This is a genomic window from Thalassobaculum sp. (genome assembly GCF_040219215.1).
Taxonomy (GTDB): Bacteria; Pseudomonadota; Alphaproteobacteria; order Thalassobaculales; family Thalassobaculaceae; genus Thalassobaculum_A.
Window position 1 is genome coordinate 1 of the sequence record NZ_JAVJSX010000039.1, and the last position, 55,122, is coordinate 55,122.

59 protein-coding genes and 1 tRNA gene (1 of these 60 only partly in view) are annotated in these 55,122 nt (G+C 64.1%); 51 read left to right on the top strand and 9 right to left on the bottom strand.

The window, feature by feature from the left end; all coding sequences use genetic code 11:
• From nuoG to RIC54_RS24300, 14 genes are all read left to right on the top strand, one after another.
• Nucleotides 1–1,878, top strand: a 1,878-nt coding sequence (gene nuoG, locus RIC54_RS24235) for an NADH-quinone oxidoreductase subunit NuoG (protein ID WP_350151525.1), incomplete at its 5' end; no start/stop codon positions are given.
• A 28-nt stretch (nucleotides 1,879–1,906) separates the two neighbouring features.
• Nucleotides 1,907–2,911 (top strand): NADH-quinone oxidoreductase subunit NuoH, encoded by a 1,005-nt coding sequence (gene nuoH / locus RIC54_RS24240; RefSeq protein ID WP_350094688.1) that lies wholly within the window; start codon nucleotides 1,907–1,909, stop codon nucleotides 2,909–2,911.
• Nucleotides 2,912–2,936: 25 nt separating this feature from the next.
• Complete coding sequence (gene nuoI, locus RIC54_RS24245) at nucleotides 2,937–3,425, top strand: NADH-quinone oxidoreductase subunit NuoI (RefSeq protein WP_040743359.1); 489 nt, start codon at nucleotides 2,937–2,939, stop codon at nucleotides 3,423–3,425.
• Between the two features lie 99 nt (nucleotides 3,426–3,524).
• Nucleotides 3,525–4,139 (top strand): NADH-quinone oxidoreductase subunit J, encoded by a 615-nt coding sequence (locus RIC54_RS24250; protein WP_350094692.1) that lies wholly within the window; start codon nucleotides 3,525–3,527, stop codon nucleotides 4,137–4,139.
• Between the two features lies 1 nt (nucleotide 4,140).
• Nucleotides 4,141–4,449 (top strand): NADH-quinone oxidoreductase subunit NuoK, encoded by a 309-nt coding sequence (gene nuoK / locus RIC54_RS24255; RefSeq protein WP_007670167.1) that lies wholly within the window; start codon nucleotides 4,141–4,143, stop codon nucleotides 4,447–4,449.
• A 3-nt stretch (nucleotides 4,450–4,452) separates the two neighbouring features.
• A complete protein-coding gene (gene nuoL / locus RIC54_RS24260; protein WP_350094696.1) occupies nucleotides 4,453–6,381 on the top strand; it encodes an NADH-quinone oxidoreductase subunit L in 1,929 nt (642 codons plus the stop codon).
• 4 nt (nucleotides 6,382–6,385) lie between these two features.
• Nucleotides 6,386–7,900, top strand: coding sequence for an NADH-quinone oxidoreductase subunit M (locus RIC54_RS24265; RefSeq protein WP_350094699.1), 1,515 nt, complete (start codon nucleotides 6,386–6,388; stop codon nucleotides 7,898–7,900).
• A 20-nt stretch (nucleotides 7,901–7,920) separates the two neighbouring features.
• Nucleotides 7,921–9,372 carry an NADH-quinone oxidoreductase subunit NuoN gene (nuoN, locus tag RIC54_RS24270; protein ID WP_350094702.1) on the top strand — a complete coding sequence of 484 codons (1,452 nt, stop codon included), beginning with the start codon at nucleotides 7,921–7,923 and terminating at the stop codon, nucleotides 9,370–9,372.
• A gap of 10 nt (nucleotides 9,373–9,382) precedes the next feature.
• A complete protein-coding gene (locus tag RIC54_RS24275) occupies nucleotides 9,383–10,129 on the top strand; it encodes a biotin--[acetyl-CoA-carboxylase] ligase (protein ID WP_350094705.1) in 747 nt (248 codons plus the stop codon).
• Between the two features lie 10 nt (nucleotides 10,130–10,139).
• The gene (locus RIC54_RS24280; protein ID WP_350094708.1) at nucleotides 10,140–10,943 is read left to right on the top strand and encodes a type III pantothenate kinase; all 804 of its coding nucleotides are present in this window, start codon (nucleotides 10,140–10,142) and stop codon (nucleotides 10,941–10,943) included.
• Nucleotide 10,944: 1 nt separating this feature from the next.
• Nucleotides 10,945–12,612 carry a ribonuclease J gene (locus RIC54_RS24285; protein WP_350094711.1) on the top strand — a complete coding sequence of 556 codons (1,668 nt, stop codon included), beginning with the start codon at nucleotides 10,945–10,947 and terminating at the stop codon, nucleotides 12,610–12,612.
• Nucleotides 12,613–12,634: 22 nt separating this feature from the next.
• Nucleotides 12,635–13,039 (top strand): methylmalonyl-CoA epimerase, encoded by a 405-nt coding sequence (gene mce, locus RIC54_RS24290; RefSeq protein WP_350094714.1) that lies wholly within the window; start codon nucleotides 12,635–12,637, stop codon nucleotides 13,037–13,039.
• A 10-nt stretch (nucleotides 13,040–13,049) separates the two neighbouring features.
• Nucleotides 13,050–13,304 (top strand): DUF1467 family protein, encoded by a 255-nt coding sequence (locus RIC54_RS24295; protein ID WP_350094717.1) that lies wholly within the window; start codon nucleotides 13,050–13,052, stop codon nucleotides 13,302–13,304.
• 406 nt (nucleotides 13,305–13,710) lie between these two features.
• Nucleotides 13,711–14,115, top strand: a complete 405-nt coding sequence (locus tag RIC54_RS24300) for a hypothetical protein (protein ID WP_350094720.1) — start codon at nucleotides 13,711–13,713, stop codon at nucleotides 14,113–14,115.
• A 48-nt stretch (nucleotides 14,116–14,163) separates the two neighbouring features.
• Here the strand turns inward: RIC54_RS24300 and RIC54_RS24305 are convergent, their stop codons facing one another.
• Nucleotides 14,164–15,351: an acyl-CoA dehydrogenase gene (locus tag RIC54_RS24305; RefSeq protein ID WP_350095055.1), complete on the bottom strand. Its 1,188-nt coding sequence runs from the start codon at nucleotides 15,349–15,351 to the stop codon at nucleotides 14,164–14,166.
• Between the two features lie 126 nt (nucleotides 15,352–15,477).
• On the opposite strand from RIC54_RS24305, the gene RIC54_RS24310 reads away from it, so the two are divergent.
• Complete coding sequence (locus RIC54_RS24310) at nucleotides 15,478–15,678, top strand: DUF6898 family protein (protein WP_350094723.1); 201 nt, start codon at nucleotides 15,478–15,480, stop codon at nucleotides 15,676–15,678.
• Between the two features lie 66 nt (nucleotides 15,679–15,744).
• Here the strand turns inward: RIC54_RS24310 and RIC54_RS24315 are convergent, their stop codons facing one another.
• Entirely contained in the window at nucleotides 15,745–16,194 is a 450-nt protein-coding gene (locus RIC54_RS24315) for a Ros/MucR family transcriptional regulator (protein WP_350094726.1), read from the bottom strand.
• A gap of 282 nt (nucleotides 16,195–16,476) precedes the next feature.
• Here RIC54_RS24315 and rpiB point away from each other — a divergent pair, with 282 nt between their 5' ends.
• The 12 genes from rpiB to RIC54_RS24375 all read left to right on the top strand — a co-directional run bounded on the left by rpiB (nucleotide 16,477) and on the right by RIC54_RS24375 (nucleotide 27,689).
• A complete protein-coding gene (gene rpiB, locus RIC54_RS24320; RefSeq protein ID WP_350094729.1) occupies nucleotides 16,477–16,938 on the top strand; it encodes a ribose 5-phosphate isomerase B in 462 nt (153 codons plus the stop codon).
• A gap of 52 nt (nucleotides 16,939–16,990) precedes the next feature.
• Nucleotides 16,991–18,283, top strand: a complete 1,293-nt coding sequence (glyA, locus tag RIC54_RS24325; protein WP_350094732.1) for a serine hydroxymethyltransferase — start codon at nucleotides 16,991–16,993, stop codon at nucleotides 18,281–18,283.
• 30 nt (nucleotides 18,284–18,313) lie between these two features.
• Complete coding sequence (nrdR, locus tag RIC54_RS24330) at nucleotides 18,314–18,784, top strand: transcriptional regulator NrdR (RefSeq protein WP_007670199.1); 471 nt, start codon at nucleotides 18,314–18,316, stop codon at nucleotides 18,782–18,784.
• 17 nt (nucleotides 18,785–18,801) lie between these two features.
• Nucleotides 18,802–19,911 carry a bifunctional diaminohydroxyphosphoribosylaminopyrimidine deaminase/5-amino-6-(5-phosphoribosylamino)uracil reductase RibD gene (gene ribD / locus RIC54_RS24335; protein WP_350094736.1) on the top strand — a complete coding sequence of 370 codons (1,110 nt, stop codon included), beginning with the start codon at nucleotides 18,802–18,804 and terminating at the stop codon, nucleotides 19,909–19,911.
• 10 nt (nucleotides 19,912–19,921) lie between these two features.
• Nucleotides 19,922–20,527 carry a riboflavin synthase gene (locus RIC54_RS24340; RefSeq protein ID WP_350094739.1) on the top strand — a complete coding sequence of 202 codons (606 nt, stop codon included), beginning with the start codon at nucleotides 19,922–19,924 and terminating at the stop codon, nucleotides 20,525–20,527.
• Nucleotides 20,528–20,535: 8 nt separating this feature from the next.
• A complete protein-coding gene (gene ribB, locus RIC54_RS24345; protein ID WP_007670204.1) occupies nucleotides 20,536–21,681 on the top strand; it encodes a 3,4-dihydroxy-2-butanone-4-phosphate synthase in 1,146 nt (381 codons plus the stop codon).
• Nucleotides 21,682–21,693: 12 nt separating this feature from the next.
• On the top strand, nucleotides 21,694–22,137 hold the full coding sequence (ribH, locus tag RIC54_RS24350) for a 6,7-dimethyl-8-ribityllumazine synthase (protein WP_350094743.1): 444 nt from the start codon (nucleotides 21,694–21,696) through the stop codon (nucleotides 22,135–22,137).
• Nucleotides 22,134–22,664, top strand: a complete 531-nt coding sequence (nusB, locus tag RIC54_RS24355) for a transcription antitermination factor NusB (protein ID WP_350094746.1) — start codon at nucleotides 22,134–22,136, stop codon at nucleotides 22,662–22,664. Before ribH ends, nusB begins: the two co-directional genes overlap by 4 nt.
• Nucleotides 22,665–22,679: 15 nt before the next feature.
• On the top strand, nucleotides 22,680–23,666 hold the full coding sequence (gene thiL, locus RIC54_RS24360) for a thiamine-phosphate kinase (protein ID WP_350094749.1): 987 nt from the start codon (nucleotides 22,680–22,682) through the stop codon (nucleotides 23,664–23,666).
• Between the two features lie 24 nt (nucleotides 23,667–23,690).
• The gene (locus RIC54_RS24365; RefSeq protein WP_350094752.1) at nucleotides 23,691–24,167 is read left to right on the top strand and encodes a flagellar basal body-associated FliL family protein; all 477 of its coding nucleotides are present in this window, start codon (nucleotides 23,691–23,693) and stop codon (nucleotides 24,165–24,167) included.
• Between the two features lie 54 nt (nucleotides 24,168–24,221).
• The gene (locus tag RIC54_RS24370; RefSeq protein ID WP_350094755.1) at nucleotides 24,222–25,409 is read left to right on the top strand and encodes an MFS transporter; all 1,188 of its coding nucleotides are present in this window, start codon (nucleotides 24,222–24,224) and stop codon (nucleotides 25,407–25,409) included.
• Nucleotides 25,410–25,595: 186 nt separating this feature from the next.
• On the top strand, nucleotides 25,596–27,689 hold the full coding sequence (locus RIC54_RS24375) for a sodium-translocating pyrophosphatase (RefSeq protein ID WP_350094758.1): 2,094 nt from the start codon (nucleotides 25,596–25,598) through the stop codon (nucleotides 27,687–27,689).
• Between the two features lie 87 nt (nucleotides 27,690–27,776).
• On the opposite strand, the gene RIC54_RS24380 is transcribed toward RIC54_RS24375, so the two are convergent.
• Nucleotides 27,777–28,220, bottom strand: coding sequence for an outer membrane protein assembly factor BamE (locus RIC54_RS24380; RefSeq protein WP_350094761.1), 444 nt, complete (start codon nucleotides 28,218–28,220; stop codon nucleotides 27,777–27,779).
• A gap of 67 nt (nucleotides 28,221–28,287) precedes the next feature.
• On the opposite strand from RIC54_RS24380, the gene RIC54_RS24385 reads away from it, so the two are divergent.
• The 8 genes from RIC54_RS24385 to RIC54_RS24420 all read left to right on the top strand — a co-directional run bounded on the left by RIC54_RS24385 (nucleotide 28,288) and on the right by RIC54_RS24420 (nucleotide 33,616).
• Nucleotides 28,288–28,824, top strand: coding sequence for a ubiquinol-cytochrome C chaperone family protein (locus RIC54_RS24385; RefSeq protein ID WP_350094764.1), 537 nt, complete (start codon nucleotides 28,288–28,290; stop codon nucleotides 28,822–28,824).
• Nucleotides 28,821–29,363: a YceD family protein gene (locus RIC54_RS24390; protein ID WP_350094767.1), complete on the top strand. Its 543-nt coding sequence runs from the start codon at nucleotides 28,821–28,823 to the stop codon at nucleotides 29,361–29,363. The genes RIC54_RS24385 and RIC54_RS24390 overlap by 4 nt, the downstream gene beginning before the upstream one ends.
• A gap of 193 nt (nucleotides 29,364–29,556) precedes the next feature.
• Nucleotides 29,557–30,618, top strand: coding sequence for a phosphate acyltransferase PlsX (plsX, locus tag RIC54_RS24395; RefSeq protein WP_350094770.1), 1,062 nt, complete (start codon nucleotides 29,557–29,559; stop codon nucleotides 30,616–30,618).
• Complete coding sequence (locus RIC54_RS24400; protein ID WP_350094773.1) at nucleotides 30,615–31,658, top strand: beta-ketoacyl-ACP synthase III; 1,044 nt, start codon at nucleotides 30,615–30,617, stop codon at nucleotides 31,656–31,658. Before plsX ends, RIC54_RS24400 begins: the two co-directional genes overlap by 4 nt.
• A 66-nt stretch (nucleotides 31,659–31,724) precedes the next feature.
• Nucleotides 31,725–32,033 (top strand): integration host factor subunit alpha, encoded by a 309-nt coding sequence (locus RIC54_RS24405; RefSeq protein WP_040743554.1) that lies wholly within the window; start codon nucleotides 31,725–31,727, stop codon nucleotides 32,031–32,033.
• Between the two features lie 18 nt (nucleotides 32,034–32,051).
• Nucleotides 32,052–32,516, top strand: a complete 465-nt coding sequence (locus tag RIC54_RS24410; RefSeq protein WP_350094777.1) for a MerR family transcriptional regulator — start codon at nucleotides 32,052–32,054, stop codon at nucleotides 32,514–32,516.
• A gap of 173 nt (nucleotides 32,517–32,689) precedes the next feature.
• Nucleotides 32,690–32,766 (top strand) — tRNA-Pro (locus tag RIC54_RS24415).
• A gap of 82 nt (nucleotides 32,767–32,848) precedes the next feature.
• A complete protein-coding gene (locus RIC54_RS24420) occupies nucleotides 32,849–33,616 on the top strand; it encodes an aldolase (RefSeq protein ID WP_350094780.1) in 768 nt (255 codons plus the stop codon).
• Nucleotides 33,617–33,631: 15 nt separating this feature from the next.
• Here the strand turns inward: RIC54_RS24420 and RIC54_RS24425 are convergent, their stop codons facing one another.
• The gene (locus tag RIC54_RS24425; RefSeq protein ID WP_350094783.1) at nucleotides 33,632–34,132 is read right to left on the bottom strand and encodes a hypothetical protein; all 501 of its coding nucleotides are present in this window, start codon (nucleotides 34,130–34,132) and stop codon (nucleotides 33,632–33,634) included.
• Between the two features lie 81 nt (nucleotides 34,133–34,213).
• Complete coding sequence (locus tag RIC54_RS24430; RefSeq protein ID WP_350094786.1) at nucleotides 34,214–34,492, bottom strand: hypothetical protein; 279 nt, start codon at nucleotides 34,490–34,492, stop codon at nucleotides 34,214–34,216.
• Between the two features lie 111 nt (nucleotides 34,493–34,603).
• Between RIC54_RS24430 and RIC54_RS24435 the strand changes: the two genes are divergently transcribed.
• Nucleotides 34,604–35,803, top strand: coding sequence for an MFS transporter (locus RIC54_RS24435; protein WP_350094789.1), 1,200 nt, complete (start codon nucleotides 34,604–34,606; stop codon nucleotides 35,801–35,803).
• A 4-nt stretch (nucleotides 35,804–35,807) separates the two neighbouring features.
• Nucleotides 35,808–36,218, top strand: a complete 411-nt coding sequence (locus RIC54_RS24440; protein WP_350094792.1) for a VOC family protein — start codon at nucleotides 35,808–35,810, stop codon at nucleotides 36,216–36,218.
• On the opposite strand, the gene trpE is transcribed toward RIC54_RS24440, so the two are convergent.
• Together trpE and RIC54_RS24450 are read right to left on the bottom strand one after the other, a co-directional pair.
• Nucleotides 36,212–37,729: an anthranilate synthase component I gene (gene trpE / locus RIC54_RS24445; protein ID WP_350094795.1), complete on the bottom strand. Its 1,518-nt coding sequence runs from the start codon at nucleotides 37,727–37,729 to the stop codon at nucleotides 36,212–36,214. The genes RIC54_RS24440 and trpE overlap by 7 nt on opposite strands.
• Nucleotides 37,726–39,606, bottom strand: a complete 1,881-nt coding sequence (locus RIC54_RS24450; protein WP_350094798.1) for a peptidyl-prolyl cis-trans isomerase — start codon at nucleotides 39,604–39,606, stop codon at nucleotides 37,726–37,728. The genes trpE and RIC54_RS24450 overlap by 4 nt, the downstream gene beginning before the upstream one ends.
• 202 nt (nucleotides 39,607–39,808) lie before the next feature.
• Between RIC54_RS24450 and tpiA the strand changes: the two genes are divergently transcribed.
• The 5 genes from tpiA (at nucleotide 39,809) to RIC54_RS24475 (ending at nucleotide 44,991) form a co-directional block, all read left to right on the top strand.
• The gene (gene tpiA / locus RIC54_RS24455) at nucleotides 39,809–40,552 is read left to right on the top strand and encodes a triose-phosphate isomerase (protein ID WP_350094801.1); all 744 of its coding nucleotides are present in this window, start codon (nucleotides 39,809–39,811) and stop codon (nucleotides 40,550–40,552) included.
• Nucleotides 40,553–40,641: 89 nt separating this feature from the next.
• Entirely contained in the window at nucleotides 40,642–40,959 is a 318-nt protein-coding gene (gene secG / locus RIC54_RS24460) for a preprotein translocase subunit SecG (protein WP_350094804.1), read from the top strand.
• Nucleotides 40,960–41,071: 112 nt separating this feature from the next.
• A complete protein-coding gene (gene pyrG, locus RIC54_RS24465; protein ID WP_350094807.1) occupies nucleotides 41,072–42,706 on the top strand; it encodes a CTP synthase in 1,635 nt (544 codons plus the stop codon).
• A 4-nt stretch (nucleotides 42,707–42,710) separates the two neighbouring features.
• Nucleotides 42,711–43,556 carry a 3-deoxy-8-phosphooctulonate synthase gene (gene kdsA, locus RIC54_RS24470; RefSeq protein ID WP_350151528.1) on the top strand — a complete coding sequence of 282 codons (846 nt, stop codon included), beginning with the start codon at nucleotides 42,711–42,713 and terminating at the stop codon, nucleotides 43,554–43,556.
• A 40-nt stretch (nucleotides 43,557–43,596) separates the two neighbouring features.
• Complete coding sequence (locus RIC54_RS24475; RefSeq protein WP_350094813.1) at nucleotides 43,597–44,991, top strand: tetratricopeptide repeat protein; 1,395 nt, start codon at nucleotides 43,597–43,599, stop codon at nucleotides 44,989–44,991.
• Nucleotides 44,992–44,995: 4 nt separating this feature from the next.
• On the opposite strand, the gene RIC54_RS24480 is transcribed toward RIC54_RS24475, so the two are convergent.
• Complete coding sequence (locus tag RIC54_RS24480) at nucleotides 44,996–45,475, bottom strand: cupin domain-containing protein (protein WP_350094816.1); 480 nt, start codon at nucleotides 45,473–45,475, stop codon at nucleotides 44,996–44,998.
• Nucleotides 45,476–45,589: 114 nt separating this feature from the next.
• Between RIC54_RS24480 and eno the strand changes: the two genes are divergently transcribed.
• The 9 genes from eno to RIC54_RS24525 all read left to right on the top strand — a co-directional run bounded on the left by eno (nucleotide 45,590) and on the right by RIC54_RS24525 (nucleotide 54,910).
• On the top strand, nucleotides 45,590–46,876 hold the full coding sequence (gene eno, locus RIC54_RS24485) for a phosphopyruvate hydratase (RefSeq protein ID WP_350094819.1): 1,287 nt from the start codon (nucleotides 45,590–45,592) through the stop codon (nucleotides 46,874–46,876).
• The gene (locus tag RIC54_RS24490; RefSeq protein ID WP_350094822.1) at nucleotides 46,873–47,442 is read left to right on the top strand and encodes a hypothetical protein; all 570 of its coding nucleotides are present in this window, start codon (nucleotides 46,873–46,875) and stop codon (nucleotides 47,440–47,442) included. Before eno ends, RIC54_RS24490 begins: the two co-directional genes overlap by 4 nt.
• Nucleotides 47,443–47,562: 120 nt before the next feature.
• The gene (locus RIC54_RS24495; RefSeq protein ID WP_350094825.1) at nucleotides 47,563–47,934 is read left to right on the top strand and encodes an FtsB family cell division protein; all 372 of its coding nucleotides are present in this window, start codon (nucleotides 47,563–47,565) and stop codon (nucleotides 47,932–47,934) included.
• A gap of 145 nt (nucleotides 47,935–48,079) precedes the next feature.
• The gene (gene pdhA, locus RIC54_RS24500; protein ID WP_350094829.1) at nucleotides 48,080–49,144 is read left to right on the top strand and encodes a pyruvate dehydrogenase (acetyl-transferring) E1 component subunit alpha; all 1,065 of its coding nucleotides are present in this window, start codon (nucleotides 48,080–48,082) and stop codon (nucleotides 49,142–49,144) included.
• Nucleotides 49,145–49,190: 46 nt separating this feature from the next.
• Complete coding sequence (locus RIC54_RS24505; RefSeq protein ID WP_350094832.1) at nucleotides 49,191–50,612, top strand: pyruvate dehydrogenase complex E1 component subunit beta; 1,422 nt, start codon at nucleotides 49,191–49,193, stop codon at nucleotides 50,610–50,612.
• A gap of 15 nt (nucleotides 50,613–50,627) precedes the next feature.
• The gene (locus tag RIC54_RS24510; RefSeq protein WP_350094835.1) at nucleotides 50,628–51,929 is read left to right on the top strand and encodes a pyruvate dehydrogenase complex dihydrolipoamide acetyltransferase; all 1,302 of its coding nucleotides are present in this window, start codon (nucleotides 50,628–50,630) and stop codon (nucleotides 51,927–51,929) included.
• Between the two features lie 18 nt (nucleotides 51,930–51,947).
• On the top strand, nucleotides 51,948–53,360 hold the full coding sequence (gene lpdA / locus RIC54_RS24515; protein ID WP_350094838.1) for a dihydrolipoyl dehydrogenase: 1,413 nt from the start codon (nucleotides 51,948–51,950) through the stop codon (nucleotides 53,358–53,360).
• Between the two features lie 34 nt (nucleotides 53,361–53,394).
• Nucleotides 53,395–54,426 carry a lipoyl synthase gene (gene lipA, locus RIC54_RS24520; protein WP_350094841.1) on the top strand — a complete coding sequence of 344 codons (1,032 nt, stop codon included), beginning with the start codon at nucleotides 53,395–53,397 and terminating at the stop codon, nucleotides 54,424–54,426.
• Between the two features lie 22 nt (nucleotides 54,427–54,448).
• Nucleotides 54,449–54,910 (top strand): type II toxin-antitoxin system RatA family toxin, encoded by a 462-nt coding sequence (locus RIC54_RS24525; RefSeq protein WP_350094844.1) that lies wholly within the window; start codon nucleotides 54,449–54,451, stop codon nucleotides 54,908–54,910.
• On the opposite strand, the gene RIC54_RS24530 is transcribed toward RIC54_RS24525, so the two are convergent.
• Nucleotides 54,892–55,122: the final stretch of a CinA family protein gene (locus RIC54_RS24530; protein WP_350094847.1), read on the bottom strand. It continues 282 nt past the right edge of the window; only the last 231 of its 513 coding nucleotides appear in the window; the start codon falls outside the window, past its right edge; its stop codon occupies nucleotides 54,892–54,894. The two genes, RIC54_RS24525 and RIC54_RS24530, sit on opposite strands and share 19 nt — an antisense overlap.

Genomic DNA, 55,122 nt, shown 5'->3' on the forward strand with positions numbered 1-55,122 from the left:
AAGTCCGATCTGGCCCGCAAGGCTCAGAAGGGCACGATGGAATTCCTGCTGATCAACCATCCGCTGGACTGCCCGATCTGCGACCAGGGCGGCGAGTGCGACCTGCAGGATCAGGCGATGGGCTTCGGCTCCCATTCCACCCGCTACACCGAGAACAAGCGGGCGGTCACCGACAAGTACATGGGGCCGCTGATCAAGACGATCATGACCCGCTGCATTCACTGCACCCGCTGCGTCCGGTTCTCGACCGAGATCGCAGGTGTCAGCGAGATGGGCATGCTGAACCGCGGCGAGAACGCGGAAATCACCACCTATCTCGAGAAGGCCCTGGATTCCGAACTGTCGGCCAACGTCATCGACCTGTGCCCGGTCGGCGCCCTGACCTCCAAGCCATATGCGTTCGTGTCGCGGCCATGGGAGTTGAAGAAGGTCGAGTCGATTGACGTCATGGACGCGGTCGGCTGCAACATCCGCGTTGATGCACGCGGTCAGGAAGTGCTGCGCGTGTTGCCGCGCCTGCACGAGGACATCAACGAGGAGTGGATCTCCGACAAGACCCGTTACGCATGCGACGGCTTGAAGCGCCAGCGGCTCGATCGGCCATACGTCCGCAAGGACGGCAAGCTGCAGCCGGCGAGTTGGCCGGAAGCGTTCGCCGCTGTTGCCGAGCGTATGAAGGGCCTGAAGGGCAAGCAGATCGCCGCTATTGCCGGCGACACCGTCGATGCCGAGTCGATGTACGCGCTGAAGCGCCTGATGGCCGAGCTCGGTTCGCCGAACATCGACTGCCGGCAGGACGGTGCGGCGATCGGGCAGGGGCCGCGAGGCGGCTGGATCTTCAACACGACGATCGCCGGGGTCGAGGATGCCGATGCCCTGCTTCTGGTCGGCACCAATCCGCGCTGGGAGGCGTCGCTGGTCAACGCGCGGATCCGTAAGCGCTGGCTGCGCGGCGGCTTCCCGATCGGCGTGATCGGGCAGCCGCTCGATCTGACCTACGAGTACGAGCATCTGGGGGCCGGTGCACAGACGCTGGCCGAGGTTGCCGACGGCAAGCACAGCTTTGCGAAAGTCCTGAAGTCCGCCAAGAGGCCGATGATCGTGGTCGGCATGGGGGCATTGTCGCGCGGTGACGGCGCGGCCGTCCTGGCCCAGGCCCGGGCGATTGCCGAGACCTACGGGATGATCCAGCCGGCCACCGTCGACGACGATGGCGACACCCAGCCCGGATGGAACGGCTTCAATGTGCTGCACACAGCGGCTGCCAGGGTTGCCGGATTGGATATGGGGTTCGTGCCGGGCAAAGGCGGTGCCGACGTCGCAGGGATCGTTGCCGGTGCGCAGTCAGGCGCCATCAAGGCGGTTTACCTGCTGGGCGCGGACGAAATCGACACCGACGCCCTGGGCGACGCCTTCGTGGTCTACCAGGGACACCATGGCGACAAGGGCGCGCATCGCGCCGACGTGGTTCTGCCGGGTGCCGCCTATACCGAGAAGGACGGGCTGTACGTCAACACCGAGGGCCGGGTTCAGATGGGCTTTGCCGCCGGGTTCCCGCCGGGCGAAGCACGCGAGGACTGGAAGATCCTGCGGGCACTGTCGGAAGCGGTCGGCAAGACCTTGCCGTTCGACACCCTCGGTGCGTTGCGTCAGGCGCTGATGGCCGACCACGAGACCTTTGCCGCGATCGATACCATCGAACCGGCGGCGTGGGGCGAGTTCGGAGCGTCGGGGGCGGTTGACGACGCGCCGTTCACGTCGCCGATCGAGAACTTCTACATGACCGACCCGATCAGCCGGGCGTCCAAGACGATGGCGGAATGCACCGAGATCTTCGTCCTACGACGTCAGCCGGCCGCGACCGGCACCAACGGCTGATCCAGAGACCGGGCGGGGCGAAACCAGCATGACCTTCCTCGACACATACGTCGTACCGACCGCGATCATTGTGGCGCAGATCCTGGCGATCGTGGTGCCGCTGCTCGTCGCGGTGGCGTACCTCACCTTCTTCGAGCGCAAGGTCATCGCGGCCATGCAGTTGCGCAAGGGACCGAACGTGGTCGGGCCGTTCGGCCTGCTGCAGCCGCTGGCCGACGGCGTCAAGCTGCTGGCCAAGGAAACCATTCTTCCGTCGGGCGCCAACAAGATCGTCTTCTTGCTGGCGCCGATGCTGACGTTCATTCTCAGCCTGATCGCCTGGGCGGTGATTCCGTTCGGGCCCGATATGGTCCTGGCCGACATCAATGTCGGCGTGCTGTACCTGTTCGCGATTTCGTCGCTGGGCGTATACGGCGTGATCATGGCCGGCTGGGCGTCGAACTCGAAGTACGCCTTCCTCGGCGCCTTGCGCTCGGCTGCGCAGATGGTGTCCTACGAGGTATCGATCGGCTTCGTGATCATTACGGTGCTGCTGTGCGTCGGATCGCTGAACCTCAACGACATCGTCGAGGCGCAGCGCACGGTCTGGTTCGCCATCCCGCTGCTTCCGATGTTCGTGATCTTCTTTGTCTCGGCGCTGGCCGAGACCAACCGGGCACCGTTCGATCTGCCGGAAGGCGAGTCGGAACTGGTTGCCGGGTACTTCGTCGAGTATTCGTCGATGAGCTTCGCGCTCTTCTTCCTCGGCGAATACGCGAACATGATCCTGATGAGCGGCATGACCGTCGTGCTGTTCATGGGCGGCTGGCTGCCGCCGTTTGATATTGCGCCGTTCAACTGGCTGCCGGGCCCGATCTGGTTCGGCTTGAAGATCGCATTCGTGCTGTTCTTCTTCCTGTGGGTGCGGGCGACCTTCCCGCGCTACCGCTACGACCAACTCATGCGTCTCGGCTGGAAGGTGTTCCTGCCGTTCTCGCTGTTGTGGGTGGTCGTGACGGCCGGCGTGCTGGTGGCGTTCGATTGGGTGCCGTGAGCGGCCGAGGAGCGAGGTAACAACCATGGCTTCCATGGGATTTCGTCCGAAGAGCCTTCTGCTGGCGGAGCTCCTGTCCGGCATGAGCCTGACGTTGCGCTATTTCTTCCGGCCGAAGGTGACGATCAACTACCCCTATGAGAAGGGGCCTATCAGTCCGCGGTTCAGGGGCGAGCACGTGCTGCGCCGTTACCCGAACGGCGAGGAGCGCTGCATCGCGTGCAAGCTGTGCGAAGCGATCTGTCCGGCGCAGGCAATCACGATCGAGGCGGAGCCGCGCGCCGACGGTTCGCGGCGTACAACCCGCTACGACATCGACATGACCAAGTGCATCTACTGCGGCTTCTGTCAGGAAGCCTGCCCGGTGGACGCGATCGTCGAGGGACCGAATTTCGAGTTCGCGACCGAAACGCGCGAGGAGCTGTTCTACAACAAGGAAAAGCTGCTCGCGAACGGCGACCGCTGGGAGGCCGAGATCAGCCAGAACCTGACTGCGGACGCTCCGTATCGCTGATGCTGAGGCATTACGTTAGACGTGCATGATAACCGACTGATGAATTGATAGAAATTCGTCGTCGAGAGAACCGGGTTCACCCCCGGAGAAGGAAGTGGGATGGTCGTTCAGGCCCTGGTGTTTTATCTGTTCGCCGCCGTCGCGGTGGCATCGGGCGCTATGGTCATCACCTCGCGCAATCCGGTGCATTCCGTCCTGTTCCTGATCCTGGCGTTCTTCAACGCCGCCGGGCTGTTCGTGCTGATGGGTGCGGAGTTCCTGGCGATGATCCTGGTGGTCGTCTATGTCGGCGCGGTGGCGGTACTGTTCCTTTTCGTCGTGATGATGCTGGACATCAACTTCGTCGAACTGCGCCAGGGATTCATCCGCTACGTGCCGGTGGGGGCCGCCATCGGCCTGGTGCTGTTGGCCGAACTGCTGCTGATCACCGGCGCCTGGACCGTGGCTCCGGGCATTCCCAACACCATGGGCGCAGTCGTTCCGCCCGCGGCGGACGTGACAAACACCCACGCGCTCGGCGGCCTGCTGTACACCCGCTATGTCTATCTGTTCCAGGCGGCAGGCCTGATCCTGCTGATCGCGATGATCGGCGCCATCGTGCTGACTCTGCGGTCGCGCGAAGGGGTGCGCCGCCAGTCGATCCTGGTGCAGAACGCCAGGCGCCGAGAGGATGCCGTCGAAGTGATGAAGGTTACCCGGGGGGGAGGGGTCTGATATGGCGATTGGTCTCGGCCACTATCTGACGGTCGCGGCGATCCTGTTCACGCTCGGGATCTTCGGCATTTTCCTGAACCGCAAGAACGTCATCATCATCCTGATGTCGGTCGAACTCATGCTGCTGGCCGTCAATATCAACCTGGTGGCTTTCTCCACCCATCTCGGCGATCTGGTCGGGCAGGTATTCGCGCTGTTCGTGCTGACGGTGGCGGCGGCCGAAGCCGCGATCGGCCTGGCGATCCTGGTGGTCTACTTCCGCAACCGCGGTTCGATCGCGGTCGAGGACATCAACCTGATGAAGGGCTGACGGATGTACTCCGCGATCGTTTTCCTGCCGCTGGTCGGCGCCCTGATCGCTGGCTTCGGTGGCCGTGTCATTGGTGACCGGGGCGCGCAGATCGTTACCTGCGGCGCCATGATCGTCTCCTCGATCCTCGGTGTCATCGCCTTCTGGGAGGTCGCCATCGGCGGCCGGACCTTCACCGTCGACGTGCTGACCTGGATCGCGTCCGGCAGCTTCGAGGCCAACTGGGCCCTGCGCTGGGATACCCTGACGGCGGTGATGGTGCTGGTCGTGACCGTGGTGTCGACCATGGTCCACGTCTATTCGGTCGGCTACATGAGCCACGACGGGTCGATCCCGCGGTTCATGGCGTATCTGTCGATCTTCACCTTCGCGATGCTGATGCTGGTGACGGCCGACAACCTGGTGCAGTTGTTCTTCGGCTGGGAAGGGGTCGGCGTCGCCTCTTACCTGCTGATCGGGTTCTGGTATCACAAGCCGTCGGCCAACGCGGCTGCGATCAAGGCTTTCGTGGTCAACCGGGTCGGCGATTTCGGCTTTGCGCTCGGCATCTTCGGCTGCTTCATGCTGTTCGACACCGTGTCGCTCGACGTGATCTTCGCCGCCGCACCCGAGAAGGCCGGAACGACTCTCGGCTTCCTTGGCATGCAGGGGGACGCGCTGACCATCATCGCGATCCTGCTGTTCATCGGCGCCATGGGTAAGTCGGCGCAACTTGGCCTGCACACCTGGCTGCCGGATGCCATGGAAGGCCCGACACCGGTGTCGGCGCTGATCCACGCGGCGACCATGGTGACCGCCGGCGTATTCCTGGTTGCGCGCATGTCGCCGCTGTTCGAATACGCGCCATTCGCTCTGCAGGTCGTCACCATCGTCGGTGCGGCGACCGCGTTCTTCGCCGCGACCGTCGGCATGTGCCAGAACGACATCAAGCGGGTGATCGCGTACTCGACCTGCAGCCAGCTCGGGTACATGTTCTTCGCGCTCGGTGTGTCGGCCTATCCGGCAGCGATCTTCCACCTGATGACCCATGCCTTCTTCAAGGCGCTGTTGTTCCTGTCGGCCGGCTCGGTGATCCACGCGCTGTCCGACGAGCAGGACATGCGCAACATGGGCGGCATCTGGAAGAAGATCCCGTTCACCTACGCGATGATGTGGATCGGCAGCCTGGCTCTGGCCGGCGTGCCGCTGTTCGCCGGTTTCTACTCCAAGGACATGATCCTGGAGTCGGCCTACGGCAGCCACACCGGCGTTGGTCAGTTTGCGTTCTGGATGGGCATCGCCGCCGCGCTGATGACCGCGTTCTACAGCTGGCGGCTGATCATCATGACGTTCCACGGCACGCCGCGCATGTCGGACGAGGTGCTGCACCACGTCCACGAGTCACCCAAGGTCATGCTGATCCCGCTGGCGTTCCTGGCGGCTGGCGCGGTGTTCAGCGGCTGGGCCGGATATGAGTGGTTCGTCGGCGAGGGCATGGCCGAGTTCTGGCGGGAGTCGATCAAGATCCTGCCGGACAACAATTCGATCGAGGCGGCGCACCATGTTCCGTTCTGGGTCAAGGCCGCCCCGCTGGTGGTGGGCGTGATCGGCATTGGCCTCGCCTACCTGATGTACATGTTCCGCCCGCATCTGCCCGGCATGCTCGCGGCCCGGTTCCAGCCGATCTACCTGTTCCTGCTGAACAAGTGGTACTTCGACGAGCTGTACGACTGGTTGTTCGTCAAGCGCTCCTGGCAGGTCGGCGTGGCCTTCTGGCAGGGTGGCGATCGGGCGATCATTGACGGCTTCGGCCCGGACGGCGTGTCGGCGGTGGCGCGCAATCTGGCGGCTCGTGCCGGCCGGCTGCAGACCGGGTACGTCTATCATTACGCATTCTCCATGCTGATCGGGGTGGTTGCCCTGGTCAGCTGGTACCTGGCCTTCGGAGGCTGACGTTATGGCGAGCAACGCGCCACTTCTCTCCCTCGTCATCTTCCTGCCGCTGGTCGGGGTGTTCTTCATCCTGCTGACGCGTGGCGAGGAGGCTCAGGTTGCGACCAACTGCCGGTGGCAGGCGCTGCTGATATCGACGGCGGTTTTCCTGGTCTCCCTGCTGATCTGGTACAACTTCGATCCGACGACCGCCGACTTCCAGATGGTTGAGCGGTATGACTGGATCCCCGGATCGTCGATCGCCTACCACGTGGGCGTCGACGGCATCTCGATGTGGTTCGTGCTGCTGTCGACCCTGCTGACGCCGATCTGCATCCTGGCGAGCTGGGAAGCGGTCCAAAGCCGGGTCAAGGAATACATGATCGCCTTCCTGGTCCTCGAGACCCTGATGGTCGGCATGTTCTGCGCCCTGGACATCCTGGTGTTCTACGTCTTCTTCGAAGGCGTGCTGATCCCGATGTTCCTGATCATCGGCGTCTGGGGCGGCCAGCGCCGGGTGTATGCGGCGTTCAAGTTTTTCCTCTACACGCTCGGCGGTTCGGTCCTGATGATGATCGCCATCCTGGCGATGTACTGGGACGCCGGAACCACCGACATTCCGACTCTCCTGGTCTTCAAGTTCGCCCCTGCGCTGCAGACTTGGCTATGGCTGGCGTTCTTCGCGTCGTTTGCGGTCAAGGTGCCGATGTGGCCGGTGCACACCTGGCTGCCGGACGCTCACGTTGAGGCGCCGACCGCCGGTTCGGTGATCCTGGCCGGCGTGCTGTTGAAGATGGGGGGCTATGGCTTCCTGCGGTTCTCGATCCCGATGTTCCCGGAGGCGACCGACTACTTCGCGCCCCTGGTGTTCGCCCTCAGCGTCGTCGCCGTCATCTACACCTCGCTGGTGGCGCTGGTGCAGCAGGACATGAAGAAGCTCATCGCCTATTCGTCGGTGGCGCATATGGGCTTCGTGACCATCGGCATGTTCACCTTGACGACCCAGGGCGTGGAAGGCTCGATCTTCCAGATGCTGTCCCATGGCGTGGTGTCGGGCGCGTTGTTCCTGTGTGTCGGCGTGGTCTATGACCGGCTGCACACCCGTGAGATCTCGGCCTATGGAGGTCTCGCCAACAACATGCCGCGCTATGCCCTGGTGTTCATGGTGTTCACCATGGCGTCGGTCGGCCTGCCCGGCACCAGCGGGTTCGTCGGCGAACTGCTGATCCTCGCCGGTGCGTTCAAGGTGAACACTTGGCTGGCGGCGCTGGCGGCGACCGGCCTGATCCTTGGGGCCGCCTACATGCTCTACCTGTACCGCCGGGTCATCTTCGGGGTGCTCGACAAGGACAGCGTCAAGGCGATGCTTGATCTGAGCCCGCGGGAGATCGCGCTGTTCGCGCCGCTGATCGTCCTTGTGTTCTGGATGGGCATTTATCCCTCGACCTTCATCGACATGATGGCGGTCTCGGTCGACAACCTGATCACCAATTACAAGGTGGCTCTCGGCGAAGCCGGGACCGCCGTGGCCGCCCGCTGACGGCGCCGGGAGAGTCTCAGATGAACGCGGTGACGAGCCTTCCCGAAATGGCGCCAGCCACGGCCGAGATCTTCCTCGCCGTCGCCGGCATTGCCTTGCTGATGTTCGGGGTGTTCCGGGGCTCGAACAGCCTGCGCACGCCGGGGTGGCTGGCGGTGCTGGCGTTTCTGGTGGCTGGAATCCTGGTGGTCGCGCGCACCGGCACCGACGACGCATTCTTCGGTCTGTTCATCACGGATGCTTTTGCCCGCTTCGCCAAGGTACTGATCCTGCTCGGCTCGGCGTTCTCCATCGTGCTGTCGTTCGGCTATTTCGAGCGCGAGCGGAAGGGTCGCTTCGAATACCCGGTGCTGATCGTGTTCGCGACGCTCGGCATGCTGATGATGGTCTCGGCCAACGATCTCATCGCGCTCTACATGGGCCTGGAGATGCAGAGCCTGTCGCTCTACGTGCTGGCATCGATCCGCCGCGACTCGGTCCGCTCCACCGAAGCTGGCTTGAAGTACTTTGTGCTGGGCGCGCTCAGCTCTGGAATGCTGCTGTACGGCTGCTCGCTGATCTACGGATTTGCCGGCACGACGAGCTTTGCCGGCCTGGCCAGCGTGTTCAGCGCCGAGGGCGGCACCTCGGTCGGCTTGGTGGTTGGCCTGGTGTTCCTGATCTGCGGTCTGGCGTTCAAGATCTCCGCGGTTCCGTTCCACATGTGGACCCCCGACGTCTACGAAGGCGCGCCCACCCCGGTGACCGCCCTGTTTGCCGTCGCCCCGAAGGTTGCTGCACTGGCGCTGTTCGTGCGGGTCCTGGCAGGCCCGTTCGGCGATATGGTGGACTCCTGGCAGCAGGTCCTGGTGTTCGTCTCGATCGCCTCGATGGTCCTGGGCGCGTTCGCCGCGATGGTACAGACCAACATCAAGCGCCTGATGGCCTACAGCTCGATCGGCCATATGGGCTACGCCCTGGTTGGCCTTGCCGCCGGCAACGAGGCCGGGATCACCGGCGTGATGATCTATCTCAGCAGCTACATTTTCATGAACATCGGCACCTTCGCGATCATCCTCGGAATGCGTCGGGAAGGGCGGCTGGTCGAGAACCTGTCCGATCTGTCGGGCATGTCGAAATCCCACCCGATGATGGCGTTCGCGCTGATGGTGTTCATGTTCTCGATGGCCGGCATACCGCCGCTCGCCGGGTTCTTCGGCAAGTGGTACGTGTTCATGGCCGCGGTGCAAGCCGGACTGTTCGGCCTCGCCGTGATCGGTGTGCTCGCCAGCGTGGTCGGTGCGTTCTATTACCTGCGCATCATCAGGATCATGTATTTTGACGAGGCGACCCAGCCACTGGACGCCAAGGTCGGTGGCGATCTGCGCGCGATCATCTTTGGTTCGGCCGTGATCACCCTGCTGTTCCTGATCGCCATCTCGCCGATCTACGACAAGGCACAGCAGGCAGCGATCAGTCTGCTTGGCGCGTGAGGCTCCCGGCATGACGGCCCGGTGCGCGGTTGCCGCCGGTCCGCAAGGTTCTGTCGCCGGTTGGACAATTGAATCGTTCGACAGCGTTTCCAGTACGATGGATGAAGCGCGCCGCCTGGCGGCAGAGGGTGCCGCGGACCGGACGGTGGTTCGTGCCGCCACGCAGACCGGTGGGCGGGGGCGCCTCGGACGGCCCTGGGTGTCGTCGATCGGCAATGTCTACACGACCACGATCCTGCGGCCCGAGATACCGACTGCACGCGCCGCTGAACTGTCGCTGGTGGCAGCGGTGGCGGTTGCTGATGCAGTGACCAGATTCGCAGAACCGGTCCGTCTGAAGTGGCCGAACGACGTGCTCCTGAACGGCGGGAAGGTTTCTGGCGTGCTGCTTGAGGCGGTGGCCGAAGGTGCGTCACTGTCGGCGGTGCTGGTTGGAATCGGTATCAACGTCGCGAGCCATCCCGACCTACCGGACCGCCCGACGTCCCGGATTGAGACCGCCGACGCTGACACGGTTCTCATGGCTTTGCTCGACACGTTGGCGCAACGGTATCGGCAGTGGTGTCTGCGCGGGCTCGATGGCATCCGGTCAGCGTGGTTGGAGCGTGGTCCCGACCTGGGCAGCCCGATGACGGTCGGCTTGGGTGCCGATCGGGTCCATGGCAGTTTCGCGGGGCTGGAAATGGATGGATCGCTTCGGCTTCATCTGTCCGATGGATCGATCCGACGGATTGCGTCCGGCGAGGTAATCGGGTGAGGAGACGGTGATGCTGCTGGTCATCGATTGCGGAAACACCAATACCGTCTTCGCGGTGTATCGCGGCGACGAAGATGAACCGCTCGGCGCGTGGCGCACGTCGACCGTTTCGACCCGAACGGCCGACGAGTACGCCGTGTGGTTGACCCAGTTGATGGCTCTCGGCGGGCTGGATGCCAAGGAGATTTCTTCGATCATCCTGGCGACAGTGGTTCCGGCATCGCTGTTCAGCCTTCGCACCCTGTGCCGCAAGCATTTCAAGATCGATCCGATGGTTGTCGGCGAACCCGGAGTGAACCTGGGAATCGAAGTGCGAATCGAACGCCCGGAGGAGGTGGGGGCCGACCGGGTGGTAAACGCGGTGGCGGCGCACCAACTCTATGGCGGCCCGTTGATCGTGGTCGATTTCGGGACGGCGACGACCTTCGATGTGGTCGATGAGGATGGCGGCTATGCCGGCGGCATCATCGCCCCGGGCATCAATCTGTCGCTTGATGCGCTGTATATGGCGGCGGCCCAGTTGCCGAAGATCGCAATACGCCCGCCGGAGCGACGGCCGGGCGACAACGACCCGGTCCGGGTGATCGGCAAGAACACGCGGTCGGCGATGCACTCCGGGATCTTCTGGGGGTACGTCGCGATGATCGAGGGTCTGGTTGCGCGCATCAAGGTCGAGTACGGCCGACCAATGCGGGTTGTTGGCACCGGCGGGTTGTCGGCGCTGTTTGCCGAATGGACACCGGCCCTCGAGATCGTCGACGACGACCTGACATTGGCCGGACTGAGAATAATTCACAAGCAGAACGCAGGATAAAATGCTGGCCATCGACGAGCGCGACGACGACCTCTATTTCCTACCGCTCGGCGGATCCGACGAAATCGGTATGAACGTCAACCTGTACGGCTATGCCGGCCGATGGCTGATGGTCGACCTCGGCATCACGTTCGCCGATGACAGCACTCCGGGCCTCGACATCATCCTGCCGGACATCGAGCCGATCGTTAAGCACCGCGACCGCCTGGAAGGCCTGCTGCTGACCCACGGCCATGAAGACCACATCGGGGCCGTGCCCTATCTATGGCCCAAGCTGCGCTGTCCGATCTGGTGCACGCCGTTCACCGCGTCGTTGCTGCGTCGCAAGCTCGATGACGCCGGATTGCTCGGCGAGGTGGACCTGCGCGAGGTTCCGGTCGGCGCGAACTTCGTGATCGGACCGTTCGAGGTCGAACTGGTTCGTCAGACCCACTCGATTCCGGAGCCGAGTGCCGTCGTTCTGCGCTGCGGGGCCGGCACGGTGGTCCACACCGGTGACTGGAAGTTCGATCCGACCCCGTTCGTGGGCGAGGCCACCGATTTCGACGCGCTCCGCGCCGTTGGGGATGAGGGGGTGCTTGCGCTGATCGGCGATTCGACCAACGTCTTCGAGCCGGGCAGTACGGGTTCGGAGGCCGAGGTGCGGATGGCGCTCACCGAATTGTTCGATCAGTACAACGGGCGTATTGCCGTCACCTCGTTTGCGTCGAACGTGGCCCGGATGGAATCGGTTGCCCTGGCCGCCGCGGCAAACGACCGGCAGACCGCGCTGATCGGCCGGTCGCTCTGGCGGATGCACGATGCCGCCAAGGAGAACGGCTACCTGACCGATCTGCCGCCGTTCATCTCCGAATCCGACGCGGGGTTCTTTCCGGAGGACAAGATCGTTCTGATCTGTACCGGCAGCCAGGGAGAACCGCGGGCGGCTCTGTCGCGGATCGCTGATGGAACCCACCCTCACATTTCGCTGGGGGAGGGCGACGTGTGCATCTACTCGTCGCGCCAGATCCCCGGCAACGAACGGGCGATCGGCCGAGTTCAGAACAAGCTCGCCGGGCGCAATGTGGAGATCCTCACCACGGAAGACCATCCCGGCGTTCACGTGTCGGGGCATCCAGCGCGGGACGACCTGGCGAGGATGTATCAGCTGATCCGGCCACGGATTGCCGTTCCCGTGCACGGCGATGCCCGGCATCTGCGCGAGCACGCGCGCCTCGCCAGGGCGTGCCAGGTTCCCGAAGCTGTGGTGCCGGCCAACGGCAGCCTGATCCGCCTGCGCGCCGGTGCGGCTGCCGTGGTCGACCACGTGGATACCGGTGGCCTGACGATGGATGGCGGCCGGCTGGTTCCGCTGGCCAGTGAGTCCATCCAGGCGCGCCGTCATATGCTGTACAACGGAGCCGCTTCCGTAACGCTGGTGCTGGACAAGGTCGGGAAGCTGCGCGCGGAACCGCTGGTCAGCTTCCAGGGCGTAACCGATGGCGTCGACGGCGAGGATCTGGAGCTGGATGCCGCCGATGCGGTTCGGGAGGCTCTGCGCGGGTTGTCGGTCGCCAATCGGCGCGATGATGAAGCTGTGCGGGAAGCAGCGCGGCGCATGGTTCGCCGTGTCGTGCGGGCTGAGCACGGCAAGCGTCCGGTAACCGACGTTCACGTCGTTCGGGTCTGATACCTGGAGGAGGAGACCGCTGATGATCGGTCGGCTGAACCATGTTGCGATCGCGGTGCCTGATCTGGCGGCCGCGACCGCGACCTACCGTGACACGCTGGGTGCGGCGGTCTCGGCGCCTCAGGATCTCCCGGAGCACGGGGTGACCGTGGTGTTCGTCGAGCTCCCGAACACCAAGATCGAGCTGCTTCACCCGCTGGGCGAAGCCTCGCCGATCAGTGCTTTCCTGGCGAAGGCGCCCACGGGTGGGATTCATCACATCTGTTACGAAGTCGATGACATCGAAGCGGCTCGAGATCGGCTGGTGCAGACCGGCGCACGGGTACTCGGAGACGGTAAGCCGAAGATCGGAGCGCACGGCAAGCCGGTCCTGTTCCTGCATCCAAAAGACTTCTGCGGCTCGTTGATCGAACTCGAACAAGCGTAAGGCCGGATCGATGGATATTGTGTCCGGTGTCGTCGTTTACGTCCTGCTGTGGTGGCTGGTTTTCTTCGTGACGTTGCCGATCGGAGTTCAGACACCGGAGCCTTCGGATGTCGAGAGGGGCCATGCCACCGGTGCTCCGATACGACCGCTCCTCCTGAAGAAGGTCGCGGCCGCGACTGTCCTGGCGGGAGTTCTATGGTTTGGGGTCTACGCGGTGATCGCGAGCGATGTTTACTCGTTCAGGGACGCTGTCCGGAACTGGTAAGCGGGACACCTTCACTGCCGAGCAATTAGTCAACACCGTGTATTCGCAGAGTCAATTGCTTAAAAGTTAGGCGGCACGGCCAAGTTTGCCACAAAAAAAAGCGGCAAGAGCCGTTTCGCCCTTGCCACCTCAAAACTGTACGCCTACGTTCTTTTCGTTGATCGGGTGACCGACCAACAACGCCTGATGGCGTTTCCTCCCTAAACTCGGGCCGTGTCGGCTTTGCCGGCGCGGTCTTTTTTTGTATCGGGGGGGACCATACGATAACCATCATACCCCGTCGACCACTTTTTCCGGGAACCAACAATTTTCGGTCCGTTCGACGGTCGGGATTGGTATCATTCTAACCTGATTGTCGCCATGGGAGAGTATAATGGTTCGGAGATGCTCTGCACTGATCTCGCTCTTGGCCTTAATCGTCGGAAGCGCTCAGGCCCAGGCCGGTTCTGACAAAGCGATAAAGATCAGTCCGAAGGATTGTCAGCGCCTCGTTCAGCACATTCCCAGCGCCGATGTTGCGTACAAACCCGGCGTCGATGTCCGAGGGAACCCGGTCGCACCGGCCGACTTGCCGGGACAGGCCAGGATCACCGCACCGAATGAGATCACCTTCAATCTGACCCTGGATCTGCTCAAGCAGTATGGCGTTTCCAGCGAATCTCCCTTGGCTCCGAGCGGAGAGGCGACGATTGGCACTGTAAAGTACGACATCGCGGCGGGACGCCTGACCTTCAATGGTGAGCCGCTGACCGACCCCGAGCAGAGCGTTCTGGCTGCCGGGTGTTCGGCGGTCATTGCTCCCAAAAAGTAAGGGCGTCCCGAAGGACGCCCAAACAGGTTGTCATTGCGGGTCTGAGACCTATTCGCCGGTAAAGGCCTGCAGACCGGTCTGCGCCCGCCCGAGAATCAGCGCATGGACGTCATGGGTGCCTTCGTAGGTGTTGACCGCCTCTAGGTTCATCACATGGCGGATCACGTGGTACTCGTCCGACACGCCGTTGCCGCCGTGCATGTCTCGGGCCATCCGGGCGATGTCGAGGGACTTGCCGCATGAGTTGCGCTTGCACAGGGAGATCGCCTCAGGCGCGGCACGGCCTTCGTCCATCAGTCGACCAAGCCGCAGGCAGGACTGCAGGCCGAGGGTGATCTCCGTCTGCATGTCGGCGAGCTTCTTCTGGATCAGCTGGTTGGCGGCGAGCGGCCGGCCGAACTGCTTGCGATCCAGGGTGTACTGCCGGGATGCATGCCAGCAGGCCTCGGCGGCACCGAGAGCGCCCCAGGAGATGCCATAGCGGGCCTTGTTCAGGCATCCGAACGGGCCGGACAGGCCCTTGACGTTCGGCAGCAGATTCTCTTCCGGAACGAACACGCCGTCCATGACGATCTCGCCGGTGATCGAGGCGCGCAGGCTGAACTTGCCTTCGATCTTCGGTGCCGAGAGGCCCTTCATGCCCTTCTCGAGAATGAAGCCGCGGATGACGCCGTCATCCGTCTTCGCCCACACCACGAAGACATCGGCGATCGGCGAGTTGGTGATCCACATCTTCGCGCCCGACACGAGGTAGCCGCCATCGGCCTTGACCGCCCGGGTCTTCATGCCGCCCGGATCGGAACCATGATCGGGCTCGGTCAGCCCGAAACATCCGACCCACTCGCCCGTCGCGAGTTTCGGCAGGTACTTGCGGCGCTGCTCCTCCGAGCCGTACGCATGGATGGGATGCATGACCAGACTCGACTGAACGCTCATCGCGGAGCGATACCCGGAGTCGACACGCTCGACCTCACGCGCGATCAGGCCGTAGCACACGTAGTTGACTCCGGCACAGCCATACTCTTCGCCGATCGTCGACCCGAGGAAGCCTAGTTCGCCCATCTCGTTCATGATGTCGCGATGAAAGACTTCATTGCGGAACGCCTCGCGGACCCGCGGGAGCAGCTTCTCCTGGCAGTAGTCGCGCGCGGCATCGCGCACCATCCGCTCGTCCTCGCTGAGTTGGTCGTCGAGAAGCAGCGGATCGTCCCAGGCAAAGACCGGACGGCTGGACATTTTCGGGGCGGACGTATCCGTCGTCGCGGCTACGGGCGGTGTCATCGGGAACTCCTCGAAAACAAGCGTGATTAGGCTTTATATACGCCGTCGGGCTGCGAGGTCCAAACCTAGGAAGGAACGACGATGGCTACCCGGGGCGATGACGGCGTCATCTTCGAGTTTGTGTCCGTCGGCGCCTATGTGAAGGTCAGCGCCATCGATCCCGTCACGGGCATCGAGGCATCGATCGTCGGCGATCCGCTTAGCGGTGAGACGATCTTGCGCCGGACGGCGCTGCGGAAACTGCAGTTCGTCCTCGACAAGAAAAAAGGCGGTCGACCCTAAGATCGACCGCCCGCTCCTGCGCCCACGATTCATGGCACCGCAGTGCCGGCTGGATCTAGGGTTTCGTCATCCGGCCTTGCGCTTCCGTGTCCTGCGGGTGGTCTGGCTGCCCAATCCGATCTTTTTCGCAAACTCGGAACGCTGTTGTGCGTAGTTCGGTGCGACCATCGGGTAGTCGGCTGGCAGCCCCCACTTCGCCCGGTATTCATCCGGGGTCAGGCCATAGGCAGTGCGCAGATGACGCTTCAGCATTTTCAGCTGCTTGCCGTCCTCAAGGCAGACGATGTAGTCCGGCATGATGGATTTCTTGATGGACACCGCCGGTCGCAGAGGCTCCGCAGCCGGTGCGCGGTTGTCGCCGGACAGGCCCCTGAGGGCATCGTGCACGGCATTGATCACCTCCGAAATCTGGTTGGAGGCGACCGAGTTGTTGCCGAGATAGGCGGCGACGACCGTGGTGGTCATCTCGATCAGAGACTTCGCTCCAGAATCAGTGTTCATTGCATCGTCAGACATGAATGTAACCGGTATTAGTTGTGGGGCATGAATACTAGGTCGCACGAGCCCCGGTGGAAGTCAACGCAGGTGGAATTTAAGTGTAGATGAAAGCATCGGGCTCAGTCGACGAAGGGTAGCCCCGCACCTGAGCGAAGCGCGACGTTGATCATGATCGCACGGCAACGGTCGAGGCCCTGGGCGGTTCCGCCAGACTCGGGATGAATGCGCCACGAGTTGTGGCCAGCGTCGGGTGAATCGGCGTATATGGGGGCTCGATCGACTTGCAGGAGCATTGCGACCATGAGCGACGACGTCATCGCCTTGGCGTCTGACCACGCCGGCATCGCGCTGAAGGCGGCACTGACCGACGAGTTGAAGCGTCTGGGTCATGAGGTTATCGACCTCGGCACTCATTCTGGCGCTTCCGTAGACTATCCGGACTATGGGTACCGGATAGCGGCGGCTCTCGCGGAAGGCAAAGCCGGTCGCGGTGTCGCGGTCTGCGGCTCTGGCATCGGGATCAGCATCGCCGCCAACCGATACCCCTGGGTCCGAGCGGTGCTTTGTTACGATGCCACCAGCGCCAGGCTGTCGCGCGAGCACAACGACGCCAATGTGATTGCGTTCGGTGAACGCCTTATCGGGGTGGAGGTTGCCAAGGAGGCGCTTCGGGTGTTCCTGCAGACACCGTTCGCCGGCGACCGCCACGTTGCCCGCGTCGACAAGCTGGGGGCTCCCCCAACTACACCGAGCGTTTCTTGATCCGAGTCCGAACCCGACCGAGCGAGGCCCTTTCACGATGACGACTGCCGCCATGTCTCACACCGATGCCAAGGCGTTCTTTGGCGACCGCCTGGCTGCCGCCGATCCTGACCTCCTGGCGTCGCTCACCGACGAACTGGCGCGCCAGCAGAACCAGATCGAACTGATCGCTTCGGAGAACATTGTCTCGCGCGCCGTTCTGGAAGCCCAGGGCTCGGTCCTCACCAACAAGTACGCCGAGGGGTATCCGGGGCGCCGCTATTATGGCGGCTGCGAGTATGTCGACGTGGCTGAGCGCCTGGCGATCGAGCGGGCGACCAAGCTGTTCGACTGTGCATTCGCGAACGTGCAACCCCACTCGGGAGCCCAGGCGAACCAAGCGGTGTTCATGGCGCTGCTGAAGCCGGGAGACACCATTCTCGGGATGTCGCTGGACGCAGGCGGCCACCTGACGCACGGCGCTGCGCCGAACCAGTCGGGCAAATGGTTCAAGGCGATCGGCTACGGCGTTCGCGAAAGCGATGGCCAGATCGACTACGAGCAACTCGAAGCCCTGGCGCGTGAGCACAAGCCGCAGATCATCATTGCTGGTGGATCGGCGTACTCGCGCATCATCGATTTCGCGCGGTTCCGCGCAATTGCCGACTCGGTCGGCGCCTATCTGATGGTCGACATGGCGCATTTTGCCGGGCTTGTCGCGGGCGGCGTCTATCCGAGTCCCCTGCCGCACGCCCATGTCGTGACGACTACAACCCATAAGACGTTGCGCGGCCCGCGCGGCGGCATGGTGCTGTCGAACGACGTCGACCTGGGGAAGAAGATCAACTCGGCGGTGTTTCCCGGGCTGCAGGGCGGCCCGCTGATGCACGTGATCGCCGCCAAGGCGGTAGCGTTCGGCGAGGCGCTGAAGCCGAGTTTCCGGGGGTACGCCAGTGCGGTGGTCGACAACGCCAGGGCGCTGGCCGCGGTCCTGGAGGAACGCGGATTGGCGATCGTCTCCGGCGGTACCGACAGCCACCTGATGCTGGTGGATCTTCGGCCCAAGGGGCTGAAGGGTCGCGATTCCGAGGTCGCACTGGAGCGGGCCGGCATCACCTGCAACAAGAACGGAGTCCCGTTCGATCCTGAAAAGCCGATGGTGACGTCGGGTGTCCGCCTTGGAACGCCGGCCGGTACGACCCGCGGCTTTGGTGTTGTGGAGTTTCGCCAGATCGGCGGCATGATCGGCGATGTTCTGGACGCGCTGGCCCGCAACCCGGAAGGCGACACACAAGTGGAGACGGACGTCCGCGGGAAGGTCGAGGAGATGTGCCGACGCTTTCCAATCTACCCGGATCTTGGTTGATCGGCACACGGCGAGGGGAGACGACAGGCAATGCGCTGCCCGTTTTGTGGGAATGACGACACCCAGGTCAAGGACTCGCGTCCGACCGAAGACAACACCGCCATTCGCCGCCGCCGGTTCTGCCCGGCGTGCGGTGCCCGTTTCACCACGTTTGAGCGGGTCCAGCTCCGTGAACTGACGGTGATGAAGAAGACCGGCAAGCGGGTGCCTTTCGACCGAGACAAGCTGGCCCGGTCGATTCAGATCGCGCTGCGCAAGCGCCCGATCGACCCTGAGCGTATCGAACGGCTGACAACCGGTATCGTTCGCCGTCTGGAGAGCATGGGCGAGAGCGAGATCCCATCCGACGTGATCGGCGAGATGGTTATGGACGCGCTCGCCAACGTCGATCAGGTTGCCTATGTCAGGTTCGCCTCGGTCTACAAAAACTTCCGTGAGGCCAAGGACTTCGAGAACTTTGTTGAGAACATTCAGACCGGCGGGGACATCGAGCGCGACTGAGTCCGGAGGGATCGCTCTTGGCGGACGACGCCGATGACCGGAGGTGGATGGCGCTGGCGTTGCGGCTTGCCCGTTCGGCGATCGGTGACACCGCCGAGAACCCACCGGTCGGGTGTGTGCTGGTCCGAGACGGTCGGGTGGTCGGCCGTGGCCGGACCGGTTCGACAGGACGACCGCACGCCGAGGCGGTAGCGCTGGCACAGGCCGGCGATCTGGCGCGCGGCGCAACAGCGTTCGTCACCCTGGAACCGTGTGCGCACCACGGCCGCACGCCGCCGTGTGCCGATGCCCTGGTCGCCGCCGGCATCGTACGTGTGGTGGCGGCAATCGGCGATCCGGACCCCCGGGTGGATGGCGGCGGGTTCGCGACGTTGCGCCGGGCAGGCATTTCGGTTTCCGTCGGGGTTGCGGCCCATCAGGCGGCGGCGGGGGCCATCGGATTTCTCTCCCGGGTTCAAGGCGCCCGCCCGTTCGTCACTCTCAAGCTTGCGACCTCGCTCGACGGCCGGATCGCCACGGCATCCGGAGCCAGTCGTTGGATCACCGGAACGGTGGCCCGTCGTCACGCGCACACCGTCCGGGCGCGCCAGGACGCAATCCTGGTCGGAATTGGGACCGCGTTGGCCGATGACCCGGCGCTGACCTGCCGGACACCGGGGCTGGAGGGGCGATCGCCAGTGCGGGTTGTATTGGACAGCGGCCTGCGACTGCCGGTCGGCAGTGGTCTGGCACAGACCGCCCGATCGGTTCCGACCTGGAACGTTACTTCCATCGACGCCGACGCGGACCGAACTCGCGCGTTGACGGATCTCGGGGTCGAGATCATCGCCGCCGCCCGCGATGGCGACGGCCGGCTGAATGTCACCTCCGTCCTGGCTGAACTGGCCGGGCGGGGCATCGGCCGGGTCCTGGTCGAGGGCGGCGCGGCGGTCGCACGGTCGTTTGTAGCCGCCGATGCCGTCGACGAGGTGCTGTGGTACCGGGCGCCGATGCTGATCGGCGGAGACGGCAGGCCCGCGCTGGATACCCTCGGCGTTGCGACGCCCGAGGGCGCTCCGCGGTTCGAGCGCATCGATTGCGTCAGCCTCGACGCGGATATGCTGGAAACCTATCGCCGTCGGCCCTAAGTTCCGGCGCATGTTCACCGGCATCATCACCGACGTTGGCCGTGTCCGCTCGATCGAGCGTCGTGGCGACACCCGCATCGAGATCGGCACCGCCTACGAAATGGCCGGTGTCGCCATTGGCGCATCCATCGCCTGCGGCGGGGCCTGCATGACAGTTGTCGACAAGAGCGAAGGGGTCTTCGCAGTCGACGTGTCGGACGAGAGTCTGTCGCGAACGTCGATCGGCACATGGGTGGTCGGCACCGAGGTCAACCTGGAACGGTCGCTCAAGCTTGGCGACGAGATGGGCGGGCATGTGGTGACCGGACATGTCGACGGCCTGGCCGTGCTGGAGAGCGTCGATCCGATCGGCGACAGTCACCGGATCCAGATCCTGGCGCCGGAAGGGCTGGAGGGCTTCGTGGCCGAAAAGGGATCGATTGCGCTCGACGGCGTGTCCCTGACGGTCAACGGCGTTCAGGGCCGCCGTTTCTGGATCAATTTGATTCCCCACACCTGGGCACATACGACATTCCGGAATCGCCGCCCTGGTGACGTATTGAATATGGAAGTAGACCCCCTCGCACGGTACGTTGCGCGCCTTCTTTCCACCAACCCCGCCGCTGGCGGCAGGTGATTGCGGACATGGCTGACACACTTTCGGACGTCTACAAGGGCGCGCTCTCCTCGATTGACGAGGTGGTGGAAGAAGCTCGCTCCGGCCGGATGTTCATCCTGGTCGACGACGAGAACCGCGAGAACGAGGGCGACCTCTGTATCCCGGCGCAGATGGTGACGCCCGAAGTCATCAATTTCATGGCCAAGCATTGCCGCGGACTGATCTGCCTCGCCATGACCCGCGACCGGATTGAGCGGCTCGGCCTGCCGCTGATGTCGGCAAAGAACGAGACCCGGCACGAGACCGCGTTCACGGTGTCGATCGAAGCTCGGGAAGGGGTCACCACCGGGATCTCGGCACACGATCGTGCCCACACCATCCAGGTTGCGATCGACCCGGCGCGCAGCCGCGACGATATCGTGACGCCGGGCCATGTCTTTCCACTGCTGTCGCGGGACGGTGGAACGCTGGTGCGGGCGGGGCACACCGAAGCGGTGGTCGACATCGCCCGGATGGCCGGGCTGAACCCGTCGGGCGTGATCTGCGAGATCATGAACGACGACGGCACCATGGCGCGCCTGCCGGACCTGGTTACCTTCGCGCAGTATCACGGCTTCAAGATCGCCACGATCGCCGACCTGATCGCGCACCGTCGCCGAACCGAGAGCATCGTGCAGCGGGCGGCCGAGACCGCGTTGAACAGTCGCTTCGGCGGCGACTGGCGGATGATCGTGTACACCAACAAGATCACCTACGCCGAACACGTGGTGCTGGTGAAGGGTGACATCACCACGCCGGATCCGGTGCTGGTCCGGATGCACGCCCTCAATGTGCTGGAGGATGTGCTCGGCGACCGGTCCAGCAAGCGCGGCGGCGGCGAGTTGCAGGCCGCCATGCAGGTCATAGGCGAGGCGGGCAGAGGCGTCGTGGTGCTGATCCGAGAGCCGACCGCCACGGCATTGTCCGATCGGGTCAAAGCCAAACTGCGCGCCGAGGCGGAAGGCCGCGCCCCCGAGAATGAATTGCGCGACTATGGCGTGGGCGCGCAGATCCTGCTCGACCTGGGTATCCACCACATGATCCTGCTCAGCAACACCAAGCGGACGATCATCGGCCTGGAGGGCTACGGCCTGTCGGTCGTCGATCAGCGCGCGCTGCCGCGCGTCGACTGAGGAGATCGAACAATGACCAAGGTCCTGATTGTCGAGGCCCGGTTCTATGAGGATCTGGCCGACGAACTGGTGAAGGGTGCGACCACGCACCTGGACGCGGCACAGGTGGAGTACGACCGGTTGTCGGTGCCGGGCGCGTTCGAGATCCCGGCGGCGATCGCCTTCGCCCAGCGGGCGTCCGGGACAGGCGGTCCTGCGTATGCCGGCTACATTGCTCTTGGCTGCGTCATCCGCGGGGAAACCAGTCATTACGACTACGTCTGCGGTGAAAGCGCGCGGGGCCTGCAGGACCTCGCCGTTCGCGACGGGTTGGCGATCGGCTACGGTATCCTGACCGTCGAGAACGACGAGCAGGCGTGGGTGCGCGCGTCTGTCGACAAGAAGAACAAGGGGCGGGATGCGGCGGAAGCCTGTCTGGCCATGATCGCCATCCAGAAACGCTTCGGACTCGCATGAACGCAACCACACCACCATCGACACCCAAGCCGCGGTCCGCACCGAAGCGCGCGCGTTCGGCGCCGCGGACGACCGCCCGGTTGGCGGCGGTTCAGGCGCTTTACGAGATGGAAGTATCCGGGAAGAGCGGGCACGAGGTCGTTCCGGAGTTTGTCGGCCGGCGGTTCGCAGGCCTGATCGAAGGCGGCGACATGGCGCCGGCCGACCCGAAGTTCTTCGAGCGGTTGGTGCTGGGTGTCGCCGGTGAAATGCCGACGCTCGACGGCATGCTGACCGATTGCCTGCAGCCAGAGGGTCATCTGGAGCGCCTGGAAGTGGTGTTGCGGGCGATCTTCCGGTTGGGGACGTACGAGCTGCTGTCCGTGGACGATGTGCCGGTTCGGGTTGTCATCAGCGAGTATGTGGATCTCACGCACGCCTTTTTCGCCGGCCGCGAGCCGGGACTTGTGAACGGCGTGCTCGACAAGATCGCGCGCGTGGTGCGCGAGGACGAGATTTCGGGACCCGGGAGCGGCGGGGCGTCGTAGCGCCGCCGGAACGCCATGGCGCTGGGTGAGTTCGAACGGATCGACCGGTTCTTTGTACCGCTCGCACGCGGCGCCGACGGTGCGTTCGGGCTGACCGACGATGCGGCCCTGTTGCCCGCCGCGTCGCAGGGCAGCGCCTGGGTAGTCACGGTCGACGCCCTCGTCGCCGGGGTGCACTTCCTGCCCGACGATGCAGCGGACCTGATCGCGCGCAAGGCACTTCGCGTAAACCTGTCAGACCTGGCGGCGATGGGGGCGGTGCCCTACGGATACACCCTGGCCCTTGCTCTGCCCAGGGACCTGCCGGACCCGGAAGGCTGGCTGAGCCGGTTTGCCGATGGTCTGAGGCACGACCAGGACGAGTTCGGTGTTCATCTTCTTGGCGGCGACAGCGTTTCGACCCCTGGTCCGGTGACCTTGTCGGTGACGGCCTTCGGTTCGGTTCCGCGTGGTCGTGAGATCCGTCGATCCGGCGCCAAGGTCGGTGACGACCTGTGGGTCAGCGGTACGATCGGTGATTCCGCTCTCGGTCTGAAGGTTCTGACGGGGGCCATCGGTCCGGATGAGGGCGGCGATTCGTTCCTGATCGACCGATACCGCCTGCCGCAGCCACGCACGCGGCTGGGGCCCAGGTTGGTGGAGCTCGCGACGGCCGCACTGGATGTTTCCGATGGGCTGGTGCAGGACAGCGGACATCTGGCGCACCGGTCGGGAGTTGCGGTTCGGATCGAGGCGAGTGCCGTGCCGCTGTCCGCGGCTGGGCGTCGGCGTGTCGATAGCCGACCAGCCCTTCTGCACGATGCGCTCACGGGCGGCGATGACTACGAACTGCTGTTCACGGCGCCTTCAATCGCCCGAGAGAGCGTGATGGAGGCAGCGGCAGCCGTTGGTGCTATGGTCGGCCGAATTGGCTCGGTGGAAGCAGGGCAGGGAGTTCGGGTCGTCGATCCGGACGGTCAGGTCCTGGGCGGCCTCAATCGTGGCGGATGGAGCCATTTCTGAGATGTTGGGCAGCGCGCGGGTCGGATGAAGATCATCGTCATCATTGTGGCCTTGCTCGCACTGGTCGGCGGTGGTGGCTTCGCCGCGATCACGTTCGTGCCGACCATGGTGCCGATACCAATCCGCAATCTCCTCGGCGTCGAGGTGTCCGAGGCCGAGCAGATCGAAGCCGATCGACCGAAGAACACGACCCTGATCGATATCGAGCCGCTCACCATCCCGATGTTCGAAAATGGCGAGGTCGACCGGTTCCTGGTGATGCATGTGCTTCTGGAGGTCGAGCCGGGCGAGAAGCAGGCCTATGTCACGTCGATGCTCCCTCGGCTGATCGACATGCTCATCACCTATACCCACGCGTTGGCTTCGTTGGGTGTGGCGCCGGGCATCTCGGACCGGCAATTTCTGAAAGAACGGCTGCTCGCCAAGATCGACGAGACGATCGGGAAGGGGTATGTGATCAACCTTCTGTTCTCGGACCTGTTCGAGCGCCCGCTCGGCTGAGACCTTCTCCGGGTGGAAGGTCCGAGGCATCTTTTGTCTCTCCAGGAGTGATCCATGTCGGTTCGTGACCCGGCGGTGCGGAACGTTGTCCTACTCGCCATCTGCCAGGCGTTGGCGATGACCGGGATGACGATGAACATGACGGTGACCGCCCTCACCGGTCACGATCTGGCGCCGGATCCCGCCTGGGCCACCTTGCCGCTTTCGTTGCAGTTCCTGGCAACCATGCTGACCACCATGCCGGCGTCGCTGTACATGCGGCGGGTCGGACGGCGTTTCGGCTTTGCCACGGGCGTGCTCATCGGCGTGTCCGGTGCCATCATTGCGGCGATTTCGATCCTTAACCATCAGTTCGCTTTGTTCTGCCTGGGGTCGATGTTGATCGGATCATTCCAGGGCTTCGCGATCCTGTACCGCTACGCCGCCGCCGACACTGCCAGCGAGGCCTTTCGCCCGCGGGCCATCTCGCTGGTCCTGGCCGGCGGTGTCGTTGCTGCCCTCGCCGGACCCGAGCTCGCGAAGTGGTCGCACGATCTGCTGGCCCCGATTTCGTTCGCGGGTACGTTCCTGGTGATCGCGGGTGTCCAGTCGATCTCATTGATCTTCCTTACTTTCGTAAAGATTCCGACTCCAACATCTGCGGAGCGTGCGGACAGCGGACGGCCGTTGCTGGAGATCATTCGCCAGCCGGTGTTCATCGTTGCGATTCTCGGTGCGATGATCGGCTACGGCAGCATGACCTTCCTGATGACGGCCACCCCGTTGGCGATGGTCGCCTGCGGATTCGCCTTTGCCGACGCGGCTTTCGTCATCCAATGGCATGCCGTCGGCATGTTCCTGCCGTCGTTCTTCACGGGGTCGCTTATCCAGCGGTTCGGGGTCACCCGAATCATGATGACCGGCGCCCTGGCTTACGTCGCCTGCATCGCGATCAACGTTTCGGGGATTGAGCTGCTGCAGTTCTTCTCCGCCCTGGTTTTGCTTGGCATCGGCTGGAACTTTCTGTTCATCGGCGGCACCACGCTGCTGACCCGAGCCTACCGGCCCGAGGAGCGGGCCAAGGTGCAGGGTTTTGGAGACTTCCTGGTGTTCAGCAGCTCAACCGTCGCGGCATTCTCGTCCGGCGCGCTGAATCATGCGTTCGGATGGCAAACCTTGAACTTCGGGGTCATCCCGCTGGTCGCGATCGTCACCGGCGCGCTGCTCTGGTACCGGCTGAGCCGGCACTCCGCCACCGCGTGACCTTTTGGCGCCCCGTGGTGCCTTGCGTTTGCAGAAACTGCGCTTTTTGGTATCTTCCGCGCGCCTCGGGGCCGGGTGGGGCGGCGCATCGTCGTGCGCCGCATTCGGTGACGGGCGTGAAAGCCTCACCGCGGGTCGATCCGACCTCGCAGACCGGGCACCGATAGGGAGGAAGGGTTTCCATCCATGAGTGGATTGATGTTGTTTGTCATCGCCTGCGGACTCGCAGCGCTGGCCTATGGCTGGTGGGCCAGCCGATCGATCCTGGCGGCCTCCGCCGGAACGGAACGTATGCAGGAGATCGCCGCCGCGATTCAGGAGGGTGCGAGCGCTTATCTCAACCGTCAGTACACCACGATCGGCATCGTCGGTGTGGTCGTGACGGTTATTCTCGCCCTGACGCTCGGCCTGACCGTGGCCCTCGGCTTCGTGATCGGTGCGGTGCTGTCGGGGATCGCCGGCTACATCGGCATGAACGTCTCGGTACGGGCGAACGTCCGCACGACCCAGGCGGCTACCCAGGGCATGGTCCAGGCGCTTGACGTAGCGTTCAAGTCCGGCGCCGTGACCGGTATGCTGGTCGTCGGTCTCGGACTGCTCGGCGTGACCGTGTACTACATCGTGCTGTCGGGCATTTATGACGCCAACGACCCGGCCGGTCTTCGCAAGATTCTCGAAGCGCTGGTGGCCCTCAGCTTTGGCGCGTCGCTGATTTCGATCTTCGCGCGGCTTGGCGGCGGCATCTTCACCAAGGGCGCCGACGTCGGCGCCGACCTGGTCGGCAAGGTCGAGGCCGGCATCCCCGAGGACGATCCCCGGAACCCGGCGGTGATCGCGGACAACGTCGGCGACAACGTCGGCGACTGCGCCGGCATGGCGGCCGACCTGTTCGAGACCTATGCGGTGACGGTCGTCGCCACGATGCTGCTGGCAGCCATCTTCTTCACCGGCGACGCGGTGCCGATGCTGATGACCTATCCGCTGGCCATCGGCGCGGTCTGCATCCTGGCGTCGATCGCCGGCACGTTCATGGTCAAGCTCGGCGCCAGCCAGAAAGTCATGGCGGCGCTCTACAAGGGCCTGATCGGTAGCGCGGTGTTGTCGGCCATCCTGATCGCCGTGGTCACGTTCACCACCTTCGGGATCAGCGACCCGATCCAGATGGGCGACCGTGTCATCAACGGCCGGTTGCTGTTCTACTGCGCGCTGGTTGGCCTGGTAGTCACCGGGCTGCTGGTCTGGGTGACCGAATATTACACCTCGACCGAGTTCCGTCCGGTCCGCTCGATCGCGAAATCGTCTGAAACCGGGCACGGCACCAACGTGATTCAGGGGCTTGCGGTGTCGATGGAAGCCTGCGCGCTGCCGGCACTGATCATCGCCTTCGGAATCATTGTTCCGTACCTGTGTGCGGGCGTGTTCGGGATCGGTGTTGCGGCGACCACGATGCTGGCTCTGGCCGGCATGGTCGTGGCGCTCGACGCGTACGGTCCGGTGACCGACAACGCCGGTGGCATTGCGGAAATGGCGGACCTGCCTCCGGAAGTCCGCAAGATCACGGACGCGCTGGATGCGGTCGGTAACACCACCAAGGCCGTGACCAAGGGCTACGCCATCGGTTCGGCGGGCCTAGCCGCCCTGGTGTTGTTCGCGGCCTACACCGAGGACCTGCGCTACTACTTCCCGGACCTGTCGGTGACGTTCCGCCTGCAGGATCCGTTCGTAGTGGTCGGCCTGTTTATCGGCGGCATGCTGCCGTACCTGTTCGGTGCGCTGGGCATGCAGGCCGTAGGCCGTGCCGGCGGTGCGGTGGTCGAGGAAGTCCGTCGGCAGTTCCGCGAGAAGCCGGGCATCATGAAGGGCACCGAGCGTCCGGAGTACGGTCGGTGCGTCGACATGCTGACCAAGGCGGCGATCAAGGAGATGATCGTCCCGTCGCTTCTGCCGGTTCTGGCTCCGCCGGTGGTATATTTCGCGATCCTGTGGATCGCCGGCCAGTCGGCGGCGTTCACGACGGTGGGCGCGATGCTGCTCGGCACGATCGTGACCGGCATCTTTGTCGCGATCTCGATGACCGCTGGTGGTGGTGCTTGGGACAATGCCAAGAAGTACATTGAGGACGGCCATCACGGCGGCAAGGGCTCGGAAGCCCACAAGGCTGCGGTGACCGGCGATACGGTGGGTGATCCCTACAAGGACACGGCCGGACCGGCGGTCAATCCGATGATCAAGATCATCAATATCGTGGCGTTGCTGCTGCTGGCCGGGCTTGCCCACTAACCAGCACGTCGTCTGACGATCAAAACGGCGAAGGCCCCGGGACATCCCGGGGCCTTCATCATTGAATGGCTCGACGACCGGAAAGCGTCAGTTCTTGTCGGTGTTGAAACGCCCGATGTTGCCGATCAACTGCTTGATCAACGTGACGCGCTGGCCGGCGGTTGGGGTCTCGCGGGTGACGAACGCGATCTTCTTGCCGTCCTCGAGGTCCAGAGAGCCAATCGACTTGACGGTACCCCCTTGTTCAAAATCGATGTAGATCACCCGGCGCTCGATCGTCTCGGGCCGGTAGAATGCCTGACGCTCGGTCCGCTGACCAATGTAGTACCACGTGGGCTCATTGAAATTGCCGAGGGTCGACGGTGATCCAAGCAGGCTCAGAACCACAGCTTGATCGCTCTTTCCTGGTTCGACCTTGGCAAGGGCGTCAGGGTCCACCAAGTTCCCATGCGTGGCGATCTGCGGTGAGCAGGCGGAAAGGCCGAGCATCGTGATGACGGCGAAGGCAAAGCGAGATCGCATGAGCAGCATCGGGCCAGTCGTCGTGATAAGGATCGGGTCACGCGATCATAAGGCGCCCCGGTAGCGCAGGAGAGAAATGGTTTTCGAGCGGTTTTTCAAGGGGCGTCGTCATCGGCGTGCCGTCGAGGCGGTTTACGATGCGATCGTTGAACAGGCTCGGCACCCGGTTTTCTATACTGACTACGGGGTTGCCGATGGGTTTGAGGAACGCTTCGAACTGCTGGTGCTGCACGTGCACCTGGTGGTTCGCCGGCTTGCCGCCGACGGGCGCCCCGGCTTGGCTCAAGAGCTCTTCGATACGCTGTTTCTGGATATGGACCGGACGCTTCGTCTCATCGGCGTCGGCGACATGAGCGTCGGGAAGCGGGTCAAGGATATGAGCAGGGCGTATTATGGCCGCACGACGGCATACGAGTCGGCCCTGAGTGATGCATCGACTGACGCATTGGCGGCGGCTTTAGCGCGCAATGTCTTCAGTGACCCGGAGCCCACCGATCGTGGGCGGCGTCTCGCTCGATACGTCCGTGCTGCGGTTGAAGGCCTGAAGGCTCAGTCGTTGGACGACATCTCCGCCGGAAGCGTTGGCTTTCCAGGTCCGGAGACAACGCCATGACGCATCCGGCCTCCGAATTGGCCCACCCCATCCAACTGGAACGCATCGGTGCCGCTTCGATCAAGGTGTCGCTGGCCCCGGATTCAACGGTCCGGTCGGCCCTGGCGGATCGATTCGACCTGCTGTCGCTCGATGCACTTGCGGCCGAGTTGACCGTTCGCCGGCAGCGGGCGACCGGATGGATCGAGGTGTCCGGCACGGTCTCTGGGCGTGTGGTGCAAAGCTGCGTCGCAACGAACGACCCGGTGCCGGCCACCGTGTCGGCGGACGTCCTGGAACTGTTCGACGATTCTGGCGAGATCGGCCCCGATGAAGTCGATCTGGATCCGATGGCCGATACGCCCGAGCCAATCGCAGGAGGGGTCCTTGATGTCGGGGAGATTGCGGCCCAGGCGTTTGGTCTGGCGCTTGACCCCTATCCACGGGCGGTTGGAGGGACGGCTGAAGCTGTCGAAACCGGCAAGGATGACGACCGTACTAGCGTGTCGCCGTTTGCAAAGCTGGCTGTGCTGAAGGACCCCGATGTCAAAAAAAGGTAACGTTCTTGTCGTGCCCTCGAGATATGCCGTATGAAGCACTGGGGACCCATGCGTCGACGTCAGATGTCCAGGCAGGTAAAGTCCTGGTGCCGAGACGGCGTCGGCTTCCGCAAAACTTCGTCGACCGATGCGTCGATTCGGCGCGAGGAAGGCACTTGCGGTACGCTGATCGGGTTGGGATGAGGATCTGGCAGTGTCACGCACTTTGACAATCGCGGTAGACGCGATGGGCGGCGACCGGGCCCCGGATATGGTAATCCAGGGGGCTGAAGTCGCACTTGAACGTGACCCACAACTGGATTTCATCCTGGTGGGTGACGAAGCAAGGATCCAGCCGTTGCTGGCGAAGACGCGCCGGCTGAAGCCGCGCAACCCGACGATCATTCACACCGACAAGTCCGTCGGCGCCTCGGACAAGCCGTCGGTTGCCCTTCGCGCCGGCCGCGGGTCGAGCATGCGGCTGGCGATCGACCTGGTCGGGGACAAGAAGGCTGACTGCCTGGTATCGGCCGGCAATACCGGCGCTTTGATGGCGATGTCGAAATTCGTTCTGCGCATGGTTCCGGGGATCGACCGACCGGCGATCGCTGGGATTTTTCCGACCTTGCGCGGCGAGAGCGCGATGCTCGACCTTGGAGCCAACATCGACTGCGATGCGACGAATCTGGTTCAGTTCGCGATCATGGGACAGATCTTCGCAAGAACGGTGCTCGGCGTGGAGCGGCCGGTGGTCGGGCTTCTGAACGTCGGCAGTGAGGAACAGAAGGGCCATGACGCCATCCGCGAGGCAGCGACGCTGCTACGCGGCATCACGGACATGCCGTTCACGTTCCACGGCTTTGTCGAAGGCGACGACATCCCCTCTGGCACCGTCGATGTGATCGTTACGGACGGTTTCACTGGAAACGTCGCGTTGAAGACGGCAGAAGGCACGTCGCGCCTGATCAGCCAGTCCCTGCGCGACGCATTCCGCAGTTCCCTGCTGTCCAGGATTGGCTACCTTCTGGCGCGTCCGGCCGTGGGGCAGATGCGTCAGCGGATGGACCCCCGGCGCTACAACGGGGCGGTGTTCCTGGGCCTGAACGGCATTGCCGTAAAGAGCCACGGCGGTACGGACGCGCTTGGATTTGCGAATGCCATCGGCGTTGCCGCCGATATGTCCAGGCACGGGTTTTTGGAGACGGTAACGCGAGAGCTGGCGGCCGCCGGCCTCGACAAGACGAACGACGAGCGGAAGGTGGTAGCGACGGCATGATGAGACGCACGCTTCTGATCGGCTCGGGCAGCTACCTGCCGGAGCGGATCGTTACCAACGAGGAGCTGGCTGCACGCGTCAACACCTCCGACGATTGGATTCGGCAACGCACCGGGATTGGCCAACGGCACATTGCCGCGGATGGTGAACTGACGAGCGACCTTGCCACCAAGGCGGCGGACCGTGCGCTGCAGCATGCTGGGCTGACGGCAGAGGACGTGGACGTGATCGTCATGGCGACTACGACGCCGGACGCGACCTTCCCGGCTACCGCCACGAAAGTGCAGGCCAACATCGGTGCGACGCATGCGTTTGCGTTCGATGTGCAGGCGGTGTGCGCCGGCTTCGTCTATGCCCTGGCGGTTGCCGACAACTTCCTGAAGCTGGGCCAGGCCCGTACGGCGTTGGTCATAGGGGCCGAGACCTTCTCCCGCATCCTTGACTGGGAGGACCGGTCGACCTGCGTGCTGTTCGGCGACGGCGCCGGTGCGGTCGTGTTGCGGGCCGCCGATCTGGGTGGGCCCGACGCGCAGTCATGGGGGGTGTTGTCGACCCACCTCCATACCGACGGCACGGCTCGTGATGCCCTGTACGTGGACGGAGGTCCGTCCTCGACCGGCACCGTTGGCCATGTTCGTATGAACGGCAAGGAAGTCTATCGGCACGCGGTGTCTAAACTCGCCGCAGTGATCGACGAAACGCTGGCCGCGAACGGGTTGACCGCGTCGGCTGTCGACTGGCTGGTTCCGCACCAAGCCAACCGGCGGATCATCGAAAGCATGGCCAATCGACTGGAAATGCCGATGAGCAAGGTGATCTGTTCGATTGAACGGCATGCGAACACCTCGGCCGCCTCCGTGCCGCTGGCGTTCGACGAAGCCGTGCGAGACGGACGGATCAAGCCGGGCGATGTTGTGCTGGTCGAAGCGATTGGAGGGGGGCTTGCTTGGGGCGCGGGCCTTATCCGCTATGGCGCGCCGGTGATGATCAAATCGGGTACCGTCGAGACAGCACGCGAGGAAGTTGTTCCAATCACCTGAAAACACCGAATTAATTGACCGGTGTGGTGGATCGCGGTACCTTGGCGGTTCATAATGGGGGTGAACATGGCCGGACACACCGTTACCCGCGCCCAGTTGAGCGAATCTGTCTATGAAGAGGTGGGCCTGTCCCGCAACGAGTCGGCTGAACTGGTCGAGTCGGTTCTGGACGAGATGATTGCTGCGTTGGCGCGAGGCGAGATGGTTAAGATCTCCTCGTTCGGCAGCTTCTCGGTCCGCCAGAAGGGGCGCCGCGTCGGCCGGAATCCGAAGACCGGTGACGAGGTTCCGATTCTGCCGCGCAAGGTTCTGGTGTTTCGCCCGTCCCATGTGCTCAAAAATCAGATAAACGCGACACTCTCCGACGACGCGTAACGGCGGCTGGAGGGCACAATGGCTGAGATTCAATCGTCATCAGCGCAGCGTCGTAACGGCAAATCCGCAGCTGCCTTTCGCACAATCAGCGAAGTAGCGGATGATCTTGAAGTTCCACCGCACGTTCTGCGGTTCTGGGAAACCAAGTTCAACCAGGTCCGTCCGCTGAAGCGTGGCGGTGGCCGTCGGTACTATCGACCGGAAGACGTGGCACTGCTTCAGCGGATCCGGGAGCTGCTCTACCGCGAAGGCTACACGATCAAGGGTGTGCAGAAGCTCTTGCGGGACGGCGCTGTTCGGATGCCCACCGCGGGTGAAACCGCCAGGGCCGCCCAGGCAACGAACCCCGTCAAAGGCGGCACCGGCAAGCCGACCGCCGAGACGACCCCGTCGAATGGCCACGGCGGCGACAAGGCAGAACTGCAGCGGGTGATCGACGAGTTGAAGGCCCTCAGGCGCCAGCTGGCGCAGGCGCTCAACTGACAATCACCGGCGTTGTTGAGCGAACGGCCCAGTCCTGCTGAGCTTTCGTCGTTGTCTGCCGGAGCGGTCTCGGGCAGATCATCTGACCAACTGAGAATTATACCGGATTGGGGCTCGGGAAGGCGCCTGTCGGCGTTGTTCCAGGAGAAGTGATCGCCTATAGTCCGCCGCGTCGGAGCGTAGCGCAGTCTGGTAGCGCACCACACTGGGGGTGTGGGGGTCGTGGGTTCGAATCCCGCCGCTCCGACCATTTCGACCGCGGCCATTCGGCAGCGGGGGATTTTCCGGCCCGCTGCCCCCTTCGTGCCGGTATGCACCAGAGGAGGTTCCCCGTGGCGCTCGCCAATCTTTCCCAGGCCCCGATCGAAGACGCCCGCCGTCGTTCGCGCATTGATCTTGCCGCAGCGCTGCGCTGGGCGGTTCGCCTCGGCTATCACGAAGGCATCTGCAACCACTTCTCAGCCGTGATTCCGGGCGAGGACGACCGGTTCCTGATCAACCCGCATGGTTTTCACTGGTCGGAGATCCGTGCCAGCGACCTGGTCGAGGTCGACGCCGAGGGCAACGCCGTCGATGGGCATGAGCCGCCGGAACCAACGGCGTTCTTCATCCACTATCACATCCACCGGCTGGTGCCTGCGGCGAAGGTCGTGCTGCACACGCACATGCCCTACGCGACCGCGCTGACGATGCTGGAGGATGGCCGGCTTGAGCCGACGCTGCAGACGTCCCTGAAGTTCTATGATTCGATCGCTTACGACGACGAATACAACGGCTTGGCGCTTGACGATTCCGAAGGAGAGCGCATTGCGGCGTCGCTGCAGAGCGGCAAGCGGATCGCCTTCCTGGCCAATCACGGCGTTGTCGTCACCGGCGAGACGATCGCCCACGCGTTCGACGATCTCTACTATCTGGAGCGGGCCTGCCAGGCCCAGGTCATTGCGATGTCGACCGGCCGGCCAATGCGCCGCGTGCCGCAAGACGTTGCGCGAATGACGGCCGACCAGATGCTCAGCACTTCGGAGCGAGCCCAGTCGGTGCGCCATTTCAATGCGCTGAAGCGTATGCTCGAACGCGACGAGCCCGACTATAAGGATTGAGGATCCGGCCGGACTTCAGGTTGGCCAGGGCCGGTTCACCGGTTGCATCCCTACGCGCTTGAAGTAGGCGTCGAAGTTGGTTTCCGGCCCGACCAGTTGGTGGACGAGTTTGGCGATCCGGACCCGTCGTTCGGGAACGTTGTAGGGCGGACCGTCCTCATTGATCGGTTGAGGCAGGATGCAGCGCCAGCCGTCGACGGCCACCAACTGGTCCCGGAATACCAGCGCGCCATTGTATAAAAAATCCAGAACGACGGCCTGGGCTCGCTTGTTCGGCAGCTTCTGGACCCAGTCTTCGTTGTAGTTCTTGTCGGAGATCAGGCCCCAGGCCAGTCCGAATCGGATATCGCGAACGAACGTCAGCGTGCTCGTGTGCTCCTGCATCTCCAGGTCGGCAGTCCCGCCGCCGGCCGATCGTATCGGTACGATGCGGTACATGAACGTCGGCAGCAGCGTGGCGTGCCAATCGGTCGGTTTGCTGGACGCAATTACATTCAGAAAGTCTTCGAGTGTCATCCGGCAGCCCCTAGACGCGCTGCAGGATCATGGACGGGCAATGGCCGAAGTGTCCAGTTCGCCCCACCGAGACCCTGTGGATCAACTGTCGGATACCAGTTGCCGGCCGTCATTGGTCAGTTTGCACACCAGCCAGTCCGGCTTGAGCGGGTTGTCGAACCAGGGTTCGGCCCAACCGCGCTCCATGCAGGATTGAATGGTCCGGGGGTGGACGCGCTGCCCGTCCCGATCGAACAACGGAAGTTTACCGCCCGGTTGATCGAGTCCTCGGCGCAGCCATTCCTTCTGCGATTCGGTTGCCCGCTGACCACCGGCGGCGGCGGAACTCGAACTCTTTCGCTGTCGTGTCGGCGCGCCCATGCCATCCTCCCCGTCCGCACTCTAGGCATGCGTATCCAGCGCGTCCACCGCATGTGGGTTGTGGATAGCATCGACGCCGTGGGATGATCGGAGTCCCACCGGAGGCATCCAATGACACCCTCGACATCAGCGCGGTTGGCGCTCGGGTTTTCCTGCGTCGGTCACAGTTTCGCGCACCTTCTGATGCTGCTCTATCCGACCGTGGTGCTCTCGCTGGAGGTAGCGTGGAACCGGCCATTCGAGGAGCTGATCGCGCTCATGCTGGTCGGGCAGGTGCTGTTCGGCGTCGGCGCGGTTCCCGCCGGCTGGCTCGGCGACCGGTGGAGCGCGCCCGGGATGATGACGGTGTTCTTCCTCGGAACCGGTGCCGCCGCGATCGCTACCGGCTTTGCGGAGGGCCCTTTCGAAATTGCCCTGGGACTGGCGGCCATCGGATTGTTCGCCTCGATCTATCACCCGGTCGGGATCGCCTGGGTGACCCGCAATCCTGTGAACCGTGGTCGGGCACTCGGCATCAACGGGATCTTCGGGTCGGCCGGCACCGCGGGTGGCGCCGTGGTCGCGGGAGGCCTTGCGACCGCGTATGGCTGGCAGTGGGCATTCTTCGTCCCGGGCGCACTGTGTGTCGGCGCGGGACTGGTGCTGCTGGCACTGTTGGTCGGCGGGCGCGTCGGCGACACCAAGGATCGCGGACGCTCGGCACCATCGGAATCGTCGCGTGGCGACATGATGCGTGGCGGCCTGATCCTGCTGATCACGATCGCTTGTTCGGGATTGATCTACCAGACGACCTCGTTCGCCATGCCGAAGCTGTTCGAGCAGCGTCTGGGCGGCTTGGTCGATACCGCCGCCGGCGTCGGTGCCATGGTCTCCACCGTGTACTTCATTTCGGCCGGAGCGCAGGTCCTCGGGGGCTGGTTGGCCGACCGCTACGACCTGCGGCGGGTGTATTTCGGGTGCTGGCTGCTGCAGATCCCGATCCTCGGACTGGCGGTCACCCTGGCCGGGCCGGTGCTGATTCCCGTCGCGACCCTGATGGTGCTGATCAACACGACCGCCGTTCCGGCGGAGAACAGCCTGTTCGCGCGCTACACGCCGCCGGCCTGGCGGGGCACGGCGTTCGGCGTGAAGTTCCTGGTCTCGCTTGGGGTGGCAGCCGTCAGCGTTCCGCTGGTCGGCGAGATGTATCGGGCGTTTCACGAGTTCGGGCCGTTGCTGGTGACCCTCGCCGTCGCTGCCGCGGTTGGAGCGATCGTTGCCCTGCTGCTGCCGGCGACCCGGCACGCACCGGCCACTCAACCGGCGGAGTAGGGCGATGACCAAAGCCTCGCCCGTCCTGGTTAATGCGCTGGATCACCTCGTCCTGACCGTGCGCGACATCGACGCGACCATCGCCTTCTACCGGGATTGGCTCGGCATGGAGGTCGTGACGTTCGGAAACAACCGAAACGCTCTCACGTTCGGGCAGCAGAAGATCAATCTGCACGAAGCGGACAAGGACTTCGATCCGCCGGTGATCAAGGCTGAACGGCCGGTCCCGGGCTCGGGCGACCTGTGCTTCCTCACTTCGGCTCCGCTTGCCGACGTGACGGCGCGGGCCGAAGCGCTCGGCATCGCGATCATCGAGGGGCCGGAGCATCGGACCGGCGCGGTCGGGCCGATCAACTCGGTCTATGCACGCGACCCGGACGGCAATCTGATCGAGGTTTCGAACCGCCTCTACTGACTGCGCTCGGCCGACGATGCGAAGCGCACGGCCTCTTCGGCAGCACGCACCAGGGCACGAGCCTTGTTCAGGGTCTCCTGCCACTCCGATTCAGGATCGCTGTCGGCGACCACCCCGCCGCCGGCTTGGACATACATGGTGCCGTCCTTGACCAGGGCCGTGCGCAGGGCGATGCAGGTGTCCATCCCGCCATCCGCTGCGAAATAGCCAACCGCGCCGGCGTAGACGCCGCGGCGGGACACTTCGAGCTCGTCGATGATCTCCATCGCCCGGACCTTCGGTGCGCCCGAGACAGTGCCGGCCGGGAACCCCGCGAACAGCGCGTCGATCGCGTCGTAGCCCTCCGCGAGCTTGCCTTCGACGTGGCTGGCGATGTGCATCACATGGCTGTACTGCTCGATCGTGAACTGCTCCTTGACCGAAACCGACCCGATGGCGCTCACCCGGCCGACATCGTTGCGGCCGAGATCCAGCAGCATCAGATGCTCGGCCCGCTCCTTGGGGTCCGCCAGCAGTTCGGCGGCCAGGGCGCGGTCCTCATCGGGGTTGGCGCCGCGGCGGCGGGTCCCGGCGAGCGGCCGGATCGTAACCACGTCGTCGCGCAGCCGAACCAGGATTTCCGGGCTTGAGCCGACCACCGCGTAACCGCCGAAGTCGAAGTAGAACAGGAATGGCGAGGGATTCAGCCGGCGCAGCGAGCGGTACAGCGCAAAGGGAGGAAGCTGGAACGGCACCGCAAGCCGGTGCGAAGGCACGACCTGGAAGGCGTCGCCGGCGTGGATGTACTCAACGGCCTTGCGGACCATGGCGTGATACGCGTCACGTCCAGTGTTAGACACCGGGGCAGGCAACGGGTCGACGGCCGTGCCGCCTTCCCGGCGGTAGGGCAGGGAGCGCTCGAAGTCAGCGACCAGATCCGCCAGCCGGACGCGGGCATCGCCCCAGGCGGCCGCCGCAGATACACCCGGCTGCGGCCGGACGGGTGTCACCGCGGTCATGACGTCTTCGAGCCGATCGAAGATGCACACCAGTGTCGGTCGCAGGAACAGGCCGTCCCAGATGTTCAGCGTGTCGGGATTGTTGTCCGGGATGTTCTCGAACAGGCGAATGGCATCATAGCCCATATAGCCGAACAGCCCGGCGGCCATCGGCGGCAGGCCTTCGGGTAGCTCGATCCGGCTCTCGGCGATCAAGGCCCGCAGCGACACCAGAGGCTCGACATCGACCGGCTCGAAAGCCTCCGGCTCGACGCGAGCGTTACGGTTGATCTCGGCCTTCTGCTTGTAGAAACGCCAGATCAGGTCCGGCTTCATGCCGATGACCGAATAGCGGCCGCGTACCGCACCGCCTTCGACCGACTCAAGGAGGAAGGCGTTGGCACGGCCATCCGCCAGCTTCAGCATGGCCGAGACCGGGGTTTCCAGGTCCGCTACCAGCGTGGTCCAGACAACCTGGGGCTGACCGGCCTCGTAGCGTTCGACGAAGCGGTCGTAGCCGGGCCGGGGTGTCATTGCGCGGTCTCGTAAAGGCGCAGAACACTGCCCTTGTTCTCGACGACCTCGAACCGATTCCGCAGATCGGCCAGCAGCAGTTCGACCAGGTCCGACTCCGCGGCTTGCTGGATCTGGGTCGCGATGGCGTTGCGGACGTTGGCCTGCGCCGCGGCGTCGGCGGGTTCGATGCGCACCAGCCGTACCACCGCCGCCTGCGTGTCATCGGCCGTCACGGCCACGCCGCCGACATCCTTGATGCCAAACAGGGTGGCGGGCAGGGTGTTCGGAAAGCCCGGTGGTGGGTTGCGTGTGGACCGGGTAAGCGCAGGCAGTTCGGCGGTCGGCATTCCCTCGGCCGCAGCCAGGTCGGCGAGCGAACCTCCGCCGCGCACCTTCTCCGCCAGGGCATCCGCGCGCTCCTCGGCAATTTCCAGCCGACGCTCCGACGTCCAGTCAGCCAGCACCCGGTCGCGCACTTCGTCCAGCGACGGAACGCGGGGCGCGGCAATGTCATTCACCCGCAACACGAAGAACTGGCCGTCCTGTCCTTCGCCGAGGCCGCTCTGCTGTCCTTTGGGCGTATCGAAGGCGAGTTCGAGGAAACGCCCGCCCGGCAAATCCATGGCCTTCTCGCCGGCTTTCTGAGGTCCGGTCCGCGATAGCCCGGCGACGCTGAGCACCGGAAGATCCAGCGACTTGGCCGCCTCCTCAAGGGTGGCGCCACCGGCCAGCGCATCTTCCAGCTTGTTCGCCGTCTCATAAACCACGTCGAGGGCCCGATCGCGCGCCAACTCGTCGCGGATCTGGTCCTTGGCCTGCTCGTAGGTGACCGTGGTGCCCGGCTGGATCGATCGAACCTTGAACAGATGCCAGCCGAAGTCGCTCTTGACCGGTTCGCTGACCGCATCTTGCGCAAGAGTGAACACGGCATCGGCCGTTCCGGCAGGCAGCCCATCGCGGGCCAGCGCACCGAGATCGAGCGCTGCCTCGTCCGCGCCGGTTGTGTCCTTGGCGACAGCCGCGAAATCTTCACCACCAGCGATGCGGGTGTGTGCCGCCTTGGCCGCATCCTCGGTGTCGAAGAGGATCTGCTGAATCTCTCGCCGTTCCGGCTTTGCCAGTTGATCGGCCCGCTCGTCATAGGCCGCCCGAACATCGCCTTCTGGAATATCAAGCGTCTTGGCGACCGTCGCCGGCGAGACCTGGGCCCAGGACACCGACCGGTACTCCGGCTCCTCGTAAGCGGACTTGTTGCTCTCGAAGTAGCTGTTGAGTGTTGAATCGTCCGGTGCTGCCGGTTCCGGGACGGCCGCGGCGGGAATCGCGACCACCTCGGCGACACGACGTTCCTGACGGTATGCAAACACCCGGTCGACGACCGACTTGGGCGCCGCGTCGGCGGATGTCAGCGCATCGATAAGTTGCCTGCGCGCAAAGTCCTGACGAAGCCGGTGGATGAACTCTTCCTCCGACCATCCGTTGTTGGCCAGGGTGGTCTGATAGCGCGCCCGGTCGAACTGCCCGGTCTGGTCGGTGAAGCGAGACCGGACGAACTCAGCGACACGATCGGTTCCAACCGACAGGTCCAGTGACCGGGTTGCCTCGATCATCAGCCCTTCGGTCACCATGTTGTTCATGACCTGATCGAGCATCCCGAGCTGAATTGCCTGCTCGACCGTCAGCGGCACACCGATGCTGCGTCGGGCATTCTCGAACTCGCCCGCGACTTCCTGGGTGGTGATCCGGGTCTCGTCGCCCACCGAGATGGCCACCTTGCCAGCGGGATTGCCGAAGAACACATCGCCGATGCCCCAGATCGCGAAGCTGACAATCAGCATCACGAAAAGAATTTTGACGAAGATCGATGTTACCTTGGAACGAATGAACTGGAGCATCGCGTAAAAAGGCCTTGTATCGATGAAACGCTATCGGTGCCGCCGCCGGCATCGAGGCGCGGCATCATAGGGAGCACGCCTCGACGCGGCAACCGCCGAATCCCCGGAAAGACAAAGGATTCCGAGGGTCTCAAGCCGACCGTGTTGGCGTCGATCCGATGCCGTGGTAGAGCCGGTCGGCCTGCGCACCAGGAGATGTAGCATGACGACGAGACCCTTGATCGCCGGTAACTGGAAAATGAACCTCGACCGGGCCGCCGGCACCGCGTTGGCCCGCGAACTGGCGGGAGCGGTCGCCAGTGCCTCGGCGTTCGAGATGGTCGTGTGCCCGCCGGCGCCATACCTGCTGGCTGTGGCGGATGAACTGGCCGGCAGTCCGGTGGCGCTTGGCGGCCAGGATTGCCATACCGCCGCCAGCGGCGCCCATACCGGCGACGTCTCGGCACCGATGCTGAGTGATCTCGGCTGCACCTATGTGATCGTTGGTCATTCGGAGCGACGCGCCGATCACGGTGAAACCGATACCATTGTCCGGGCAAAGGCCGAGGCGGCGCGGGCCGCCGGGCTGGTCCCGATTGTCTGCGTCGGCGAGACCGAAGCCCAGCGCGATGCCGGAACGACATTGGACATCGTCGGGCGCCAGGTTGTCGATTCGGTGCCGGACGGTTTGGATGGTGCGACCCTTGTGGTGGCCTACGAGCCCGTGTGGGCCATCGGAACCGGTCGTACGCCAACGGTGGATGACGTCGCGGCTGTTCATGCCCATATCCGAGGCGTACTGGCGGCAAAGACTCCGGATGCGGCGGCTGTGCGAATTCTGTATGGCGGTTCGGTGAAGCCGTCGAACGCCGTTGAGTTGCTGGCGGTGGCGAATGTCGACGGAGCGCTCGTTGGTGGCGCAAGCCTGAAGACCGCGGATTTCCTGGCAATCGCCCGGTCGGTTTGAACGAATGACCTCAAGACTGGCCAAGCCGGCCGGTTGGCGTTAAAACCCGCGCCGTCCAGACGCGGACAGAGACCATTGCAAGGATCGACATGACGGCGATCGTTCTGACCATTCACCTGATGATCGCGCTGGCCCTGGTCATCGTAGTGCTGCTGCAGCGTAGCGAAGGCGGCGGGCTCGGTATCGGCGGCGGAGGTGGCGGCGGCATGGGATCGTTCATGTCGGCGCGCGGTACCGCGAATTTGCTGACACGGACCACCGCGATTCTGGCGGCATGCTTCATGAGCACCAGCATCCTGCTCGCGATTCTCGCCGGAAACACCGGTACCAAATCCATCGTGGACCGTCCGGCGGCGGTTGATACCGCACCTGCCAAGACAGAACCGGCCGCGCCGGTCTCACAGTAAGCGACGGACATCATTAGATATTTTTGAATCCGACAGGCGTACGTCTGTCGGAGCGGGGAATAGTGTGACAAAGAATGCCTCGACTTCGGTCGTTCCGGTATAAGGGGGGTCCATGACGCGGTTCATCTTCATCACCGGCGGCGTGGTCTCCTCCCTTGGCAAGGGGCTGGCTTCCGCAGCCCTCGGCGCGCTCCTCCAGGCGCGCGGGTACAAGGTCCGCCTTCGCAAGCTCGATCCCTACCTCAACGTCGATCCGGGCACGATGAGCCCGTATCAGCACGGCGAGGTGTATGTGACCGATGACGGCGCCGAGACCGACCTCGACTTGGGGCACTATGAGCGGTTCACCGGCGTGGCTGCGAAACGCAGCGACAATGTGACCACCGGCCAGATCTACATGGATGTGATCACTCGGGAGCGACGTGGCGACTATCTGGGCGCCACCATCCAGGTGATTCCGCACGTGACCGACGCCATCAAGGAGTTCGCCCGCGGCGACCTTGAGGACGAGGATTTCGTGCTGTGCGAGATCGGCGGTACGGTGGGCGACATCGAGGGCCTGCCGTTCCTGGAGGCCATCCGCCAGCTCGGCAACGAACTGGGCCGCGAGCGGTCGTTGTTCATGCACCTGACGCTGGTACCCTACATCCCGGCGGCCGGTGAGCTGAAGACCAAGCCAACCCAGCACTCGGTCAAGGAACTGCAGAGCGTCGGCATTCAGCCGGACATCCTGCTGTGCCGCTCGGATCGTGAGATCCCGGTCGAGCAGCGCCGCAAGATCGGACTGTTCTGCAACATACGGCCCGAAGCAGTGATTCCGGCACTCGACGTCTCGTCGATCTACAAGGTTCCGCTGAGCTACCATCAGGAAGGGCTCGACGTCGAAGTGCTGCGGCATTTCGGAATGTTGGCGAGCGAGGCGGAGCCGACCCTGACTCGCTGGACCGATATTCTCTACCGGGTCGAGAATCCCGAAGGCAAGGTCCGGATCGCAGTGGTCGGCAAGTACACGAGCCTGCTCGACAGCTACAAATCCCTGGCCGAAGCGCTGACCCACGGCGGCATCGCCAACAACGTCAAGGTCGAGTTGGAGTGGATCGACTCCGAGATCTTCGAGACCGAGACCGAGGCTCTCCTGCGGCTTGAGGATGTGCACGGCATCCTGGTTCCCGGTGGATTCGGCGAGCGCGGCTCGGAAGGCAAGATCGCCGCGGTGACCTTTGCGCGCGAGCATCGCATACCGTATTTCGGAATCTGCTTCGGCATGCAGATGGCGTGCATCGAAGTGGCGCGGAACATGGCCGACATCAAAGGCGCCGGATCGACCGAATTCGGTCCGTGCGCGGAACCGATCGTCGGTCTGCTGACGGAGTGGAGTCGCGGCAATACCCGCGAGACCCGATCTTCGGACAGTGACCTCGGCGGCACCATGCGGCTGGGCGCCTATGAATGCCAGCTGACACCTGGCTCGAAGGTTCACCAAGCCTACGCGTCCGATCGCATTTTCGAACGGCATCGGCATCGCTACGAGGTGAACATCAACTACCGCAATGCCCTGCAAGGCACCGGCCTGGTGTTCTCCGGCATGTCCCCGGACGGCGTGCTGCCGGAGATCGTGGAGTTGCCGAACCACCCCTGGTTCGTTGGCGTGCAGTTCCACCCGGAGCTGAAGTCCAAGCCGTTCGATCCGCATCCGCTGTTCACCAGCTTCGTCGAGGCGGCGGTCGAACAGTCCCGGCTGGTGTGACGCCATGACCACAATCAAGCCCGTCACCGTGGGCAGCATCACGATCGCCAACGATCATCCGTTTACGCTGATTGCCGGGCCGTGTCAGATCGAGAGCCGCGATCACGCGATGGAAGTCGCGGAGATCCTGGTGGCGCTCTGCGGCAAGGCGGGTGTTCCGCTGATCTACAAATCGTCCTACGACAAGGCCAACCGGACCAGCGTGGCAGGCCAGCGCGGGATCGGCATGGCAGCCGGGCTGCAGATCCTGGCCGATGTGCGCGAGCGTTTTGGTTGCCCGGTGCTGACCGACGTGCACGAGCCGCCGCAATGTGCGGTCGCGGCCGAGCACGTCGACGTGCTGCAGATACCGGCGTTCCTGTGCCGGCAGACCGACCTGCTGCTCGCGGCCGGTTCGACCGGGAAGGTGGTCAACGTCAAGAAGGGCCAGTTCCTGGCGCCGTGGGAAATGAAGAACGTTGCCGACAAGGTCGCCTCGACCGGCAACCGTCGGATCCTGTTGACCGAGCGGGGCGTCAGCTTCGGCTACAACACCCTGGTCTCGGACATGCGCAGCCTGCCGGAGATGGCGAAGACCGGATACCCGGTCGTGTTCGACGCCACCCATTCCGTCGCTCAGCCCGGCGGCAAGGGAACCTCGAGCGGCGGCCAGCGCGAGTTCGCTCCGGTACTGGCGCGTGCCGCGTTGGCGGTGGGTGCGGCTGCGGTCTTCATGGAGTGCCACCCCGATCCGGACAACGCGCCGTCCGACGGACCGAACATGGTGCGGCTTGCCGATCTGCCTGCCCTCCTGGACACCTTTGTCGCCTTCGATAGGATCGCCAAGGCCCATCCAGTCGCGATCGACTGACAATCCGGGTCCCGCGCATCGATTCATGGGAGGGTGCCGCATGGCGCGCACCGCCGGCCGTTACGGCCTCGCCTACACCACCAATCACCCCGACTCGGCGGTGCGGTTCGACGACCTTGTCAGCGCCTATCTCGGCTTCGGACGTGACATCGGCGACCAATTGAAGGCGCTGCTGGCCGACGACCGCGACATGCCGCTGGCCCACGTCGCCAAGGGATATTTCTTCAAGCTGTTCGGCAGTGCCGCCATGTCGGAACGGGCACGCAAGAGCCTCGTCGAGGCGGAACGGCTGTTCGAGTCAGCCGACGCCACCGACCGCGAGCATCTGCACCTGGAAGCGCTGCGTGCGTGGTGCGCCGACGACCTCGATCGGACCACGGACACCTGGGAAGCCATCCTGCTGGACCATCCCAAGGACGTGTTCGCGCTGCGCCTGGCGCACTTCAACCATTTCTATGCCGGTGAGGCGCGCAAGATGCGTGACAGCGTGGCGCGCGTTCTGCCGCAATGGACCGATGCGGATCCCGATATCGGCTACGTCCACGGCATGTACGGTTTCGCGCTCGAGGAATCCGGCGATTACGCCCGCGGCGAGCGCTTCGGCCGCATGGCAGTCGAGCGCAATCCGAAGGACGCCTGGTCGGTACATGCGGTGGCCCATGTCATGGAGATGCAGGGTCGGCACTCCGAGGGTATCGCCTGGGTGAACCGGCACGAGGCGGACTGGTCGACCACCAACAATTTTCGCTTCCACCTGTACTGGCACCGCGCATTGTACCATCTGGAACGCCACGAGTTCGAACAGGTGCTGTCGATTTACGACGACTATGTCGCGTCGGACATTGCCAGCGACATGTACCTGGACGTCTGCAACGCCGCGTCGCTGCTGTGGCGGCTGGAAATGTACGGCGTCGATGTCGGTGATCGATGGAAGGGCTTGGCCGAGGTCTCGATGCGCCATGTCGACGACCGCGAACTGATCTTCGTATCGCTGCACTACCTCATCGCGTTGCTCAAGAGCGGAGAGACCGAGGCGGCAGCGCGGATGGCTGCACAGCTCGAAGGTTATGCAAACTCTGCCGTGGCCCAAGGCAGGGTGTCGGCGCGGGTCGGGGTTGGTACCGCGGCCGCACTTGCAGCGTTCGCCAGGGGCGATGCTGGAACAGCGGTCGATGCACTGCTGCCGATCCGATACGACCTCTACTGCATGGGTGGCAGCCACGCTCAGCGCGATCTGTTCGAGGAGGTCCTGATCGCCGCCGCCGTAAAGGCCAGACCCAGGATCGCCCGGCGGCTGTTGGCCGAGCGCACAGCGCTGAAGCCACGCAGCGCCTGGAGCTGGCGCAATTACGCTGCCGCCCTCAGGGCGGATGGTGCGCCGGAAGCAGCCCTGGACGCTGAACGTCAGGCAGAGACGGTGTTGTCGGCGGCCTGACGGATCAGTAGGGCGTACCGTCGCTGCGGCGCACGAACACGTAGTCGCCGTCTATCCACCGGACCTGCATGTCGACGTCCGGATAGTCGACCTCGTCACCGTCGACGCGGCCGCCGACTTCAAGGTACGTAGCCTCGGTATCCGTCCGGTTCAGCAGGGCGTGGCCATCGGGTCGGCCGGCGGGGAACGCTGCGCACATACCGGGGCCGAGGGTCTGTTCGCCGGCATCGGTGACCAGTGTGACGGTCCCGGTCAGCACCATCACGAACTCGTCCTCACGGGTATGCCAGTGTCGCACCGAAGACTGGCAGCGCGGCGGCAAGATTACGTGGTTCACGCCAAAATGCGTCAGCCCGCCATGGTCGCTGAGGCGACGCTTGATCCGCTCCGACGAAGGACCGGCGAAGGCCGCCGGATAGGCGTTCCCCACATGGGGGGCGACGGTCATCGCCTCGAACGCCGGCGGTTTTGGCTTCTCGGGCATGGAGCTACTCGCGATCGCAAACGTTGTCTGATCAGTCTAGACGGCAAATCAATTGAACCTCCAGCGGTCGGGCGCTATTTCTCCCGCACCGTTTCGGTCCTCAGGAGCCCGCCCATGAGCGCGATCATCGACATCACCGCCCGCGAGATACTGGATAGCCGCGGCAATCCGACGGTGGAGGTCGACGTTACCCTCGAAACCGGCGCCTTCGGCCGGGCAGGGGTACCGTCCGGGGCGTCTACCGGTGCCTATGAGGCGGTCGAGAAACGGGACGGCGATGCCAACCGCTACGGAGGCAAGGGGGTCCAGCAGGCAGTCGACGCCGTAAACGGCGAGATCTTCGATGCGCTGTCTGGGCGCGATGCCGCCGAGCAACTCCTGATCGACCGTGCGCTGCTCGAGTTGGACGGGACCGAGAACAAGAGCCGGCTCGGCGCCAACGCGCTGCTCGGCGTGTCGATGGCCGTCGCCAAGGCCCAGGCCGACGAAATGGGGTTGCCATTGTGGCGCTACGTTGGCGGAGCGTACGCTCACGTGCTGCCGACGCCGATGATGAACATCATCAACGGCGGTGCCCACGCGGACAACCCGATCGACTTCCAGGAATTCATGATCATGCCGGTGGCGTTCCCGACATTCAGGGAAGCGCTGCGGGCCGGATCGGAGATATTCCACTCCCTGCGCAAGCAACTGTCGGCCGCCGGCCACAACACCAATGTCGGTGACGAAGGTGGGTTCGCGCCGGACATGAAAAGCGCTGACGAGGCGCTGGCCGCCGTCGTGAAAGCGATCGAGGCGGCCGGGTACCGGCCGGGTGAAGATGTCATGATCGCCCTCGACCCGGCTTCCACCGAGTTCTTCAAGAACGGAAAGTACGTCCTGGAAGGTGAGGGCAAGACGTTGGATGCGGCCGGCATGATCAAGCTCTATGCCGACCTGGCTGCGCGCTATCCGATCGTGTCGATCGAGGATGCGCTGAGCGAGGATGACTGGGATGGCTTCAAGGCCCTGACCGCGGAACTAGGCTCCAAGGTGCAGATCGTCGGCGACGATCTGTTCGTGACCAATTCCAAGCGGTTGAAGCGTGGCATTGCCGAGAAGTCCGGCAACGCCATCCTGGTGAAGGTCAACCAGATAGGCACGCTCTCCGAGACGCTCGAAACCGTTTCAATGGCCCAGCGCGCGCGCTTCGGCACGGTGATGTCGCACCGCTCCGGCGAGACCGAGGATGCGACGATCGCCGATCTGGCGGTTGCGACCAACGCCGGTCAGATCAAGACCGGATCGCTGTCCCGATCCGACCGTACCGCGAAGTACAACCAGTTGCTCCGCATCGAGGAGGCCCTGGGCGCCGCCGGGCGCTATGCCGGGCGGTCATCCCTGGCGCCGTTAGCCGAGTGAGCCGCGCACAGAGCGATTCTGCCGAGCCGCAGCCGATCGACCCGCGGACCCTGCTTGGCATCAATAGCTTTGGGCAGCCGATCTGGCGCGCCGTGGTTCAGGCCGGGCTGTTCTTCACGGTTGCCGGTCTCGGGCTGTCGATGGCCCTGGGCCAGCCGCCGAAGCCTGAGCTTGGCTGGTCGATCGCGTTGTTGGGGCTGGTTGCCGGTATCGTTCTTCCTGGCCTGGCGACGTTCGGGGGACGGCGACGCGTTGAGCTGTTCGAGGAAGGCTTTGTCGTGCGCAGCATGTTCCACACCCGGCAGCACCGCTGGACCGAAGTGTCGGATTTCGTGCTGGCCACTATGCTGCCCGGACGCGGTATGCGTCAGACATACGTGGTCTACGACGCCGAGGGTGACCGAGGCCTCCTGGTTCGGTTGAACCGGTTCCTGAGTGGCCGGGGACGGTCGCTCCCGATCGGACTGGAGCCGGCTCACATGCCAGGGAATGCCGTGACCGTCGCCCTGACACTGAATGCCTGGCGCGAGCGTGCGCTTGACAGGGCGAACGCCGAACACGGCTGAGTCCTTTTGGCAACAGGCTGAGTTTATTGGTGAATTATTAGGAAAGATTCGCGATTCGTTCACGTTGTTCGACCCGTGGCGTCATGATTCAATTCGAGTGTCGCCGACGTGGAGGACGCCATGACCCTGATCCCCGAGCTCAAGCGCCGTGCTCGACACGTCGTCGGGCCACTGATCGGGTCTCTGCTTGTTGCGTACTTTGCGTACCATGCAGTGGAAGGCGACCGAGGCATCCGGGCTTGGCAGCGCCTTGACGGCGAGGTTGCCGAGGCCCGCGTCGTCCGCGATCGGTTGTCCCGCGAGCAGGCTGCTTTCGAAAAGCGTGTTGCGATGCTCCGGCCCGACAGTCTTGACGCGGACCTGTTGGAAGAACGTGCGCGCTTGGTGTTGGGTTTCGTGCCGTCGGACGGGCTAATCATGGGTGCTGCGACCGTTCCGACCGCCCGGCTTGCCGGTCTGACGAGTGTTCGCCGAACGATTTCAGCCAATTAACTTAAATTCAGTTAATTGACATTTTTGCGTTGCAGCGCAAACGCTTAGCGCTCTTGCAATAACCAGGGTCTTCCCCTAATTGTTTACGGGTAGGTACGGTGCGATTGCATCGTGCCGTCCGCAGACGATGCGCAGGGGGACTCTCATGGCAGGTGCGGCAACCAAAAAGTCGACCTCGAGCCAGTCGGGCCGGAGCAAGGCCGCGGCGGCTCGCTCGACCCGCTCCACCAAAAAATCAACGTCGTCCGAGCCATCGGTCGAACAGCTTGTCGAGTACTACCGCGACATGCTGGTCATCCGCCGCTTTGAGGAGAAGGCCGGCCAATTGTACGGCATGGGCCTGATTGGCGGGTTCTGCCACCTGTACATTGGCCAGGAAGCCGTCGTCGTCGGCATGCAGGCCGCGATCGGCGAGGGTGACACGGTCGTGACCTCGTACCGCGACCACGGCCATATGCTGGCGACCGGCATGGAAGCACGCGGCGTGATGGCGGAGCTGACCGGTCGGATCGGGGGGTATTCCCGAGGCAAGGGCGGCTCGATGCACATGTTCAGCCGGGAGAAGAACTTCTTCGGCGGGCACGGCATCGTCGGTGCGCAGGTTCCGATCGGCACCGGGCTCGCCTTCAACCACCGCTACCGTGGCACCGACCGGGTCTCGCTGACCTACATGGGCGATGGTGCCGTCAACCAGGGGCAGGTGTACGAGAGCTTCAACATGGCGGCTCTCTGGAAACTGCCGGTGATCTTCATCATCGAGAACAACAAGTACGGCATGGGTACTTCGGTGACCCGCGCTGCCGCGGGGCCGTCCCTGGCCGAGCGTGGGCACGCCTACGGCATCCCGGGCGAGGAAATCGACGGGATGAGCGTGACGGCAGTCAAGGCGGCCGGCGACAAGGCCGTTGCGTACTGCCGCGCAGGCAAGGGTCCGTATATCCTGGAAATGAAGACCTACCGCTATCGCGGCCACTCCATGTCCGACCCGGCCAAGTACCGGAGCAAGGAGGAGGTCAACAAGATGCGCCAGGAGCACGATCCGATCGACTCCCTGCGGCGCGTGTTGATCGAGCGCAAGGTCGACGAGGAGACCTTGAAGAAGGTTGATCGCGAGGTGAAGGACTTGGTGACCGACGCCGCTGATTTCGCCCAGCAGAGCCCCGAGCCGGATGTTGCCGAGCTCTGGACGGACATTCTCGTAGAGGCCTGACGCCGGAGCGGCCGCGGCCCGCGGCGCCCGCACGAGGGGAAAACGCATGCCGACACCCGTACTTATGCCGGCCTTGTCGCCGACGATGACCGAAGGCAATCTGGCCAAGTGGCACGTCAAGCAGGGCGACACGGTCAAAGCCGGCGACGTGATCGCCGAGATTGAGACCGACAAGGCGACAATGGAAGTCGAGGCGGTCGACGAGGGGACGATCGGCAAGATCGTAATCTCCGAAGGCACCGAAGGCGTGGCGGTGAACGCCGTGATCGCCTACCTGCTCGACGAGGGCGAGAGCGCTGGCGACATACCCGAGGACGGCGCTGCTGCTTCGGAACCGTCCGCTCCCGAGCAGGGCGCGCAAAGCGCCAGCAGCGGGGTGGGACCCGAAGGCGCCCCGGAGGCGCCCTCCCTGCCAGGTGCACCGGCCCACACCTCGGTGCGTGTGCCGGTTCCGAGCATCGATGAAGACAGGTTCTTCAAGGACACCCAGCGCCAGACCGTGCGCGAGGCCCTGCGCGACGCCATGGCCGAGGAGATGCGCGGCGACGACGAAGTCTTCGTCATGGGCGAGGAAGTGGCCGAGTACCAGGGCGCCTATAAAGTGACGCAGGGCCTGCTGGCTGAGTTCGGCGCCAAGCGGGTGATCGACACGCCGATCACCGAGCACGGCTTCGCCGGCATGGCAGTCGGCGCGGCGTTCGGCAAGCTGAAGCCGGTGGTCGAGTTCATGACCTTCAACTTCGCCATGCAGGCGATCGACCAGATCATCAACTCGGCAGCCAAGACGCTGTACATGTCGGGCGGCCAGATGGGGTGCCCGATCGTGTTCCGCGGCCCGAACGGCGCCGCCTCCCGCGTGGCCGCCCAGCACTCGCAATGCTACGCGAGCTGGTACGCGCATTGCCCGGGCTTGAAGGTGATAGCACCGTGGTCGGCCGCCGATGCGAAGGGCCTGCTGAAGGCCGCGATCCGCGATCCGAACCCAATCATCTTCCTGGAGAACGAGGTTCTGTACGGGCAGTCGTTCGATGTCCCGACCGACCCCGACTTCGTGTTGCCGATCGGCAAGGCAAAGATCGTGCGTTCGGGCAAGGACGTCACCATCACGGCGTTCTCGATCATGGTCGGCAAGGCCCTGGAAGCCGCCGAGAAGCTGGCCGAGGAGGGCATTGAGGCCGAGGTCATCGACCTGCGTACCATTCGCCCGCTGGATATCGAGACGCTCGTGACGTCGGTCAAGAAGACCAACCGACTGGTGACGACCGAGGAAGGCTGGGCATTCTCCGGCATCGGGTCGGAGATCTCGGCACTGATGATGGAGCACGCGTTCGACTATCTGGATGCGCCGGTTGCCCGGGTCGCCGGCGCCGACGTGCCGATGCCCTACGCCGCCAACCTCGAAAAGCTGGCCCTGCCGCAGGTGGACAACATCGTCCAGGCGGTCAAGGCGGTCTGCTACCGCTCGTAAGGGAGAGCCGGAACCATGCCGATTTCCATCCTGATGCCGGCTTTGTCGCCCACCATGAGCGAGGGCAACCTCGCCAAGTGGCACGTCAAGGAAGGCGACACGATCAGCGCCGGTGACGTGATTGCCGAAATCGAGACCGACAAGGCCACCATGGAGGTCGAGGCGGTCGAAGAGGGCAAGATCGGCAAGATCGTCGTAGCCGAAGGCACCGAGGGCGTGGCGGTCAACGCGGTCATCGCCTGGTTGCTGGAAGAGGGCGAGAGCGCCGGCGATATTCCCTCCGATGGAGGTCACGCGCCAGCGCCGAAGCCCGCACCGGCGGCCGAGGCAGCTGCTCCGCAATCCGCCGCCAAGGCCGAACCGGCAAAGGCCGAAGCGCCAGCCGCGCCGGCTCCCAAGGCTTCCGGCGACCGGGTGTTCGCCAGCCCGCTGGCAAAGCGGATGGCCGAGCAGGCCGGGATCGATCTGGGAGCCGTCAAGGGTTCCGGGCCGAACGGCCGGATCGTGAAGGCCGACATCGAGGCTGCGGTCTCTGGCGGTGCCCCGAAGAAGGCCGCAGCGACAGCGGCTCCGGCCCCTGCAGCTGCTGCGCCTTCGCTCGGCCAGGCTCCGTCGGCCGACGTGCCGGGTATGCCCGACTACGAAGAGACCCCGAACTCCGGCATGCGCAAGGTCATCGCCAAGCGCCTGACCGAGTCCAAGCAATTCGCGCCGCACTTCTACCTGACGATCGACTGCGAGATCGACGAACTGCTGAAGGTCCGCAAAGACCTGAACGCCAAGGGCGACGACTTCAAGCTGTCGGTCAACGACCTGGTGATCCGTGCGGCGGCCCTGGCGCTGAAGAAGGTCCCGGCGGCCAACGCCTCGTGGACCGAAAAAGCGATCCGGATCTACAAGCAGGTCGACATCTCGGTCGCGGTCGCGATTGACGATGGCCTGATCACGCCGGTCATCAGGGATGCGGGCTCCAAAGGCCTGAAGCAAATCTCCGCGGAGATGAAGGACCTGGCGACCCGGGCGCGCGATCGCAAGCTGAAGCCGGAGGAGTTCCAGGGCGGGACCTTCTCGATCTCGAACCTCGGCATGTTCGGCATCAAGGACTTCGCCGCGGTCATCAACCCGCCCCAGGGCGCCATCCTGGCGGTCGGCGCCGGCGAGCAGCGCGCGGTGGTCAAGGACGGTGCTCTCGCCATCGCTACGGTGATGAGTTGCACGCTGTCGGTCGATCACCGGGTGGTGGACGGCGCCATCGGTGCGCAGTTCCTGGCCGCCTTCAAGAAGCTGGTCGAAGACCCGCTCACCATGCTGCTCTGAGATCGGGGAGGGACCGCAATGGCCGAAACCCAATTCGACGTCATCGTCGTCGGAGGCGGCCCGGGCGGGTACGTCGCGGCGATCCGCGCAGCCCAACTCGGCATGAAGGCCGCGGTTATCGAGCGGGAGCACCTGGGGGGCATCTGCCTCAACTGGGGCTGCATCCCGACCAAGGCGCTGCTGCGCTCGTCCGAGGTCTCGCACATCCTGCACAACCTTGATGCTTATGGCTTTTCTGCCAAAGACATATCGTACGATCTTAACAAAGTGGTTCAGCGGTCACGAAAGGTCGCCAAGCAGCTGTCCGGCGGCGTCGCGCACCTGTTGAAGAAGAACAAGGTCACGGTCGTCGATGGCCACGGCAAGCTGGCAGGCACCCAGGGCGGGCTGCGCAAGATCGACGTCAGCAAGGACGGAAAGCCTGTCGGCAGCTACACGGCGAAGAACGTGATCCTTGCCACCGGCGCCCGGGCGCGGACGCTGCCGGGCATGGAGCCGGACGGCAAGACCATCGTGACCTACAAGGAGGCGATGGTTCCGGACAGCATGCCCAAAAGCCTGCTGGTCATTGGTTCCGGCGCGATCGGCATGGAGTTCGCCAGCTTCCACCACGACATGGGCTGCTCCGTCACCGTCCTCGAAGTCCTGGACCGCATCCTGCCGGCGGAGGACGAGGAGATCTCGGCGATCGCACTGAAGCAGTTCGCCAAGCAGGGCATGACGATCAAGACCGGCGTCAAGATCAGCAAGCTCGAGAAGGCCGGCAAGGGTGCCAAGGCGACCATCGAGGTTGGCGGCAAGTCCGAGACCATCGAGGTCGAGAAGGTCATCCTGGCGGTTGGCATCGTCGGCAACGTCGAGGACATCGGCCTGGAAGGCACCAAGGTGAAGGTCGAGAAGACCCACGTGGTGATCAACGAATGGATGGAGACCGGTGAACCCGGCGTCTTTGCGATTGGCGACATTGCCGGCCCGCCGTGGCTCGCCCATAAGGCCAGCCACGAGGGTGTGATCTGCGTCGAGCGGATCGCCGGCGTGAAGGGCCTGCACCCGCTGGACGTGCGCAAGATCCCGGGCTGCACCTACTGCCGCCCTCAGATCGCCAGCGTCGGGCTGAGCGAGGCGAAGGCCAAGGCCGCCGGCTACGACATCCGGGTCGGTCGGTTCCCGTTCGTCGGCAACGGCAAGGCGATCGCGCTCGGCGAACCCGACGGCATGGTCAAGACCGTGTTCGACAAGAAGACCGGCGAGTTGCTGGGCGCCCACATGATCGGCGCCGAAGTGACGGAGCTGATCCAGGGCTACGGCGTGGCCATGACCCTGGAGACCACCGAGGCCGAGCTGATGCATGCGGTGTTCCCGCACCCGACCCTGTCGGAAATGATGCACGAGTCGGTGCTTGACGCGTACGGCCGGGCCATCCACTTCTGAGGCGGTCCATTCCGCGACCGCGAAAGGATTGTTGATGAGCGAGACGAGCCCCGTGGCGACGACGACACACGATAGTGTCGGCGCTCAGCCCGAGCGCGTGCGCCATCCCGAGAAGGCGCACCGCCCGGACAACCCGGTGCAGAAGCGCAAGCCGGCCTGGATCCGGGTGAAGGCGCCGACCTCGGCGACCTATCACGAGACCCGGCGCATCATGCGCGAGCACAACCTGCACACCGTGTGCGAGGAAGCTGCCTGCCCGAACATCGGCGAGTGCTGGTCGAAGAAGCACGCCACCATGATGATCCTGGGCTCGGTGTGCACGCGAGCCTGTTCGTTCTGTAACGTCGCGACCGGGCGTCCCGACCAGCTCGATCCGCACGAGCCGGAGAACGTGGCGCAGTCGGTTGCCAAGCTTGGCCTCAGCCACGTCGTGATCACCTCGGTTGACCGCGACGATCTGGATGACGGTGGGGCCGGGCATTTCGCGGAGACCATCCTGCGCATCCGCCGGGCCTCCCCACGGACCACCATCGAGGTTCTGACGCCAGACTTCCTGCGCAAGAAGGACGCGCTGGCCATGGTCGTCGGCGCCAGGCCGGATGTCTTCAATCACAACCTCGAGACCGTGCCGCGCCTGTACGGCGAGGTTCGGCCGGGTGCGCGGTACTTCGCCTCCCTGCGCCTGCTGCAGCAGGTGAAGGAGCTGGATCCGGCGATGTTCACCAAGTCTGGCATCATGGTCGGCCTAGGCGAGGGGCGCGAGGAGGTCCTGCAGCTGATGGACGATCTGCGGGCCGCCGATGTCGACTTCATGACCATCGGCCAGTACCTGCAGCCGACGCCGAAGCATCACATCGTCGACCGGTTCGTGGAGCCGGCGGAGTTCGACGCTTACGCTCGTTTTGCCTATGCCAAGGGCTTCCTGATGGTGTCGTCGTCGCCGCTGACCCGCTCGTCGTACTTCGCCGGTGACGATTTTGCCCGGCTTCGCAGCGCCCGCGACCGTCGTCTGAACGGCGAGCAGGTGTCGGAGGCCGATGCGTTGGCTGCTCCGGCCGCCGAATAGCCCGACGGAAACCGCGCACGGTATGCCGACGCACGCTGAGAAGCGGGTGGTGCACCACCGCCCCGAGCAGCTTTTCCACTTGGTCGCCGACGTCGAGCGCTACCCGGAGTTCCTGCCGTGGTGCATCGGTGCGCGCATCAAGCGGCGCGATGGCCGGGTGCTCTTCGCCGACCTGGTGATTGGCTACAAGATGATCCGCGAGCGCTTTACCTCCCGGGTGGAGCCGCAGCCCGACAATCTACGGATCGACGTGACCTATACCGAGGGCCCGTTCCGATACCTGAACAACCACTGGGTCTTCACCGAGCATCCGGACGGCTGCCTGATCGATTTCTACGTGGATTTCGAGTTCAGGAACCGGATGCTGCAGAGCGTGATCGGCCTGTTTTTCAACGAGGCGGTCCGGCGCATGGTCCAGGCGTTCGAGACCCGCGCCGACGCGCTGTACGGAACGGCAGGTCCGGTTCAATCCGGCGAACGATAGACTTCCCTGGGGATCCGGTCGGCCAGCATCCGCAACGCGGTACGCACCGCCTCGCGACGGATGTCGGAACGATTGCCGTCGAACTCGTGCCGCTCGGTCATCGTGATGCCTCCGGTCATCGCGGACGCAAAATGCACCAGCCCCACCGGTTTGCTTGCCGTGCCACCGCCCGGACCTGCGACCCCGGTGATCGAGATGGTCAGAAGCGCGCG

Coding starts and splice junctions, on each gene's coding strand:
- nuoH (WP_350094688.1), top strand. CDS start 1,907: ATGACCTTCCTCGACACATACGTCGTACCGACCGCGATCATTGTGGCG.
- nuoI (WP_040743359.1), top strand. CDS start 2,937: ATGGCTTCCATGGGATTTCGTCCGAAGAGCCTTCTGCTGGCGGAGCTC.
- RIC54_RS24250 (WP_350094692.1), top strand. CDS start 3,525: ATGGTCGTTCAGGCCCTGGTGTTTTATCTGTTCGCCGCCGTCGCGGTG.
- nuoK (WP_007670167.1), top strand. CDS start 4,141: ATGGCGATTGGTCTCGGCCACTATCTGACGGTCGCGGCGATCCTGTTC.
- nuoL (WP_350094696.1), top strand. CDS start 4,453: ATGTACTCCGCGATCGTTTTCCTGCCGCTGGTCGGCGCCCTGATCGCT.
- RIC54_RS24265 (WP_350094699.1), top strand. CDS start 6,386: ATGGCGAGCAACGCGCCACTTCTCTCCCTCGTCATCTTCCTGCCGCTG.
- nuoN (WP_350094702.1), top strand. CDS start 7,921: ATGAACGCGGTGACGAGCCTTCCCGAAATGGCGCCAGCCACGGCCGAG.
- RIC54_RS24275 (WP_350094705.1), top strand. CDS start 9,383: ATGACGGCCCGGTGCGCGGTTGCCGCCGGTCCGCAAGGTTCTGTCGCC.
- RIC54_RS24280 (WP_350094708.1), top strand. CDS start 10,140: ATGCTGCTGGTCATCGATTGCGGAAACACCAATACCGTCTTCGCGGTG.
- RIC54_RS24285 (WP_350094711.1), top strand. CDS start 10,945: ATGCTGGCCATCGACGAGCGCGACGACGACCTCTATTTCCTACCGCTC.
- mce (WP_350094714.1), top strand. CDS start 12,635: ATGATCGGTCGGCTGAACCATGTTGCGATCGCGGTGCCTGATCTGGCG.
- RIC54_RS24295 (WP_350094717.1), top strand. CDS start 13,050: ATGGATATTGTGTCCGGTGTCGTCGTTTACGTCCTGCTGTGGTGGCTG.
- RIC54_RS24305 (WP_350095055.1), bottom strand. CDS start 15,351: ATGTCCAGCCGTCCGGTCTTTGCCTGGGACGATCCGCTGCTTCTCGAC.
- RIC54_RS24310 (WP_350094723.1), top strand. CDS start 15,478: ATGGCTACCCGGGGCGATGACGGCGTCATCTTCGAGTTTGTGTCCGTC.
- RIC54_RS24315 (WP_350094726.1), bottom strand. CDS start 16,194: ATGTCTGACGATGCAATGAACACTGATTCTGGAGCGAAGTCTCTGATC.
- rpiB (WP_350094729.1), top strand. CDS start 16,477: ATGAGCGACGACGTCATCGCCTTGGCGTCTGACCACGCCGGCATCGCG.
- glyA (WP_350094732.1), top strand. CDS start 16,991: ATGTCTCACACCGATGCCAAGGCGTTCTTTGGCGACCGCCTGGCTGCC.
- nrdR (WP_007670199.1), top strand. CDS start 18,314: ATGCGCTGCCCGTTTTGTGGGAATGACGACACCCAGGTCAAGGACTCG.
- RIC54_RS24340 (WP_350094739.1), top strand. CDS start 19,922: ATGTTCACCGGCATCATCACCGACGTTGGCCGTGTCCGCTCGATCGAG.
- ribB (WP_007670204.1), top strand. CDS start 20,536: ATGGCTGACACACTTTCGGACGTCTACAAGGGCGCGCTCTCCTCGATT.
- ribH (WP_350094743.1), top strand. CDS start 21,694: ATGACCAAGGTCCTGATTGTCGAGGCCCGGTTCTATGAGGATCTGGCC.
- nusB (WP_350094746.1), top strand. CDS start 22,134: ATGAACGCAACCACACCACCATCGACACCCAAGCCGCGGTCCGCACCG.
- thiL (WP_350094749.1), top strand. CDS start 22,680: ATGGCGCTGGGTGAGTTCGAACGGATCGACCGGTTCTTTGTACCGCTC.
- RIC54_RS24365 (WP_350094752.1), top strand. CDS start 23,691: ATGAAGATCATCGTCATCATTGTGGCCTTGCTCGCACTGGTCGGCGGT.
- RIC54_RS24370 (WP_350094755.1), top strand. CDS start 24,222: ATGTCGGTTCGTGACCCGGCGGTGCGGAACGTTGTCCTACTCGCCATC.
- RIC54_RS24375 (WP_350094758.1), top strand. CDS start 25,596: ATGAGTGGATTGATGTTGTTTGTCATCGCCTGCGGACTCGCAGCGCTG.
- RIC54_RS24380 (WP_350094761.1), bottom strand. CDS start 28,220: ATGCTGCTCATGCGATCTCGCTTTGCCTTCGCCGTCATCACGATGCTC.
- RIC54_RS24385 (WP_350094764.1), top strand. CDS start 28,288: ATGGTTTTCGAGCGGTTTTTCAAGGGGCGTCGTCATCGGCGTGCCGTC.
- RIC54_RS24390 (WP_350094767.1), top strand. CDS start 28,821: ATGACGCATCCGGCCTCCGAATTGGCCCACCCCATCCAACTGGAACGC.
- RIC54_RS24400 (WP_350094773.1), top strand. CDS start 30,615: ATGATGAGACGCACGCTTCTGATCGGCTCGGGCAGCTACCTGCCGGAG.
- RIC54_RS24405 (WP_040743554.1), top strand. CDS start 31,725: ATGGCCGGACACACCGTTACCCGCGCCCAGTTGAGCGAATCTGTCTAT.
- RIC54_RS24410 (WP_350094777.1), top strand. CDS start 32,052: ATGGCTGAGATTCAATCGTCATCAGCGCAGCGTCGTAACGGCAAATCC.
- RIC54_RS24425 (WP_350094783.1), bottom strand. CDS start 34,132: ATGACACTCGAAGACTTTCTGAATGTAATTGCGTCCAGCAAACCGACC.
- RIC54_RS24430 (WP_350094786.1), bottom strand. CDS start 34,492: ATGGGCGCGCCGACACGACAGCGAAAGAGTTCGAGTTCCGCCGCCGCC.
- RIC54_RS24435 (WP_350094789.1), top strand. CDS start 34,604: ATGACACCCTCGACATCAGCGCGGTTGGCGCTCGGGTTTTCCTGCGTC.
- RIC54_RS24440 (WP_350094792.1), top strand. CDS start 35,808: ATGACCAAAGCCTCGCCCGTCCTGGTTAATGCGCTGGATCACCTCGTC.
- trpE (WP_350094795.1), bottom strand. CDS start 37,729: ATGACACCCCGGCCCGGCTACGACCGCTTCGTCGAACGCTACGAGGCC.
- RIC54_RS24450 (WP_350094798.1), bottom strand. CDS start 39,606: ATGCTCCAGTTCATTCGTTCCAAGGTAACATCGATCTTCGTCAAAATT.
- tpiA (WP_350094801.1), top strand. CDS start 39,809: ATGACGACGAGACCCTTGATCGCCGGTAACTGGAAAATGAACCTCGAC.
- secG (WP_350094804.1), top strand. CDS start 40,642: ATGACGGCGATCGTTCTGACCATTCACCTGATGATCGCGCTGGCCCTG.
- pyrG (WP_350094807.1), top strand. CDS start 41,072: ATGACGCGGTTCATCTTCATCACCGGCGGCGTGGTCTCCTCCCTTGGC.
- kdsA (WP_350151528.1), top strand. CDS start 42,711: ATGACCACAATCAAGCCCGTCACCGTGGGCAGCATCACGATCGCCAAC.
- RIC54_RS24475 (WP_350094813.1), top strand. CDS start 43,597: ATGGCGCGCACCGCCGGCCGTTACGGCCTCGCCTACACCACCAATCAC.
- RIC54_RS24480 (WP_350094816.1), bottom strand. CDS start 45,475: ATGCCCGAGAAGCCAAAACCGCCGGCGTTCGAGGCGATGACCGTCGCC.
- eno (WP_350094819.1), top strand. CDS start 45,590: ATGAGCGCGATCATCGACATCACCGCCCGCGAGATACTGGATAGCCGC.
- RIC54_RS24495 (WP_350094825.1), top strand. CDS start 47,563: ATGACCCTGATCCCCGAGCTCAAGCGCCGTGCTCGACACGTCGTCGGG.
- pdhA (WP_350094829.1), top strand. CDS start 48,080: ATGGCAGGTGCGGCAACCAAAAAGTCGACCTCGAGCCAGTCGGGCCGG.
- RIC54_RS24505 (WP_350094832.1), top strand. CDS start 49,191: ATGCCGACACCCGTACTTATGCCGGCCTTGTCGCCGACGATGACCGAA.
- RIC54_RS24510 (WP_350094835.1), top strand. CDS start 50,628: ATGCCGATTTCCATCCTGATGCCGGCTTTGTCGCCCACCATGAGCGAG.
- lpdA (WP_350094838.1), top strand. CDS start 51,948: ATGGCCGAAACCCAATTCGACGTCATCGTCGTCGGAGGCGGCCCGGGC.
- lipA (WP_350094841.1), top strand. CDS start 53,395: ATGAGCGAGACGAGCCCCGTGGCGACGACGACACACGATAGTGTCGGC.
- RIC54_RS24525 (WP_350094844.1), top strand. CDS start 54,449: ATGCCGACGCACGCTGAGAAGCGGGTGGTGCACCACCGCCCCGAGCAG.